This window comes from Streptomyces sp. NBC_01465, assembly GCF_036227325.1.
Taxonomy (GTDB): domain Bacteria; phylum Actinomycetota; class Actinomycetes; order Streptomycetales; family Streptomycetaceae; genus Streptomyces.
The window spans coordinates 3,623,166-3,679,169 of sequence record NZ_CP109467.1 but is presented as its reverse complement, the minus strand read 5'-3'; the positions used below and the strand labels follow the sequence as shown (position 1 = coordinate 3,679,169).

The 56,004-nt window shown below is 70.8% G+C and carries 57 protein-coding genes (1 of these 57 cut by a window edge); 37 read left to right on the top strand and 20 right to left on the bottom strand.

The window, feature by feature from the left end; translation table 11 throughout:
• Positions 1-144 precede the first annotated feature (144 nt).
• Positions 145-1,056 carry an NADP-dependent oxidoreductase gene (locus OG707_RS17350; RefSeq protein WP_329119209.1) on the top strand — a complete coding sequence of 304 codons (912 nt, stop codon included), beginning with the start codon at positions 145-147 and terminating at the stop codon, positions 1,054-1,056.
• 145 nt (positions 1,057-1,201) lie between these two features.
• Positions 1,202-2,059 carry an alpha/beta fold hydrolase gene (locus OG707_RS17345; RefSeq protein ID WP_329119207.1) on the top strand — a complete coding sequence of 286 codons (858 nt, stop codon included), beginning with the start codon at positions 1,202-1,204 and terminating at the stop codon, positions 2,057-2,059.
• Here the strand turns inward: OG707_RS17345 and OG707_RS17340 are convergent.
• Positions 2,022-3,182, bottom strand: coding sequence for a DUF2786 domain-containing protein (locus tag OG707_RS17340; RefSeq protein WP_329119205.1), 1,161 nt, complete (start codon positions 3,180-3,182; stop codon positions 2,022-2,024). The genes OG707_RS17345 and OG707_RS17340 overlap by 38 nt on opposite strands.
• An 84-nt stretch (positions 3,183-3,266) precedes the next feature.
• Between OG707_RS17340 and OG707_RS17335 the strand changes: the two genes are divergently transcribed.
• The 3 genes from OG707_RS17335 to OG707_RS17325 all read left to right on the top strand — a co-directional run bounded on the left by OG707_RS17335 (position 3,267) and on the right by OG707_RS17325 (position 8,274).
• Positions 3,267-3,929: an ABC transporter ATP-binding protein gene (locus OG707_RS17335; RefSeq protein ID WP_329119203.1), complete on the top strand. Its 663-nt coding sequence runs from the start codon at positions 3,267-3,269 to the stop codon at positions 3,927-3,929.
• Positions 3,929-6,076 carry an ABC transporter permease gene (locus OG707_RS17330; RefSeq protein ID WP_329119201.1) on the top strand — a complete coding sequence of 716 codons (2,148 nt, stop codon included), beginning with the start codon at positions 3,929-3,931 and terminating at the stop codon, positions 6,074-6,076. Before OG707_RS17335 ends, OG707_RS17330 begins: the two co-directional genes overlap by 1 nt.
• Positions 6,077-6,189: 113 nt before the next feature.
• A complete protein-coding gene (locus tag OG707_RS17325) occupies positions 6,190-8,274 on the top strand; it encodes an FUSC family protein (RefSeq protein WP_329119199.1) in 2,085 nt (694 codons plus the stop codon).
• Here the strand turns inward: OG707_RS17325 and OG707_RS17320 are convergent.
• A complete protein-coding gene (locus OG707_RS17320; RefSeq protein WP_329119197.1) occupies positions 8,271-8,768 on the bottom strand; it encodes a hypothetical protein in 498 nt (165 codons plus the stop codon). The genes OG707_RS17325 and OG707_RS17320 overlap by 4 nt on opposite strands.
• 200 nt (positions 8,769-8,968) lie before the next feature.
• On the opposite strand from OG707_RS17320, the gene OG707_RS17315 reads away from it, so the two are divergent.
• Entirely contained in the window at positions 8,969-9,211 is a 243-nt protein-coding gene (locus OG707_RS17315) for a DUF397 domain-containing protein (RefSeq protein ID WP_329119195.1), read from the top strand.
• Positions 9,212-9,225: 14 nt separating this feature from the next.
• Here OG707_RS17315 and OG707_RS17310 read toward each other — a convergent pair whose 3' ends face one another.
• Positions 9,226-9,741 carry an ATP-binding protein gene (locus tag OG707_RS17310; protein WP_329119193.1) on the bottom strand — a complete coding sequence of 172 codons (516 nt, stop codon included), beginning with the start codon at positions 9,739-9,741 and terminating at the stop codon, positions 9,226-9,228.
• 316 nt (positions 9,742-10,057) lie between these two features.
• On the opposite strand from OG707_RS17310, the gene OG707_RS17305 reads away from it, so the two are divergent.
• The 6 genes from OG707_RS17305 to OG707_RS17280 all read left to right on the top strand — a co-directional run bounded on the left by OG707_RS17305 (position 10,058) and on the right by OG707_RS17280 (position 15,522).
• Positions 10,058-10,921: a helix-turn-helix domain-containing protein gene (locus tag OG707_RS17305; protein ID WP_329119191.1), complete on the top strand. Its 864-nt coding sequence runs from the start codon at positions 10,058-10,060 to the stop codon at positions 10,919-10,921.
• Between the two features lie 80 nt (positions 10,922-11,001).
• Positions 11,002-12,459 (top strand): aldehyde dehydrogenase family protein, encoded by a 1,458-nt coding sequence (locus OG707_RS17300; protein ID WP_329119189.1) that lies wholly within the window; start codon positions 11,002-11,004, stop codon positions 12,457-12,459.
• A gap of 94 nt (positions 12,460-12,553) precedes the next feature.
• Positions 12,554-13,093, top strand: coding sequence for a DinB family protein (locus tag OG707_RS17295; protein WP_329119187.1), 540 nt, complete (start codon positions 12,554-12,556; stop codon positions 13,091-13,093).
• A 5-nt stretch (positions 13,094-13,098) separates the two neighbouring features.
• The gene (locus OG707_RS17290) at positions 13,099-13,725 is read left to right on the top strand and encodes a PadR family transcriptional regulator (RefSeq protein WP_329119185.1); all 627 of its coding nucleotides are present in this window, start codon (positions 13,099-13,101) and stop codon (positions 13,723-13,725) included.
• Positions 13,726-13,804: 79 nt separating this feature from the next.
• Entirely contained in the window at positions 13,805-14,725 is a 921-nt protein-coding gene (locus tag OG707_RS17285) for an ATP-binding cassette domain-containing protein (RefSeq protein ID WP_329119183.1), read from the top strand.
• Positions 14,722-15,522, top strand: coding sequence for an ABC transporter permease (locus tag OG707_RS17280; RefSeq protein ID WP_329119181.1), 801 nt, complete (start codon positions 14,722-14,724; stop codon positions 15,520-15,522). The genes OG707_RS17285 and OG707_RS17280 overlap by 4 nt, the downstream gene beginning before the upstream one ends.
• A gap of 12 nt (positions 15,523-15,534) precedes the next feature.
• On the opposite strand, the gene OG707_RS17275 is transcribed toward OG707_RS17280, so the two are convergent.
• Genes OG707_RS17275 through OG707_RS17265 form a run of 3 tightly spaced genes read right to left on the bottom strand, consistent with a single transcriptional unit; the run spans position 15,535 to position 18,900 of the window.
• Positions 15,535-16,947, bottom strand: a complete 1,413-nt coding sequence (locus OG707_RS17275; protein ID WP_329119179.1) for a glutamate decarboxylase — start codon at positions 16,945-16,947, stop codon at positions 15,535-15,537.
• Positions 16,948-16,959: 12 nt separating this feature from the next.
• A complete protein-coding gene (gene wrbA, locus OG707_RS17270; protein ID WP_329119177.1) occupies positions 16,960-17,571 on the bottom strand; it encodes an NAD(P)H:quinone oxidoreductase in 612 nt (203 codons plus the stop codon).
• A 51-nt stretch (positions 17,572-17,622) separates the two neighbouring features.
• The gene (locus OG707_RS17265) at positions 17,623-18,900 is read right to left on the bottom strand and encodes an ion channel protein (RefSeq protein ID WP_329119175.1); all 1,278 of its coding nucleotides are present in this window, start codon (positions 18,898-18,900) and stop codon (positions 17,623-17,625) included.
• Positions 18,901-18,999: 99 nt separating this feature from the next.
• Here OG707_RS17265 and OG707_RS17260 point away from each other — a divergent pair, with 99 nt between their 5' ends.
• Entirely contained in the window at positions 19,000-19,785 is a 786-nt protein-coding gene (locus tag OG707_RS17260) for a MerR family transcriptional regulator (RefSeq protein WP_329119173.1), read from the top strand.
• A gap of 41 nt (positions 19,786-19,826) precedes the next feature.
• On the opposite strand, the gene OG707_RS17255 is transcribed toward OG707_RS17260, so the two are convergent.
• Positions 19,827-20,192 (bottom strand): YbjQ family protein, encoded by a 366-nt coding sequence (locus tag OG707_RS17255; protein WP_329119171.1) that lies wholly within the window; start codon positions 20,190-20,192, stop codon positions 19,827-19,829.
• Between the two features lie 159 nt (positions 20,193-20,351).
• Here OG707_RS17255 and OG707_RS17250 point away from each other — a divergent pair, with 159 nt between their 5' ends.
• Positions 20,352-21,047, top strand: coding sequence for a DedA family protein (locus tag OG707_RS17250; protein ID WP_329119169.1), 696 nt, complete (start codon positions 20,352-20,354; stop codon positions 21,045-21,047).
• A 359-nt stretch (positions 21,048-21,406) separates the two neighbouring features.
• On the opposite strand, the gene OG707_RS17245 is transcribed toward OG707_RS17250, so the two are convergent.
• Together OG707_RS17245 and OG707_RS17240 are read right to left on the bottom strand one after the other, a co-directional pair.
• Positions 21,407-23,059 carry a threonine/serine ThrE exporter family protein gene (locus OG707_RS17245; protein WP_329127843.1) on the bottom strand — a complete coding sequence of 551 codons (1,653 nt, stop codon included), beginning with the start codon at positions 23,057-23,059 and terminating at the stop codon, positions 21,407-21,409.
• Positions 23,060-23,218: 159 nt separating this feature from the next.
• Positions 23,219-23,713 (bottom strand): inorganic diphosphatase, encoded by a 495-nt coding sequence (locus OG707_RS17240; RefSeq protein WP_206962874.1) that lies wholly within the window; start codon positions 23,711-23,713, stop codon positions 23,219-23,221.
• A gap of 86 nt (positions 23,714-23,799) precedes the next feature.
• Between OG707_RS17240 and dacB the strand changes: the two genes are divergently transcribed.
• The 6 genes from dacB to folE all read left to right on the top strand — a co-directional run bounded on the left by dacB (position 23,800) and on the right by folE (position 31,093).
• Complete coding sequence (gene dacB / locus OG707_RS17235; protein WP_329119165.1) at positions 23,800-25,206, top strand: D-alanyl-D-alanine carboxypeptidase/D-alanyl-D-alanine endopeptidase; 1,407 nt, start codon at positions 23,800-23,802, stop codon at positions 25,204-25,206.
• Between the two features lie 75 nt (positions 25,207-25,281).
• Positions 25,282-26,421, top strand: a complete 1,140-nt coding sequence (locus OG707_RS17230) for a zinc-dependent metalloprotease (protein WP_329119163.1) — start codon at positions 25,282-25,284, stop codon at positions 26,419-26,421.
• Positions 26,422-26,586: 165 nt separating this feature from the next.
• Complete coding sequence (tilS, locus tag OG707_RS17225) at positions 26,587-27,618, top strand: tRNA lysidine(34) synthetase TilS (RefSeq protein WP_329119161.1); 1,032 nt, start codon at positions 26,587-26,589, stop codon at positions 27,616-27,618.
• 41 nt (positions 27,619-27,659) lie between these two features.
• Positions 27,660-28,199 carry a hypoxanthine phosphoribosyltransferase gene (hpt, locus tag OG707_RS17220; RefSeq protein WP_329127841.1) on the top strand — a complete coding sequence of 180 codons (540 nt, stop codon included), beginning with the start codon at positions 27,660-27,662 and terminating at the stop codon, positions 28,197-28,199.
• A 162-nt stretch (positions 28,200-28,361) separates the two neighbouring features.
• Positions 28,362-30,392: an ATP-dependent zinc metalloprotease FtsH gene (ftsH, locus tag OG707_RS17215; protein WP_329119159.1), complete on the top strand. Its 2,031-nt coding sequence runs from the start codon at positions 28,362-28,364 to the stop codon at positions 30,390-30,392.
• Between the two features lie 95 nt (positions 30,393-30,487).
• Positions 30,488-31,093: a GTP cyclohydrolase I FolE gene (folE, locus tag OG707_RS17210; RefSeq protein WP_329119157.1), complete on the top strand. Its 606-nt coding sequence runs from the start codon at positions 30,488-30,490 to the stop codon at positions 31,091-31,093.
• Between the two features lie 19 nt (positions 31,094-31,112).
• On the opposite strand, the gene OG707_RS17205 is transcribed toward folE, so the two are convergent.
• From OG707_RS17205 to OG707_RS17180, 6 genes are all read right to left on the bottom strand, one after another.
• Entirely contained in the window at positions 31,113-31,595 is a 483-nt protein-coding gene (locus OG707_RS17205) for a DUF3180 domain-containing protein (RefSeq protein WP_329119156.1), read from the bottom strand.
• 25 nt (positions 31,596-31,620) lie between these two features.
• Complete coding sequence (gene folK, locus OG707_RS17200) at positions 31,621-32,220, bottom strand: 2-amino-4-hydroxy-6-hydroxymethyldihydropteridine diphosphokinase (protein WP_329119154.1); 600 nt, start codon at positions 32,218-32,220, stop codon at positions 31,621-31,623.
• Positions 32,217-32,576, bottom strand: coding sequence for a dihydroneopterin aldolase (gene folB, locus OG707_RS17195; RefSeq protein ID WP_329119151.1), 360 nt, complete (start codon positions 32,574-32,576; stop codon positions 32,217-32,219). The genes folK and folB overlap by 4 nt, the downstream gene beginning before the upstream one ends.
• Positions 32,577-32,741: 165 nt before the next feature.
• Positions 32,742-33,206, bottom strand: a complete 465-nt coding sequence (locus tag OG707_RS17190; RefSeq protein ID WP_329119149.1) for a nuclear transport factor 2 family protein — start codon at positions 33,204-33,206, stop codon at positions 32,742-32,744.
• Positions 33,203-34,063 carry a dihydropteroate synthase gene (folP, locus tag OG707_RS17185; protein WP_329119147.1) on the bottom strand — a complete coding sequence of 287 codons (861 nt, stop codon included), beginning with the start codon at positions 34,061-34,063 and terminating at the stop codon, positions 33,203-33,205. The genes OG707_RS17190 and folP overlap by 4 nt, the downstream gene beginning before the upstream one ends.
• Before the next feature lie 31 nt (positions 34,064-34,094).
• Positions 34,095-35,924: a phosphatidylglycerol lysyltransferase domain-containing protein gene (locus OG707_RS17180; protein ID WP_329119145.1), complete on the bottom strand. Its 1,830-nt coding sequence runs from the start codon at positions 35,922-35,924 to the stop codon at positions 34,095-34,097.
• A gap of 115 nt (positions 35,925-36,039) precedes the next feature.
• Between OG707_RS17180 and OG707_RS17175 the strand changes: the two genes are divergently transcribed.
• Positions 36,040-37,164, top strand: coding sequence for an alpha/beta hydrolase (locus tag OG707_RS17175; protein WP_329119144.1), 1,125 nt, complete (start codon positions 36,040-36,042; stop codon positions 37,162-37,164).
• On the opposite strand, the gene OG707_RS17170 is transcribed toward OG707_RS17175, so the two are convergent.
• The gene (locus tag OG707_RS17170; protein ID WP_329119142.1) at positions 37,154-38,296 is read right to left on the bottom strand and encodes an ABC transporter ATP-binding protein; all 1,143 of its coding nucleotides are present in this window, start codon (positions 38,294-38,296) and stop codon (positions 37,154-37,156) included. The two genes, OG707_RS17175 and OG707_RS17170, sit on opposite strands and share 11 nt — an antisense overlap.
• 131 nt (positions 38,297-38,427) lie before the next feature.
• Here OG707_RS17170 and OG707_RS17165 point away from each other — a divergent pair, with 131 nt between their 5' ends.
• The 5 genes from OG707_RS17165 (at position 38,428) to OG707_RS17145 (ending at position 42,241) form a co-directional block, all read left to right on the top strand.
• Positions 38,428-39,138, top strand: a complete 711-nt coding sequence (locus OG707_RS17165; protein ID WP_329119139.1) for an ABC transporter permease — start codon at positions 38,428-38,430, stop codon at positions 39,136-39,138.
• Between the two features lie 3 nt (positions 39,139-39,141).
• Complete coding sequence (locus OG707_RS17160; RefSeq protein ID WP_329119137.1) at positions 39,142-39,810, top strand: ABC transporter permease; 669 nt, start codon at positions 39,142-39,144, stop codon at positions 39,808-39,810.
• A gap of 27 nt (positions 39,811-39,837) precedes the next feature.
• Complete coding sequence (locus tag OG707_RS17155) at positions 39,838-40,818, top strand: ABC transporter substrate-binding protein (protein ID WP_329119135.1); 981 nt, start codon at positions 39,838-39,840, stop codon at positions 40,816-40,818.
• 86 nt (positions 40,819-40,904) lie between these two features.
• Positions 40,905-41,834, top strand: coding sequence for a hypothetical protein (locus OG707_RS17150; protein WP_329119133.1), 930 nt, complete (start codon positions 40,905-40,907; stop codon positions 41,832-41,834).
• On the top strand, positions 41,831-42,241 hold the full coding sequence (locus OG707_RS17145) for a PPOX class F420-dependent oxidoreductase (RefSeq protein WP_329119131.1): 411 nt from the start codon (positions 41,831-41,833) through the stop codon (positions 42,239-42,241). Before OG707_RS17150 ends, OG707_RS17145 begins: the two co-directional genes overlap by 4 nt.
• 10 nt (positions 42,242-42,251) lie before the next feature.
• Here the strand turns inward: OG707_RS17145 and OG707_RS17140 are convergent, their stop codons facing one another.
• Both OG707_RS17140 and OG707_RS17135 read right to left on the bottom strand, forming a co-directional pair.
• Positions 42,252-43,394, bottom strand: a complete 1,143-nt coding sequence (locus tag OG707_RS17140) for an NADH-quinone oxidoreductase subunit D (protein ID WP_329119129.1) — start codon at positions 43,392-43,394, stop codon at positions 42,252-42,254.
• A gap of 23 nt (positions 43,395-43,417) precedes the next feature.
• Positions 43,418-44,350, bottom strand: coding sequence for an SAM-dependent methyltransferase (locus OG707_RS17135; protein WP_329119128.1), 933 nt, complete (start codon positions 44,348-44,350; stop codon positions 43,418-43,420).
• A gap of 96 nt (positions 44,351-44,446) precedes the next feature.
• On the opposite strand from OG707_RS17135, the gene OG707_RS17130 reads away from it, so the two are divergent.
• Positions 44,447-45,652 (top strand): sensor histidine kinase, encoded by a 1,206-nt coding sequence (locus OG707_RS17130; RefSeq protein ID WP_329119127.1) that lies wholly within the window; start codon positions 44,447-44,449, stop codon positions 45,650-45,652.
• Between the two features lie 25 nt (positions 45,653-45,677).
• Positions 45,678-46,352: a response regulator transcription factor gene (locus tag OG707_RS17125; RefSeq protein WP_329119125.1), complete on the top strand. Its 675-nt coding sequence runs from the start codon at positions 45,678-45,680 to the stop codon at positions 46,350-46,352.
• Here OG707_RS17125 and OG707_RS17120 read toward each other — a convergent pair.
• Together OG707_RS17120 and OG707_RS17115 are read right to left on the bottom strand one after the other, a co-directional pair.
• Positions 46,349-47,440, bottom strand: coding sequence for a DUF5937 family protein (locus OG707_RS17120; protein ID WP_329119122.1), 1,092 nt, complete (start codon positions 47,438-47,440; stop codon positions 46,349-46,351). The genes OG707_RS17125 and OG707_RS17120 overlap by 4 nt on opposite strands.
• 497 nt (positions 47,441-47,937) lie before the next feature.
• Positions 47,938-49,083: a threonine aldolase family protein gene (locus tag OG707_RS17115; protein WP_329119120.1), complete on the bottom strand. Its 1,146-nt coding sequence runs from the start codon at positions 49,081-49,083 to the stop codon at positions 47,938-47,940.
• Positions 49,084-49,200: 117 nt separating this feature from the next.
• On the opposite strand from OG707_RS17115, the gene OG707_RS17110 reads away from it, so the two are divergent.
• From OG707_RS17110 to OG707_RS17070, 9 genes are all read left to right on the top strand, one after another.
• Positions 49,201-50,100, top strand: coding sequence for a Rossmann-like and DUF2520 domain-containing protein (locus OG707_RS17110; protein WP_329119118.1), 900 nt, complete (start codon positions 49,201-49,203; stop codon positions 50,098-50,100).
• A complete protein-coding gene (gene panC / locus OG707_RS17105) occupies positions 50,097-51,068 on the top strand; it encodes a pantoate--beta-alanine ligase (protein WP_329119115.1) in 972 nt (323 codons plus the stop codon). Before OG707_RS17110 ends, panC begins: the two co-directional genes overlap by 4 nt.
• Positions 51,065-52,786, top strand: coding sequence for an L-aspartate oxidase (locus OG707_RS17100; RefSeq protein ID WP_329119113.1), 1,722 nt, complete (start codon positions 51,065-51,067; stop codon positions 52,784-52,786). The genes panC and OG707_RS17100 overlap by 4 nt, the downstream gene beginning before the upstream one ends.
• 2 nt (positions 52,787-52,788) lie before the next feature.
• A complete protein-coding gene (gene nadC, locus OG707_RS17095; RefSeq protein WP_329119111.1) occupies positions 52,789-53,745 on the top strand; it encodes a carboxylating nicotinate-nucleotide diphosphorylase in 957 nt (318 codons plus the stop codon).
• The gene (locus OG707_RS17090; protein WP_329119109.1) at positions 53,745-54,551 is read left to right on the top strand and encodes a type III pantothenate kinase; all 807 of its coding nucleotides are present in this window, start codon (positions 53,745-53,747) and stop codon (positions 54,549-54,551) included. Before nadC ends, OG707_RS17090 begins: the two co-directional genes overlap by 1 nt.
• A 145-nt stretch (positions 54,552-54,696) precedes the next feature.
• Positions 54,697-55,272 (top strand): hypothetical protein, encoded by a 576-nt coding sequence (locus OG707_RS17085; RefSeq protein ID WP_329127840.1) that lies wholly within the window; start codon positions 54,697-54,699, stop codon positions 55,270-55,272.
• Positions 55,273-55,285: 13 nt separating this feature from the next.
• Positions 55,286-55,462, top strand: a complete 177-nt coding sequence (locus OG707_RS17080; protein ID WP_329119107.1) for a hypothetical protein — start codon at positions 55,286-55,288, stop codon at positions 55,460-55,462.
• Positions 55,463-55,573: 111 nt separating this feature from the next.
• Entirely contained in the window at positions 55,574-55,972 is a 399-nt protein-coding gene (locus tag OG707_RS17075; protein ID WP_329119105.1) for a BlaI/MecI/CopY family transcriptional regulator, read from the top strand.
• A gap of 9 nt (positions 55,973-55,981) precedes the next feature.
• Positions 55,982-56,004, top strand: the 5' end (the start) of a protein-coding gene (locus tag OG707_RS17070; RefSeq protein WP_329119103.1) for an amino-acid N-acetyltransferase. The gene runs 499 nt beyond the window's last position; only the first 23 of its 522 coding nucleotides appear in the window; the start codon lies at positions 55,982-55,984; its stop codon lies beyond the right edge, outside the window.

The following is a 56,004-nucleotide window of genomic DNA, read 5'->3' as shown; positions in this document are numbered from 1 at the left end:
GCGTACGGCCGGGACCTGGCCCCGGCCCTGTCCTTCCGGCCAGGTCGAACCGTCCGAAAGGCGGGCCGGGCGGAGGGCGGCGAGGATCAAAGCTGGAACCCGAAGCACCCGAACCGACCACGACGGGCCACACGGAGGCACAGCATGGAAGCGATCGTTTTTGAGGAGTTCGGTGGCCCGGAGGTACTGCACCTCAAGGAGATCGACGAGGTGCACGCGGGCCCCGGCCAGGTGCGGATCAAGGTCGCGGCCGCAGGGGTCAACCCGGTGGACTACAAGATCCGTTACGGCTGGATGCAGGCCGCTTTCCCGACCGAACTCCCCGCAACCCCCGGTCTGGAGGTCGCCGGCACGGTCGACGAGATCGGCGAGGGCGTCACCGGGGTCGCGGTCGGCGACGAGGTGCTGGGCTGGAGCGTGACGGGCGCGTACGCCCAGTACGCCCTCGCCGAGGACTTCGCCCCCAAGCCCGCCGGGCTGTCGTGGGTGGACGCGGTCGCCCTGCCCGTCGCCGGCGAGACGGCCCAGCGCGTACTGGACCTCCTGGCCGTCCGCGAGGGCGAGACCCTGCTGGTCCACGGGGCGTCGGGCGCGGTCGGCTCGGTCGCGGTGCAGCTGGCGGTGGCGCGGGGAGCGAAGGTCGTCGGCACGGCGTCGCCCGCCCACCACGAGGTGCTGCGCGAGCGGGGCGTGGTCCCGGTCGCGTACGGAGAAGGCCTGGCGGGCCGGGTGCGGGAGGCCGCTCCACAGGGTGTGGACGCGGTCTTCGAGGCGGCGGGCCATGGGGATCTGCCGGCGCTGATCGAGACGCGCGGCGGGGAGAAGGACCGCATCGTCACGATCCTGGACCCGAGGGCGGCGGCCGAGCACGGCGTGATCTTCAGCGGGGAGTCCTCGGCGGACCGCGCGAAGGGGCTGGCGGGGCAGGCCCGGCTGCTGGCGGAGGGGAAGCTGAAGGTGCAGGTGGCGGAGGTCTTCCCGCTGGGCGACGCGGCCAAGGCGCAGCAGCTGAGCGAGGAGGGGCACGGTCGCGGAAAGCTGGTCCTGAAGCCGTAAGCCGCACCATCAAGCCCACATCCGGGAAAATCCAGCCCCTCCGGCGATTGAGGAGCGGGGGTCCGGGGGCGGAGCCCCCAGGGGTGCTGGCCTCGCGCCGAAACACGCTTGCCACCGCCGGAGCGAGGCACCGAGGATGACGCCCATGCCGACTTTCGCCGCACCCGACGGAACCGCCCTCGCCCACCACTCCGTGGGCGAGGGTGAGCCGCTGATCTGTCTGCCCGGTGGCGCCATGCGCGCCTCCGCCTACCTCGGGGACCTGGGTGGACTTGCGGCCCACCGTCGGCTGGTGCTGCTGGATCTGCGCGGCACCGGTGACTCGTCGGTCCCCGCCGATCCGGCGACGTACAGGGCGGACCGGCAGGTCGCCGACGTAGAGGCGCTGCGCCTCCAACTCGGCCTGGAACGGATCGACTTGCTCGCCCACTCGGCGGCCGGAGACCTGGCCCTGCTGTACGCCGCCGCGCACCCCCAGCGCATCAGGACCCTCACTCTGATCACGGCGCGGGGCCGTGCGGTCGGCGTCGACTTCACCGTCGCCGACCGCCACGAGGCGGCCGATCTGCGGAAGTCCGAGCCCTGGTACGACGGTGCGCGCGCGTGCTTCGACCGCATCTGGGACGGCGCCGCCACAGACCCCGACTTCGACGCGGCCGCGCCCTTCTTCTACGGCCGCTGGGACGCGGCGGCCCAGGCGCACGCGGCCCTCGACGTCGCCCAGACCAACGAGGAGGCCTCGGGCGCCTACGCAGGCCCCGGCGCCTTCGACCCGCCCGCCGCCCGCGCCGTCCTCGCCCAACTCGACGCCCGCGTCCTGCTCTTCGCGGGCGAGGTCGACAGCGGCCCGCGCCCCCGCGTCGCCGCCGAGGTGGCGAACCTGTTCCCCTCCGCCGAACTGGTCGTCCAGCCCGGCGCGGGTCACTTCCCCTGGCTGGACGACGCCGCCTTCTTCGTCCGCACGGTCACGGAGTTTCTCGGCCAGGGCTCAACTTCCCTCTGACGCCCGGCTGTTGAACGTGCGCCGCATCCGCAGCCGCCGTGCCGTGTTCCCAGCCCTCGTAGTCCGTCGCGCCCCGCACCCTGGTCGTGGTCGTCTCCGGGAACATCCGGTCCGCGCTCGCCTCCACCGCCACGTCGCGCGCCGCCAGCACGGGCAGCAGGCTGCCGTCCGCCTCCGCCGCCGTGACCTGCTCCGTCGTCTCCGTCAGCCGCTGGCCGAGCCGGCTCGCGTACGCCATCAGGAAGGACTGGCGGAACGTCTTGGTGCGCTTCCGCCCGCCCGCCCGCTGCCCCGCCTCGGCGCGCGTCATCGCCGCCGTGCCCTGCACGAGCAGTGACGTGTAGAGCAACTCGACGACTTCCAGGTCGGGTTCGAAGCCGACGACCGTCGAGAACGAGTACGAGCCGTTCCACACCGCGCGGCACCGGTTCGCGCTCGCCACCGCGTCCAGCAGGATCGCCTTCGCCGTCTCGTACGGCGCGTCGACCCCGATCCGGCACGCGGCCGGCGCATCCGGGTCGTGCCCCTGCGCCGAGAGCCGCGCCTCGTCGATGCTGTGCCGCGCCATCAGCTCCTGCGCCTTCGCGCTGAGCGCCTCCGCCTCATCGGGGAATCCGGTCGCCTCGGCCTTCGCGAGCAGCGCGCGGATCCGCGTGAGCATGCGCGGTTCGGCGTGGTGGTGCGGCAGTTGTACGTGGAGAGGCGTGGCCCCCGGCGCCGGCCCGACCGGCTCGATCGCGGGGAGCCGGAGCAGCAGCCGGTAGAGCTCCAGCACGGCGGTGGCCCGGGTGAAGCGGTCGCCCGCACGGTACGGCGCCGGGTCCAGCGCATCCAGCTGCGCCTGCCAGCGGGGCGGGAGGCGGTCGTACCCGCGTACCTCGGCGGTGATCAGCTCGGCCAGCAGCTGCTCGTGCCCGGCCTCCAGATCGCGGCGGACGATCCGTACGAGATCGGCGGGCTGCCAGCCCCGCTCCCAGGCCCGCCGCACGAACTCCTCGCCGCGCCGCCGCAGCGCCTCGTCGGCCGTCGGATCGGCGGCGAGGAGGGAGGCTCCGGTGTCCAGGCCCTCGTCGCCGTCGGTGTAGAGCGCGGCTGCGAACGCCTGGTCGATCACCTTGTGCATAGGTCCAGGGTAGGGCTGGGCCTACCCCGCAGACGCCCGCTGGTGGCCGTGATCGGGCGGGCCCGCGGCGGTTGGATTCGATGCATGGACACAACTGCCGTACGGCTCACCGCCGTCCGTCGCGTCTACCGCGACGTAGCTGCCCTCGACGGGGTCGATCTCGACTTCCGGACCGGGACCTTCACCGCTGTCATGGGGCCCTCCGGGTCCGGGAAGTCGACGCTGCTGCAGTGCGCGGCGGGGCTCGACCGGCCGACCTCCGGGGTGGTGGAGGTCGGCGGGACGCCGCTGACCGGGCTGAGCGAGCGGCGGCTGACGCTGCTGCGCCGCGAGCGGATCGGCTTCGTCTTCCAGGCGTACAACCTGATGCCGTCGCTCACCGCCGCGCAGAACGTGGCCCTGCCGCTGAGGCTGGCGGGGCGGAAGCCGTCGAAGGCGGAGATAGGGGAGGCGCTGGGACGGGTGGGTCTGGAGGGACGGGCGGGGCACCGGCCGGCGGAGTTGTCGGGCGGGCAGCAGCAGCGGGTCGCGCTCGCGCGGGCGCTCGTGACGCGGCCGACGGTGCTGTTCGGGGACGAGCCGACGGGGGCGCTGGACACCACGACGAGCGCCGAAGTGATGTCCATGCTGCGGGAGTTGGTGGACCGGGACGGTCAGACGATCGTGATGGTCACGCACGACCCGGCGGCCGCCGAGTACGCGGACCGCGTGGTGCGCCTGGTCGACGGGCGGGTGGCGTCGTGCTGATGGTCGTCCTTGCAGGACTTCGGACGCGGTGGACGACGCTGGTGGGGAGCTTCGTCGCGCTCGCGCTGGGGGTAGGCCTGATCGCGACGACGGCGCTGGGTCTGGCGGCGGCGCTGGATCCTCCCGTACGGCAGCCGGAGGGGTTCGCGGCGTCGCCGGTCGTGGTGATGGGGACGGACACGCTCACGGTGGGCCGCAAGACGCAGAAGCTTTTTCATCCACAGCCTGTGGACAAAGAACTGGTGCGCGAACTTCGCACGCTGGGACCGGTGCAGGGCGGCGGCAACGCGGTCGGTGTGGACGCCCCGGCCGACCGGGTCCGGGCGATGGTCGGCCATCGTGCACAGGTCCTCACCGGGGATGCGCGCCGCCGCGCCGATCCGGCCGCGGCCCGCGACGAGGAGGCCGTGGTGACAGTGGTCTCGGTGCTGGGGACGTCGGGCGGGGTCGCGGCCTTCGTCTCGGTGTTCGTGGTCGCGTCGACCTTCGCCTTCTCGGTGGCGCTGCGCAGGCGGGAGTTCGGGCTGCTGAGGACGGCGGGGGCGACGCCGGGGCAGGTGCGGCGGCTGGTGATGGCTGAGGCGGGAGTGGTGGGTGTGGTCGCTGCGGCGGCGGGCTGCGCACTGGGGGAGTGGTGCGCTCCGCTGCTGGCGCGACGGCTGGTGGGGGCCGGGATGGCGCCGGAGTGGTTCGCGATCGGCGAGCAGACCTGGCCGCTCCAACTGGCGTTCTGGACAGGCCTGTTGGTCGCGATGACGGGTGCGTGGACGGCCTCGCGAAGGGCGGGCCGGATCGGCCCGGTGGAGGCGCTGAGGGAGGCGTCGGTGGACGAGGGGGTGATGCCGTGGAGCCGGAAGGCGATCGGGGCCGCGCTGCTGGCGGGCGGAATCGGCCTGATCGGCTGGACCCTGGCGAGCGACCCGTCGGAACTGCTGCACCGCAAGACGTACATGACGCAGCCCATGGTCCTGATCACGGGAGCGGCGCTGCTGACACCCCTGGTGGTGGGGCGGGTTGCGCGGGCGCTGCGGCTGCCGGGGGCGGTCGGGATGCTCGTACGGGAGAACACGGCGGCGTCCGTACGCAGAACGGCGGCCATCGCGGCGCCGGTGCTGATGACGGTGGCCCTCGCCGGGACGGTGATGGGGGCGACGGCGACGAAGGCGGAGGCGAAGGCGGCGGAAGCGAGGGCCCGTACGCACGCCCAACTGATCGTGACGGGCGAGGACTTGAAGGTCCCGTCACACGCCATCCGCGGAGCAACCCTCACGCCCTCCGCATCAACGGGAGTGTTCACGCTGGAGGACGGCGTAGCTCTGGTGAAGTCGGAGGCAAGAGCAGTGCCGCCGGGCACCTTCCCCGACCTGGACGACCACTCGATCGTGGTCAACGAGGAGTGGGCACAGCACAACCTGGGCGAGCGGGTCACGCTCTGGCTCGGGGACGGCCGCAAGACGTCGCTGCGGATCGTAGGGGTCCAGCCGATCGGCACGGGCGACAACGGCGCGTACGTCACGCCGGCGAACGGGGGCCCGGCGCCGGTGGACCGCATAGAGGTGACGCTGCGCCCGGGGGCGGACAGGGCGGCGGTGACGGCGGAGCTGCGGAAGGCGACGGGCGGAGAGGTGAGGACGAAGGAGGAGTGGCTCCGGGCAACGCACCCGCGCACGAACGCCCAGACACGCCTGGGCCTGTGGGTGGTCCTTGGGATCGCGCTGCTCTACACGGCGATCGGCCTGGCGAACACGCTGGTGATGGCGGGTTCGGTACGCAAGGAGGAGCTGAGGTCGCTGGGCCTGGCCGGTGCGACGAGGACCCAGGTCCTGCGCGTGACGGCGGGCGAGGCGGTCCTGGCGGTGGGTATCGGGGCGGTGCTCGGGGCGGCGGTGACAGCACTGAACCTGGCGGGCGTGACGGCAGCCCTCTCCCGCCTGTCGGCACCCACGACGGTGGTGGTGCCGTGGCAGGAGATGACGGGAGCGGCGGGGGTGTGCGCAACGATCGCGCTCCTGATGTCCTTGCTCACGCGCTTCGGCAGCCGCCGGGCAGAACGCGGCGCGCGCCTGCGTTCTCGCCGGGCAACATCCGCGCCCCGACCCGCACCATCAAGCCCACACCGGGCAAAATCAAGCCCCTCCGGCGATTGAGGAGCGGGGGTCCGGGGGCGGAGCCCCCGAGGGTGCCGGCCCCGCACCTCGCCCCGCCCCCACCGCACCCCCATAAGTCCGGTTTGCCGGAAAAGCCCGCTACCCTCGACCCCATGAGCTGGCTCCGCGCGCTGAAGGAGGCCGGGCGCTCGGGGCTCAAGATCGAGCGGCGGCGCCTGGAGCCCCTCATCGCCGTCCGCGCCGCCGTCGGCCTCGCCCTCGTCATCGCGCTGGCCCTCGCCATCTCCACCCCGGCCGCCGCCGCCAGCTCCGCCTTCGGTGCGTACTCCGCCGCCATCGCCACCTTCCAGCGCAGCTGGCGGCCCCGCCCCGTCCTCGCCCTCGTCTCCGGCGCCAGCCTCGCCGTCTCGACGTTCGTCGGGTATCTCGTCGGCACCCAGGGCGCCCTGTTCATCGTGCTGCTCGCCGTCTGGACCTTCCTCGCCGGTCTCGCCTGGGCCGCCGGCCCCACCGCCGGCATCATCGCCTCCTCCAACGTGGCGATCATGCTCGTCACGGTCACCCTCCCCACCTCCGTCGCGAACGCCGCCGCCCACGCCGGGATGATCGCCCTCGGAGGCCTGGTCCAGGCCGCGCTGATCGTGCTCTTCCCCGTACGCAGATGGGGCGCCCAGCGCGACGCCCTCGCCGACGCCCTGGCCGCCGAGGCCGACTACGCCCGCCGCCTCCGCCAGGACCCGCACGCCCCCTTCGACGCGATCCCCTTCATGACGGCCCGCAGCGCCGCCGCCGTCAGCGCGCGCCAGGCCCGCCGCCGCCCCGCCGAACTGCACGGCACCCGCGGCCTCGCCGAGCGCATCCGGCCCGTGCTCGCCTCCCTCGCCGACCCCTCCGTCGGCGCCCCCGCCGAGGGCCCCGAACGCGACCGGGCCCGCGAGATCCTGGCCGCGGCAGCCTCCGTACTGGACGCCTCGGCCCACGCCATCCGCCACGGCAAGCCCATGGTGGTCCCGGCCCCCGCCCTCGCGACCCTCCGCACCCCCGACACCGGGGCGATCCTCACAGGCCCCGCCCACCGCTCGGCCGTACGCCTGATCGCCCTGCTCAGGGACGTCGTCGAGACGGCCAGGGGCGCGGGCACCACAACGGACCAACCCGAACCCGACGAGCCCGCCGCCCCGCTCCTCCGCCCCAGCCTCACCCGCCTCCTCCCCGTTGCCGCCCGCGCGATGCGCCGCGAGGCGACCCGCCCCGACTCCCCGATCCACCGCCACGCACTGCGCGTCGCGGTCGTCGCCACCGTCGGCTATCTGCTCGGCGAGGTCCTCCCGCTCGGCCACGGCTACTGGGCCCCGATGGCCGCCGTCATGATCATGCGCCCGGACTTCTCGCAGACGTACAGCCGCGCGATCGCCCGCTTCGGCGGCACCCTCGTCGGCGTCGCCCTGGCCACCGCGGTCGTGCAGCTGGCCCACCCGGGCCTCTATCTCTCCGCCGGCCTCGCGGTCCTCTGCGCGGGCCTGATGTACCTGCTGATGCGCACCGGGTACGCCGTCTCCCAGGTCTTCGTCGCCGCGTACGTCGTCTTCCTGCTCGGCATGGGCGGCCTCCAGTGGACCCAGACCGTCCCGGACCGCGTCATCCTGACCCTCGTCGGCGGGCTGCTCGCGATGATCTCGTACGCCGTCTACCCGGCCTGGGAGACCCCGCGCCTGCGCACCCGTCTCGCCGACTGGCTGATCGCGGTGGGCCGTTACTCCGCCGAGGTCGTCTCGCACTATGCGGACCCGGCGGGCGCCCGCCGCTCCGACGTACGGCAGTCCCTGCTCGCGGTACGCGCGGCCGACGCCGCCTGGCACGAGGCGCTCGCCCGTGCGGCGAACGAGCCCGTACGCCACCGGGGCCTCTCCCGCGCCGCCGCCGACGACGCCGCCCACGCCCTGGACCGCCTCGGCCGCGTCTCCATGCTGATGGAGGCCCACCTGCCCGAGCGCTCCACGACCCCGGTCCCGGCCGCCGAGGCCCTCTCCGACGCGCTGCGCGACTCCACCGAGAAGGCCGCGCGGGCGGTACGGGACCGACGCGTCCCCCAGTGGGACGAAGTGCGCGACGCCCTCGCCGCCTGGGACGGCGAGGGCGTGCCCGACCGGGTGGTACGGAAGGGAGCGGGCCTGGTCCTGGAGTCCCTGGAGGAGTTCTCCGAGGCCCTGGACGACGAAGGCCCGCGCCCCGCCTAGGACTTGGGCAGCTCGAGCCCGCTCGGCAGCTTGATGTTGTCCGCCTTGGTGAAGGTGTCCTTGACGCCGCCGTCCCACGACACCACCAGCGACGTGCCGTCGGCGGACTCCACCGCGCCCATCGTGCGGTCGGTGTTCCCGTCCACGCACTTCAGCGACAGCATCTGCTTGCCCATGTCGGCGACGGAGCCGGAGCAGACGTGCTCGCCCGCGATGGCCGCGATCTTCCCGCTGACCGACAGGGCGATGGTCTTGCCGCCCGTGGTGGCCACCCAGGTGCCGTCGATGCTCCCGGACTTCCCGCTGCCGCCACCGGTGTCACCACCCGTGTCACCGCCGGTGTCACCGCCCGTGGACGAAGCCGACGACGTGGCCGCGGTGGGTGTGTCCGTGCCCTTGCCGGAGTCGGACTTGTCGCCGCTGGAACACCCGGCCAGCGCGAGCGCGGCGGCCGTGACGGCGGTGAGAGTGGTCGTACGTACGTGCCTGTGCACTGCTGAATCCCCCTGGATCGACTACGCGAGCGGGCCAAGTTACCAGGAGTACCCGAACAGTTGGAGCCGGAAGCGCCCGCGCGGCGTCCTAGCTGTAGCCGGTCGAACACCCCGCGTGCACGTGCATCTTCCCGTGCAGCCGCACGTGAACGCAGCTATGATCCGGAGCAGTTGACATCTGTACTACCAGGGAGCTTCCTGTGCACCACGCGTACAACGGCATGGCGGCAACGGAGCTTCACGGGGTCGTCTGGCAGAAGTCGGAGCACAGCAACTCACAGGGATCCTGTGTCGAGTTCGCCCGGCTCCCGGGCGGGGATGTGGCGGTACGCAACTCACGCCACCCCGAGGGACCTGCTCTGATCTACACCCCGGCCGAGATCGAGTCGATGCTCATAGGGGCCAAGGCCGGGGAGTTCGACCACCTCATATCCGAGGCGTAGCCGACGAACGCCCCTCAGCCTTCGGCCTGCAGCCGGAACAGCGCCCAGACCACCTTGCCGCGCAGGGTCCCGGCGAGCGGGTGCCAGCCCCAGCTGTCCGCGAAGGACTCCACCAGGAAGAGCCCGCGCCCGGACTCGGCCGCGCAGTTCTCCAGGTCCTGCGGCTCCCGCGGCTCGGGCGACGCATGACTGGGGTCGCGCACCGCGCACACCAGCCGTGAGGTCCACCGCATCAGATGCAGCCGCACCGGCGGCTCGTTCCCGTCCTCGCGCGGAGTGTCGGCGGGCAGGGCGTGGCGCAGCGCGTTGGTGACCAACTCGGAGACGACCAGGGCGACATCGTCGAAACGGTCGCTCAACTCCCATGACGCCAGCGTCGACTTGGTGAACTGTCTCGCCCCGCGGACGGCCTCGTAACGGGTGGGCAGCGCGCACGAGGCGGAGCTGGAGACGGCTGCGGGGTCGATGGGGGGAAGGCCCTGTCTTAAAGGCTCCAACGACTCGAGCACGGTCGATCCATTCGTCCCCATGCGAGGCACTCCCGGGAATCGCGGCCGTGGCAGACAACTGTGCCGTGGCGAGCGGGCGGTGGTACGAGAACGCAGGTGCGCGGGGACCATGGTTCCGAATGCGCAGGGCAGATGCAAGGGCAGATGCACGTGCACGCGCCGGACTTGGGTGCTGCCGTGACGTTTCTTGCTCATTTCTTCCGTCAAGGTTCTTCCACTTTCTACTCGCCGGTTTTGCTCTTTTGCCATCTCCGTAATCGTTTGAGTACAGGCTGAAGCGTTTTGGTGGCAGACTGCGGCTTCGCACACACCATCGGTAAGGGGAGGGGATGACGCAGTGTCGACCGGAGAGAACGGTTCCGTCGTACGGCGCATCCTGCTGGGATCTCAGCTCCGGCGGCTGCGGGAGTCGCGAGGCGTCACCCGCGAGGCGGCCGGCTATTCGATCCGCGCGTCCGAATCCAAGATCAGTCGCATGGAGTTGGGACGGGTGAGCTTCAAGTCCAGGGACGTCGAGGATCTGCTCACGCTGTACGGCGTCACCGACGACGCCGAACGCGAGCCGCTGCTCGGCCTTCTCCGGGAGGCCAACATGTCCGGCTGGTGGCACAGTTACGGCGACGTCCTGCCCGGCTGGTTCCAGACGTACGTCGGTCTGGAGAGCGCCGCCTCCCTCATCCGCATCTTCGAAGTGCAGTTCGTCCACGGCCTGTTGCAGACCGAGGCGTACGCACACGCGGTCGTCGCCCGCGGCAACCCCGACGCCTCACCGGCCTCCGTCGACCGCAGGGTCGCCCTGCGCCTGGAGCGCCAGAAGGTCCTCGTCGACGAGCGCGGCCCGAAGTTCCACGCCGTACTCGACGAAGCGTCCCTGCACCGCGCGCCCACGGGCGACCGGGCCCTGATGCAGGGCCAGTTGAGGCATCTCCTGGACGTCTCCGAGATGTCCAACGTGACGCTCCAGGTGATGCCGTTCTCCGCCGGCTGGCACGCGGGCGAGAGCGGATCCTTCGCCATGCTGCGCTTCCTGGAGTCGGACCTCTCCGATCTCGTCTATCTGGAGCAGCTCACCAGCGCCCTCTACCTCGACAAGAGCGAGGACGTCGCCCAGTACGAGCGGGCGTTCGAGAAGATACAGCGCGACTGCGCGACCCCCGCACAGAGCAGGGACCTCCTCAAGGGACTCCTTCAACTCCCCTGAAACACAAGTACGATGACGCGACATCAGGCCCAGGGGATGCCCCCTGGCATCGCGCATCTGTTTGCGTCATAGGGGATCTCATGTCCTTCTTCAGCGACCTGGACCGCCAGTACATCGACGGTGAGTGGAAGCCCGGCAGCGGCTCCTGGGACATCATCGACTTCAATCCGTACGACGACACCAAGCTGGCGTCGATCACCGTGGCCACCGTCGACGAGGTGGACCAGGCCTATCGCGCCGCCGAGCGCGCCCAGGTCGCCTGGGCCGACACCAACCCCTATGCGCGCCGCGCCGTGTTCGAGCGCGCCCTCGCCCTCGTCGAGGAGCGCGAGGGCGAGATATCCGACGCGATCGTCGCCGAACTCGGCGGCACCCGGCTGAAGGCCGCCTTCGAGATCCACCTCTCCAAGGAGTTCCTGCGCGAGGCGATCCAGCTGTCGCTGCGCCCCGAGGGCCGCATCATCCCCTCGCCGGTCGACGGCAAGGAGAACCGCGTCTACCGCGTCCCGGTCGGCGTCGTGGGCGTCATCAGCCCCTTCAACTTCCCCTTCCTCCTCTCCCTGAAGTCGGTCGCCCCGGCGCTCGCGCTGGGCAACGGCGTGGTCCTCAAGCCGCACCAGAACACCCCCATATGCGGCGGCACCCTGGTCGCGAAGCTCTTCGAGGACGCGGGCCTGCCCGGCGGACTGCTGAACGTCGTGGTCACCGACATCGCCGAGATCGGCGACGCGCTCCTCATCCACCCGGTCCCGAAGGTCATCTCCTTCACCGGCTCCGACAAGGTCGGCCAGCACGTCGCCACCGTCTGCGCCGCGCACTTCAAGCACTCCGTCCTGGAGCTCGGCGGCAACAGCGCGCTGATCGTCCTGGACGACGCGGACGTCGACTACGCCGTCGACGCGGCGGTCTTCAGCCGTTACGTGCACCAGGGCCAGGTCTGCATGGCCGCCAACCGCATCCTGATCGACCGCTCGGTCGAGGCGGAGTTCACGGAGAAGTTCGTCGCCAAGGTCAGGACCCTCAAGACCGGCGACCCGGCGGACCCCACGACGCACATCGGCCCGCTGATCAACAACTCCCAGGCGGAGTCGGTCAGTTCGGTCGTCGAGCAGGCCGTGGCGGCGGGCGCGACGGCGCTGCTGCACGGCACCACCGAGGGCAACCTGGTGGCTCCTTCCGTACTGACGGACCTGCCGGCCGGCTCCCCGGTCCTCCACCAGGAGATCTTCGGCCCGGTGGCGCTGCTAATCCCCTTCGACGGCGAGGAGGAGGCGGTACGGATCGCCAACGACACTCCGTACGGACTGAGCGGCGCGGTGCACACCGGCGACATCGAGCGCGGCGTACGCCTCGCGAAGCGCATCCGCACCGGGATGATCCACATCAATGACGGCACCGTCCACGACGAGCCGATCGTCCCCTTCGGCGGCGAGAAGCGCTCGGGCCTCGGACGCCTCAACGGCGACTCGATGGCGGACGCCTTCACCACCCAGCAGTGGATCTCCATCCAGCACGGCCGCAGCGGATTCCCGTTCTAGTACGGCAGGTTCATCTGCTCCCGCGGGCCCTTTAGGACACGTTCTGTCCTAGAGGGCCCGTAGCGTTGGGCACACACCAACCGGGAGGAACACCATGGTCACCCACGTCAGTTCTGAGGCCCGCGGCGACGAGCGCGGAGCGCTCCTGTCCTTCGTGGAAGCCCAGCGCGGCGCGATCCGGCGCTCGGTCCTCGGCCTCACGGAGGAGCAGGCGGCGAGCCGCCCCAGCGCCAGCGAGCTCTCGGTCTCCGGGCTGGTGAAGCACGTCGCGGAGACGGAGCTCAACTGGCTGCGCATGGCGCAGCAGAAGCCCAACGAGCGCGTCCGCACCCAGGAGACCTGGGGCGACAGCTTCCGCCTGGTGGACGACGAGACGATCCCGCAACTGCTGGCCTTCTGGGCCGAAGTCGCCGCGGAGACCGAGGAGTTCATCCGCTCGGTGCCCAGCCTGGACGGCACCTTCCCGCTGCCCGAGGCGCCGTGGTTCCCGAAGGACGGCGAGGTCTCGTACCGCTGGCTGATGCTGCACCTGATCGAGGAGACCGCCCGGCACGCGGGCCACGCCGACATCGTCCGGGAGTCGCTGGACGGGAAGACCGCTTTCGAGCTGGTTGACGCGGAGCGCCTAATGTGACCTCCATGTCAGCAATCCGTCTGCTCGTACTCGGAGCGGTCCGCCAGCACGGGCGCGCACACGGCTACCAGGTCCGCAACGACCTGGAGTACTGGGGCGCGCACGAGTGGTCCAACGCCAAGCCGGGGTCGATCTACCACGCCCTGAAGCAGATGGCGAAGCAGGGCGTGCTGCTGGCGCACGAGATCGCTCCGAGTACGGCAGGCGGCCCGCCGCGCACCGAGTACGAGCTGACGGAGGCGGGCCGCGCGGAGTACTTCCGCCTCCTCCGCGAGGCCCTGGTCTCCTACGACCAGAAAATGGACGTGATGTCGGCGGCGCTCGGCATGATCGTCGACCTGGAGCGCACGGAGGCCGTCGACCTCCTCCGGCAGCGGATCACCGCCATCGAGGCCTGGCGCTCGGCGGTCACCGAGCACTACGTGCCCGAGGAGGGCCCGGAGAAGCTCGGCCACATCGGCGAGATCATGAACTTCTGGATCCATACGGCGGACGCCGGGGCCGAGTGGACGCGCGGCCTGATCGGGCGCATCGAGTCCGGCGCGTACGTCTTCGCGGGCGAGGGCGAGCCCTTCGTCGGGGTCCTGGCGGACGGCCAGGAGAACCCGTACGCGACGACCGATCCCGACTAATCAAGTTTGACGAATGAAGAAACGGGCAGTACCTTCTCCATCCGCAGCTAATCAAGTTTGACTAGGATGGGGAGTGCGCTTGATCTTCGTCGAGGGACTCGGCAAGAGGTACGGAGAGAAGCAGGCCCTGCGGGGCCTGGACCTGAACGTCCCGCGCGGCACGGTGCACGCCGTGCTCGGCCCCAACGGCGCGGGCAAGACCACGGCCGTCCGCATCCTGTCGACCCTGCTCCGCCCCGACGAGGGCAGGGCGCAGATCGCGGGCTTCGACGTCGTACGGCAGGCGGCCGAGGTCCGCGCCCGCATCGGCCTCCTCGGGCAGAGCGCGGCGGTGGACGAGGAGCTCGGGGGCCGGCAGAACCTGGAGATGTTCGGCCGCCTCCACCACCTGGGCGCCCGGCGCGCGGGGGCCAGAGCGGACGAGCTGCTCGACCGCTTCGGGCTCGCGGACACCGGACGCAAGGCGGTCAAGCAGTACAGCGGCGGGATGCGCCGCCGCCTCGACCTGGCGGCCTCGCTCATCACCGACCCGGAGGTGCTGTTCCTGGACGAGCCGACGACGGGTCTGGACCCGCGCGGCCGCACCGAGGTGTGGGACGCGGTGCGCTCGCTGGTCGGGGGCGGCACGACCGTGCTGCTGACCACGCAGTACCTGGAGGAGGCGGACCAACTGGCCGACCGCATCTCGGTGTTCGGCTCGGGGCGGGTGATCGCCGAGGGCACGGCCGACGCGCTCAAGTCGGACCTCGGAGGCGACCGCATCGACATCGTCCTGCGCGACGTGTCGCAACTCGCGGCGGCGGCGGCCGCACTGTGGCTCGACGATGTCACCACCGACACCGACCGCCGGCTGCTGAGCGCCCCGGTGAAGGACCGTATGGCGGCACTGACGGACGCCGTACGAGCGCTGCACGCGGCCGGCATCGAGGCCGAGGACATGGCGATCCGCCGCCCCACCCTCGACGAGGTCTTCCTGCACCTCACGAAGGAGCACGCATGAGCACCGGCACCGGAACCACCCTGACCTGGGCACTCACCGACTCCTGGACGATGACCCGGCGCGAACTCGCCCACTGGGCACGGCAGCCCGTCCAGGTCGTGGTCGGCCTGGTCTTCCCCGTGATGCTGCTGCTGATGTTCGGCTTCCTGGTCGGCGGCGGCGCGGGGGTGCAGGGCGACTACGTCGACTTCCTGGTCCCCGGCATGCTCGCCCTCACCATGGCCTTCGGCCTGGAAGGGACGATGCTCGCCGTCACCCAGGACCTCGGCAAGGGAGTCATCGACCGCTTCCGCTCGATGCCGATGACCAACTCGGCTGTTCTGGTGGGCCGTTGCACTGCCGACATGATGCAGTCGGCGGCAGGCCTGCTGATGATGATCGGCGTCGGCTGGGCGATCGGCTGGCGCTGGCACGCGGGCCCGGGATCGTTCCTGGCCGCGATCGCCCTGCTCCTCCTCTTCCGCTTCGCGATGCTCTGGATCGGCATCCACCTCGCGATGGTGGCGGGCCGCCCCGAGATGGTGCAGGCGGTCCAGATCCTGGTCTGGCCCGTCGGCTTCCTCTCCAACGCCTTCGCGACCCCGGAGTCGATGCCGGGCTGGCTGGGCGCGGTCGTGGAGTGGAACCCGCTGTCGGCGACGGCGACGGCCGTACGCGACCTGTTCGGCAACCCGGCGACGGCAGAGGCGAGTTGGGCCGCCTCGCACGCGACCCTCCTCGCCGTCGCCTGGCCCCTGGCGCTGACGGCCGTGTTCTTCCCGCTGGCCGCCCGCCGCTTCCGCCGCCTCAGCCGGTAGCCGTACAGCCGCCTAGTGGTGGAAGGCCGTGGCCTCCGACTTGCTCCGCTCCAGCGGGCCGCTCTGCCGCCGCAGTTCGGGCAGGAGCGAGCCGAGGTCCTCCATGAGCAGCGCCGCCAGATCGGCCGAGAACCCGTTGCGGCAGACGATCCGCAGCGCGGAGAGGTCCTGCCGGTTCTCCGGGAAGGTGTACGCGGGGACCAGCCACCCCCGCTCCCGGAGCCGGCGGGACACGTCGAAGACGTCGAACGCGGACACGTCGTCCGCGGTGGTGAAGGCGAAGACCGGCAACTCGTCGCCCCGGGTGAGGAGTTGGAAGTCGCCCAGCGCCTCGATCCGCTCCGCGAGCCCGCGCGCGACGTCCCGCGTCGACTGCTGCACGGCCCGGTAGCCCTCGCGCCCCAGCCGCAGGAAGGTGTAGTACTGCGCCACGACCTGGGCGCCGGGCCGGGAGAAGTTCAGCGCGAAGGTGGGCATGTCCCCGCCCAGGTAGTTCACCCGGAAGACAAGCTCCTCGGGAAGTTCAAGAGCAGAACGCCACAGCGCCCAGCCCACCCCCGGATACACGAGCCCGTACTTGTGCCCGGACGTGTTGATGGACGACACCCGGGGCAGCCGGAAGTCCCACACCAGGTCCTCGTCGAGGAACGGCGCGACCATCGCCCCCGAGGCCCCGTCCACATGCACCGGCACATCGAGCCCGGTCCGCTCCTGCAGCGCGTCCAGCGCGTCGCAGAGATCGGCGATCGGTTCGTACGACCCGTCGAAGGTCGACCCCAGGATCCCGACGACCCCGATGGTGTTCTCGTCGCACAGCTCGGCGGCGGCCTGCGGATCGAGATGGAAGCGGGCGCCCTCCATGGGCACCTGCCGCGCCTCGACCTCCCAGAAGTTGCAGAACTTCTCCCAGCAGACCTGCACATTGACGCCCATGACGAGATTGGGCCGGGCCCCGGCACCCGGATACCGGTGCGCGTTCCGCTTCGCCCACCGCCGCTTCAGCGCCATCCCCGCCAGCATGCACGCCTCGCTCGACCCGGTGGTCGAACACCCCACCGCGGCCCCGGGATCGGGCGCGTTCCACAGATCGGCGAGCATCGCCACGCACCGCCGCTCCAACTCGGCGGTGCGCGGGTACTCGTCCTTGTCGATCATGTTCTTGTCCCGGCACTCCGCCATCAGGATCCCCGCCTGGGGCTCCATCCACGTCGTGACGAAGGTGGCCAGGTTGAGCCGCGAATTGCCGTCGAGCATCAGCTCGTCGTGCACCAACTGGTACGCGGTCGAGGGCGCCATCGGCGACTGCGGCAGCCGGTGCTTGGGCGGGGCGGAGGCCATGCCGCCGACCGGATTGGCCTCCCCGAAGAAGGGATTGAGGTGCAGCTTCTCGGGCTCCTTGTCGCCCTGTCCCTCGTGCAGTGCCATGGGCTCAGCTCCTCAACTCGCCAGCGCGCGTGCGAACTTCACGACTCGCTCAGCCTGCACCCGGGCGGCCGTCAGCGTCTGGTCCCCGACCGGGATGTCGCCCTGCCCGGCCACGTGCGAGGTGCCGTACGGGTTGCCGTCGACGAACTTCGAGGGGTCGGTGTACCCGGGCGACACGAGGATCCCGCCGAAGTGGTGGACGGTGTTGTAGAGCGCGAGCAGCGTGGACTCCTGGCCGCCGTGCATGGTGGCACTGGCGGTGAAGCCGCTGTAGACCTTGTCGGCGAGCTTCCCCTCCTGCCAGAGGCCGCCGAGGGTGTCGATGAACTGCTTGAGCTGGGAGGCGATGTTCCCGTACCGCGTGGGCGAACCGAAGATCACCGCGTCCGCCCAGACCATGTCGTCGGGCGAGACCTCCTCGACGTCCGCGGTGGCCGCGGCGTTGGCGGCCCAGGCGGGGTTGGAGTCGATCGCGGCCTGCGGGGCGAGCTCGTGCGCCTTGCGCAGCCTGACCTCGGCGCCGGCGGCTTCGGCGCTGTCGGCGATGGCCTTGGCGATCGTGGCGACGGTGCCGGTGGCCGAGTAGTAGATGACGGCGACCTTGACGGGCGTGGGCGTGGACATCGAAGTACCTCCGTATCGGCCCCCTGAGACGAAGATACGGACATATCGCCCCTATCGCACCGGGGAGCCGTCCTCCCGCAGCTGCATCTGCACGCGCCCGGTGACCACGAGCCAGCCGGGCAGGATGCCGATGCACAGCAGGGCCAGGATCGCGGGCGACGACATCAGAACCGCCGCGGTGAACAGGCTGACCCAGCCCTGCCGGGTGATCGCGAGCAGCACGCCCAGAACCCCGGCCGAGACCCCGACCGCGGGATGGACCCCGGGTACGAGCGCATGCGCGCAGAGCCCGAAGGCTGCCCCCACGAACACGGCCGGGAAGATCCGCCCGCCCCGGAAGCCGCAGGAGGCGGCGACGACCAGCGCCACCAGCTTCACCCCGGTCATCAGCGCGAACTCTCCGGCCGAGTGCCCATCGGGATCGGCGGCGATCTCCGCCACCTCGTTGAGCCCCTTGAAGAGCGTCAGATGCCCGCCGAGCGCCCCGAGCAGCCCCAGCACGAGGCCGCCCACCGGCAGCATCAGCATGGGGTGCCGGAGCCGGCCGAAGGCCTTGTGGACGTACGGAAAGGCGTAGGCGGCCAGCATCCCGAACACCGCGGCAGCCGTGGTGATGACCAGCATGGCCAGCACATCGCCCCAGCCGGGCCGGCTCAGGTCGGGCAGCCCCAGATCGAAGCTGGGGTGCGCGACGAGCGTGGTGGTCAGCGCGCCGGCGGCGGCCGCGACCAGCGCCGGGAACATCGTGTCCCAGAGCGACCCCTTCATCGGCTTGCCCGCCAGCGACTCGGAGATGACGAGGGCGGCCGCGACGGGCGTGCCGAAGAGCGCGCCGAGGGTCGCCGCGGTGGCGAGCGAGACCCAGAGCGCGCCGGGCGCGCTCGGCAGCAGCTTGTGGCCGACCCAGAAGGCGACCGCGACGTTCACCGCGATGATCGGATTCTCGGGACCCAGGCTCGGGCCACCGGCCAGCATCAGCGCAGCCGCGACGACCAGCCCCGGGAGTACGTACGGGCGGAGCGGCTCCTCGCCGCCCAGGCCCAGGGTGGCGGGATCGGGCCCCGCATGCCCCGGCACCTTCCACACGACGAGCCCGACCAGGATGCCGGTCGCGGTGAGCATGACGATCATCCACAGCGAGGAGTACCCGCCGATGCCGAGAGCATCGGGCAGGTCGGTCCAGAGGGCGTCCTGCAGTTTCTCCGCCACCTCGCTGACGCCGAGGAAGAGGAGGCTGGCTCCGATCCCGACGGCGAGCGCGGGGAGGATCATCGGCAGCAGGACGCGCGCGGAGGAGGCAGGGGCGGGGGTCTGCACTTCGGTGGCCACGGCTCACCATAACCACCCAAATACGACAAACGACCTACGACTTGCACCTCACGTCGCGTGAGGCCCGAGGCTCGTCCCGAAGGGAGCGCGGAAGCTGTCATGACGAACAAGACGAACAAGACGAAGAGCTACTCGGTGGGCGAGGTCGCCGGTTTCGCCTCGGTCACGGTGCGCACGCTGCACCACTACGACGAGATCGGACTGCTCAGCCCGGGCGACCGCAGCCACGCGGGCCACCGGCGGTACGGCGACGCCGACCTCGACCGGCTGCAGCAGATCCTGTTCTACCGGGAGCTCGGCTTCCCGCTCGACGAGGTCGCGGCCCTGCTCGACGACCCCGCGGCGGACCCGCAGCAACATCTGCAACGCCAGCACGAGCTGCTGTCCGCCCGGATCGCCGAGCTGACCAGGATGGCCGAGGCCGTCGAACACGCCATGGAGGCGCGGAAGATGGGCATCAATCTCACCCCCGAGGAGAAGTTCGAGGTCTTCGGGGACAAGGACCCGGAGGCGTACGCGGAGGAGTCGGCCCGCCGCTGGGGCGGCACGGCGTCGTACGCGGAGTCACAGCGCAGGGTCGCCCGCTACACCAAGGACGACTGGGAGGAGATCCAGTCGGAGATGGCCGACTGGACCGAGCGCTACAAGGCGCTGATGGCCGACGGCGAGGACCCGACGGGCGAGAGGGCGATGGACCTCGCGGAGGCGCACCGGGCCCACATCACCCAGTGGTACTTCGACTGCGACCTGGAGATCCACACGGGCCTGGGCGAGATGTACGTCTCGGACACCCGGTTCAGGTCGTTCTACGAATCCCTCGGCGAGGGCATGTCGGCACACCTCCGGGACGCGATCCACGCGAACGCGGCACGCAGCCAGAACTGAGCGTGCGGGCCGGGGCCGAGCCCCGGCCCGCACACCCTCGTCTACTTCTTCGCGATCACGACAGCAGTGCCGTACGCACAGACCTCGGTCCCCAGGTCGGCGGCCTCGGTCACGTCGAAGCGCATCATGAGCACGGCATTGGCGCCGCGCGACCGCGCCTGCTCGACCAGCCGCTCCATGGCCTGGTTCCGGGTCTGCACCAGGGTCTTGGTCAGCCCCTTGAGCTCGCCGCCCATCATGGACTTCAGCCCGGCGCCGATCTGGCTGCCGAGGTGCCGGGAGCGCACGGTCAGCCCGAACACCTCGCCGATGACCTGCTGGACCTCGAAGCCCGGTACGTCATTCGTGGTCACGACCAGCACATCTGCCTGTGCGGCCTGCCCACCGCCGAAATCTTCGATGCTCATCGAGCATCACCTCCTGCGGCCCAGTTTTGCCCCGATCTGCACACACCACACCTTCGGAGCGGCCACGGAACCAGGCAAGCTGGGTATGCGTTGATAACTTTGGCCAGTCATTACCCGCACCTCTCGTGCAAGCCGACGGACCCAGGAGCCCGGAACCCCGTGAACACTCTCGCGCTCGGACCGAGCTGGCTCGACCCCGACAACCTGATCAACACGTTCGGCCCGATCGGCGTGCTGGCCATCGTTTTCGCGGAGTCGGGGCTGCTGATCGGCTTCTTCCTGCCCGGCGACTCGCTGCTCTTCACGACGGGCCTGCTGATCACCACGGGCAAGCTGTCGATGCCGCTGTGGCTGATGTGCATCCTGGTGGCGCTGGCCGCGATCGCGGGCGACCAGGTGGGCTATCTGTTCGGCCGCAAGGTGGGACCCTCGCTCTTCAACCGCCCGGACTCCAGGCTGTTCAAGCAGGAGAACGTGGAGAAGGCGCACGAGTTCTTCGAGAAGTACGGCCCGAAGTCCCTGGTCCTGGCCCGCTTCGTGCCCATCGTCCGGACGTTCACGCCGATCATCGCGGGCGTCTCGCGGATGAACTACCGCTCGTTCGTGATCTTCAACATCATCGGCGGCACGCTCTGGGGCGTGGGAGTGACGCTGCTGGGCGCGGGCCTCGGAAAGATCGAGTTCGTCAACAAGCACATCGAGCTGATCCTGGTGGCGATCGTGCTGGTCTCGGTGGTGCCGATCGCGATCGAGTACCTGAGGGCGCGATCGAAGGCGAAGAAGGAGCCCCAGACAGGGGCACGCACGCCGTCCCAGCCCCAGTCCCCGGAACGCGGCCGCCACGCGAAGCGCTGATTTTCCAGGTTCCGTGGGCTTGAGAGCCCACAGGCCCACGGGCAGACGGGCCCGCTGACGCACGGGCACATTTGCCGGTGCCTACGGCCCACCTGCCCGGGCCTACGGCTCGCCCGCCTGTACTTACGGGCCCCCGCGCACATGCAGCTCACGCGAGCATTTCGAGCCCGCACCAGGCAAAATCAAGCCCGTCCGGCGATTGAGGACCGGGGGTCCGGGGGCGGAGCCCCCGAATGGGGTGCAGGGGCGAAGCCCCGCAAGCGGGGCCCGGGGCGCGCAGCCCCCGGCCCACCCCACCCCCAGCAGGGGGTCTGGGGCGCAGCCCCAGTTCGGGAAGGGGCGGGGCGGGGAGAAATCCCCTAGAACCCCCGGGTCCGCTTCGCGGCCCTCCGCTGGCCCCCCACCACCCCCGGCGCCTGCATGAACAGCCGCGAAATCTCGCCCCCCAGGTTCACTCCAATCGCGATCGCCAACGCCAACGCCGCCGCCTTCGACAGCGACGTCATCCCCTTGTCGATGTCGGCGTGCGCGATGTAGAGCATCCCGAAGTACGTCGCCGACCCCGGCAGCAGCGGCCCGATCGCAGCCGTCACGTACGGCAGCGCGGACGCGTACCGGTACCGCGACAGCAGCTGACCGAAGAGCCCGACCAGCCCCGCCGCGATCGCCGTGGACGGCACCGCCGAGAATCCCGCCCCGTACGTGAGCGCCCCGTAGATCACCCACGCGACACCCCCGTTCAGTGCCACCAGCAGCACGGTCGACCGGTCCTGCTGCAGCAGAATCGCGAACGCGAACGACAGAAGCACGGACGCGAGGATCTGCACCACGGGCCGCGAGACGATGTGCAGCCCCGCCTCCGCGTCGAGGTTGTCCGTGCCCAGCTGCAGCCCCACGTACAGCATCACCAGCACGCCCACGACGATCGCGATGAAGAAGTACATGACCTCCAGGAGCCGCGCCGAGGCCGTGATGTAGTACCCGGTCAGCCCGTCCTGCACCCCCGCCACCAGCGCCCGCCCGGGCAGCAGCGCGAAGAGCCCACCGGTGATCACCGCCGAGCCGCTCACATCCACGTCCGCCAGGGCCAGCGCGACGCCCATCGCGGCGGGCGGCATCGCGGCGACCACGAACTGGTAGAACTCCGGCAGCCCGCGCCCCGCACACAGCCAGGCCAGCCGGTCGCCGAGCATCGCGCCGATCGCCGCCGCGACGAACACCAGCGGCCCACCGCCGACCAGCACGGACGCCGCACCGGCCAGCAGCCCGTTGGCGCCGGTCAGCACCCAGCCCGGATACGGGTGGCGGTTACGGCGGATCGCGGCGAGGCCTCGATAGGCCTCCTCCAGCGAGACGTCGACGTCCTCCGAGGTGATGTCGTCGATGAGGTGGTAGACGGCGGCGAGCCGCGTGTAGTCGGTGCCGCGCCGCCGCACGGTCCGGTTCGCGGAGACGGGATCGTCGACCAGCGAGGGCTGGTGCGAGATCGACAGCAGCGTGAACGTCACATTCGGCTCGCAGCGCTCGAGACCGTACGCATGGGTGACGGCGAACATCGCCGCCTCCACGTCCTCGGCGCCCTCGCCGCCCGCGAGCAGCAACTCCCCGATACGCAGCGTCAGGTCGAGCACGCGCGGCACGGCGGGCCCGGCGTCGTCGTGCTTCTGCGCGGCCTCCAGCGCGGGCCGCTCGCTGACGGGCATGCGCAGCACGGTGCGCATGCGGTCCTGCCAGGGCGCCTCTTTCGCCAGCTTGATCATGGGGAAGCCATGGGCCGGCGTGAAGGCGGGGGAGTCACGGGCGCTGTACGTACGGGGCGGGGTGAAGGCGGACCCCTCGGGCTCCGCGGCGCCCTCGGCGGCGAACCCGGCGGGCACGGCGAACTCGGAGGTGGTGGAGGCCTCGCCCTCGCCCGGGCTCGGCTGGTCCACGCCCGCGGGCGCGGCAAAGGCGCTCCGCGCCTCGTCGGACCCGGGTTTGCGGTCGTCCACGCCGTCCGTCTCGGCCACCAGCCCTCCTCACGCTCCTCAGGTCACTCTCGTCACACCAAGCCCTCGCCTGCCCAATCTGATCACGCCCATGACCCCCTCGCTCGCCCGCTCCGTACGCAGTACGGGCGGCACACCCCCGGAGGGATGTGCCGCCCGTACAGGCAGCTCAGCAGCGGCGGGTCAGTGCGCGCCGCCCTGCGCCTCGAGGCGCTTGTAGGAGGCCCTGACCTCGTCCTCGGCCTCGGTGCGGCCGACCCAGTCGGCGCCCTCGACGGACTTGCCGGGCTCCAGGTCCTTGTAGACCTCGAAGAAGTGCTGGATCTCCAGGCGGTCGAACTCCGACACGTGGTGGATGTCGCGCAGGTGCTCGACGCGCGGGTCCGTCGCGGGGACGCACAGCAGCTTGTCGTCGCCGCCGGCCTCGTCCGTCATACGGAACATGCCGATGGTGCGGCACTTGATGACACAGCCGGGGAAGGTCGGCTCGTCCAGCAGGACAAGGGCGTCCAGCGGGTCGCCGTCCTCGCCCAGGGTGTTCTCGACGAATCCGTAGTCCGCGGGGTAGCTGGTCGAGGTGAAGAGTCGACGGTCCAGGCGGATCCGGCCGGTCTCGTGGTCCACCTCGTACTTGTTCCGCGAACCCTTCGGGATCTCGATGGTGACGTCGAACTCCACGGGTGGCTCCTCCATGATCAACACAAGCTTCTGGTGGTTAAGTGTCCCTCACGCAGGTGTGTGATCGCGAAAGGGGCTGCTCCGAGGTGCCGACGCCGAAGCTGACGACATGGCAACTCATCGCGGGCTCCACCGCACTCGGTCTGGTGATCGCGACCGGGGCAGTGGCACTGGCCGGGCCCTGGGACTCAGGTCAGCGTAAGGCCGAGCGGGACCGGGCGGCTTCCCGGGCCCCCGGAGGTGGCGCACATCACCAGGCCCCGGCGCGCGTGAAGGCTCCCGCGCCCGCCCCGAGCGCCCCCGGCGTACTCGCGGTGCTGGGCGCCCCCGGGAACGTACCGGCGGGCAAGAGCCTCTCCGCCGTCCTCGATCCGCTGCTCTCCGACCCCGCGCTCGGCTCGGTCCGTACCGCCGCGGTGATCGACACCGCGACCGGCAGGCAGTTGTACGGGTCGGGCGCCGACCGGCCCATGACCCCCGCGTCCACGGTCAAGCTCGCCACCACGACCGCCGCCCTGTCCGCGCTCGGCCCCGACCACCGCATCGCCACGACCGTCCGGGCGAGTGCGGACGGCAAGCACCTCACCCTGGTCGGCGGCGGCGACCCCACGCTCTCCAAGGACCGGCTGCGGGCGCTCGCCGACGACACCGTCCGCGTCCTGCGCGACCGCGGCGTCACCTCGGTCTCCCTCTCGTACGACATCTCGCTCTACTCCGGCCCGCAGATCCACCCCATCGGCATCAACGACAACATCGCCCCCGTCGTCGCCCTGATGACGGACGAGGGCCGCGTCGACGGCAGCGACCACGGCCCGGCCCCGCGCACCGGCGACCCGGCGGGCGACACCGCCCGTACGTTCGCGGGGATGCTCAAGGACCGGGGCGTCACCGCGGACACCGACTCCGCGCCCGCAGGGGCGCCCGCCGGCTCCACCCCGATCGCCCGTACGAACTCCGACCCGCTCTCCGCTCTCGTGGAGCGCGCCCTGACCAACAGCGACAACGACCTCGCCGAGGCCCTCGCCCGCCAGACGGCCCTCGCCGCGGGCGAACCGGCGAGCTTCGAAGGCGCGGGACGGGCGGTCAAGGCCGAGCTGGCAAAGCTCCAACTCCCCGTCGAAGACGCCCAGTTCGCCGACGGAAGCGGCCTCGACCGCAATGACAGGGTCACCGCGTCCCTCCTGGCCAGGGTCCTCGCCCGCGCCGCCGACCCGGCCAGTCCCCGGCTGCGCCCGGTCCTCACCGGACTGCCCATCGCCGGTTTCAGCGGCACGCTCGCCGACCGCTACACGGGCAGCGCCTCGGGCACCGGTCTCGTACGGGCCAAGACGGGGACGCTGACCGGGGTGAACACCCTGGCCGGCACGGTGGTCGCGGCCGACGGACGGCTGCTCTCGTTCGCCTTCCTCGCCTCGGACACCGCGTCCCCGTACACGGCCCAGCCCGCGCTGGACCGCCTTGCCACGGCACTGGCCACCCGCAAACTCTCCTGACCCGCCGGGCCACAGGGCAACCAACGGCCCCCAACACCTCACCGCCGGGTGAGAAGGCAACGTACGGTTGACCGCATGACGCGCATCGGTGGTGCTGGTACATCGGGGATGGTCGACTGGAACCTTGCGGTGGCGACCGCGACCCGCTTCGTGCGGCCGGGCCCGGACGTGAGCCGGGACGAGGCCCGTGCGGTCGTCGCGGAGCTGCGCCGGCACGCGAAGGCGGCCGAGGAGCACGTACGCGCCTTCACGCGGATGATCCCGGAGGGGCAGGAGCCGGAGGACACCCCGGTCCTGGTCGTCGACCGGGCCGGCTGGGTGAAGGCCAATGTGGCGGGCTTCCGCGAAATCCTGAGGCCGTTGCTCGACAAGATGCAGGAACGGCGCGGCAACACCCCGGGCGGGGCCGTCCTCGGCGCCGTCGGCGGCAAGGTGACGGGCGTCGAGCTGGGGATGCTGCTCTCCTTCCTGGCGTCGCGGGTCCTCGGTCAGTACGAGACGTTCGCACCCGCCTCCCGCGACCTGCCCGCCTCCGAGACCGGCGGCGGACGCCTCCTCCTGGTGGCGCCCAACATCGTCCAGGTCGAACGCGAACTGGGCGTGGATCCCCACGACTTCAGGCTCTGGGTCTGTCTGCACGAGGAGACCCACCGCACGCAGTTCACCGCCGTGCCGTGGCTGCGCGACCACCTCGAGGGCGAGATCCAGTCATTCCTCGACCAGACCGAGGTCGACCCGATGACGGTCCTGGAGCGGCTGCGCGAGGCCGCCCAGTCACTCACGGGGAACAAGCCCGAGGGGGACGAGGACGAGGGGGGACGCTCCATCGTGGAGCTCGTCCAGACCCCCGCACAGCGCGAGATCCTCGGTCGGCTGACGGCAGTTATGTCCCTTTTGGAGGGGCACGCCGACTTCGTGATGGACGGGGTGGGCCCGCAGGTCGTGCCGTCCGTGAACGAGATCCGCGAGAAGTTCCAGCAGCGCCGCGCCAAGGGCGCCTCCCGCCTTGACCAGGCACTTCGCAAGCTGCTCGGGCTGGACGCCAAGCTCCGTCAGTACCGGGACGGAGAACGGTTCGTACGGGCCGTCGTTGAAGAGGTCGGCATGGACGGCTTCAACCGCGTCTGGACGTCACCGAACACGCTCCCGACCAAGGCGGAGATCGCCAAACCGGCGGACTGGGTCGCGCGGGTGCACCGTAAAGCAGACTCCTGATCGGTCTCCGGCCGACGGCAGAAGAACGCCCCCCGAATCACCCATCTGAGGGACCGTGGGCCGGGGGTAGGCGTGCGATGCTCGGGTAACGGCCCGTTTCTGTCACCATCTACGCACTCTGGGTGACGGAAGCGTTCCCCCCAACTCCACCGAAGGGCACCGGACATGGGTCCCCATCCTGCGGTCGCAGCGATACGCCTGGCGGTTCGCCGCGTACTGAACGACGTACTCAACGAAGCTCTCGCACATCCCCCCACATCGCCTGCCGCGCACGAGGCTCCCCCCGAGCCCCTCGTGCTCGTCGCATGCTCGGGCGGCGCTGACTCCATGGCCCTCGCCTCCGCCCTCGCCTTCGAGGCGCGCAAGCTGCCCGTCCGGGCCGGCGGCATCACCGTCGACCACGGCCTCCAGGACGGCTCCGACGTCCGCGCCGCCGAGGTCGTCTCCCGGCTCTCCGCGATGGACCTCGGCCCCGTCGAGTCCGTCGCCGTGACCGTCGGCCGCGCGGGCGGACCCGAAGCCGCGGCCCGCGACGCCAGGTACGCCGCGCTGGACGCCGCAGCCGAGCGCCACGGCGCGGCCGCCGTCCTCCTCGGACACACCCGCGACGACCAGGCCGAGACGGTCCTGCTCGGCCTCGCCCGCGGCTCCGGCATCCGCTCCCTGTCCGGTATGGCGGCCGTCTCGGGGGCGGCCGGACGCTACCGCCGCCCCTTCCTCCAGCTCGACCGCCAGACGGCCCGCAAGGCCTGCCTGGTGCAGCAGCTCCCGGTCTGGGACGACCCGCACAACACCGACCCCTCCTACACCCGTTCGCGGCTGCGCCACGAGGGCCTGCCCGCACTGGAGAAGTCCCTCGGCAAGGGCGTCGTCGAGGCCCTGGCCCGCACCGCTCAGCTCTCGCGCGACGACGCGGACGCCCTGGACGCCTGGGCCGCGGACGCGGATCTTTCCGTACGGGACGAATCGGGCGAGCTGGAGTGCACGAAGCTCTACGCCCTGCCGCCCGCGGTACGCCGGCGGGTGCTGCGCCGCAACGCGATCGCGGCCGGGTCCCCGGCGGGTTCGCTCTTCGCCCGGCACATCGAGGAGATCGACCGCCTGATCACCGGGTGGCGCGGGCAGGGGGCCATCAACCTGCCCGGCCGCGTCGAGGCCCGCCGCCAGGGTGGCAGACTGGTCATCCGGCAAGGCTGAACCGCAAAGCAACGAAAGTGGCCCGGGTGAACGAGAAAGACATGGGCGCCGACCTCGAGTCGGTGCTCATCACCAAGGAAGAGATCGACGCGAAGCTGGCGGAGCTCGCGGGGAAGATCGACGCGGAGTACGCGGGCAAGGATCTGCTCCTGGTCGGTGTCCTCAAGGGCGCCGTCATGGTGATGGCGGACCTGGCGCGCGCGCTCTCCTCCGACGTCACGATGGACTGGATGGCGGTGTCCTCGTACGGCGCGGGCACGCAGTCCTCCGGTGTCGTCCGGATCCTCAAGGACCTGGACACCGACATCAAGGGCAAGCACGTCCTGATCGTCGAGGACATCATCGACTCGGGTCTGACGCTCTCCTGGCTGCTGTCGAACCTCGGCTCCCGCGAGCCGGCCTCGCTCGAGGTCTGCACCCTGCTGCGCAAGCCGGATGCCGCAAAGGTCGCGATCGACGTGAAGTGGATCGGCTTCGACATTCCGAACGAGTTCGTCGTCGGATACGGCCTGGATTACGCAGAGAAGTACCGCAATCTCCCCTTTGTCGGAACGCTCGCCCCGCACGTCTACGGCGGCTGAAGGACCCTCAGCAGCCGGGAACCCTCACCCCAGCCCCGCCGTTGGAGCAGGGGAAGGCGGTCGCGGGTAGCAATGCTGGGGTACCGTCCGAAGAACAGTCTTTACTCACAGCAGCATTTACCTACGGGCAGGAGGGACGGGGCGTAAGTCCGCCCCGTATGGATGGACGTGAAGCGATACTTCCGTGGGCCGGTCATGTGGATCGTGCTGGCCGTCCTGGCCGTGGTCGTGCTGATGCAGGTCGTCGGCTCGTCAGGCGGCTACAAGTCGGTGGACACCTCACAGGTCGTCCAGGCGATCACCGACAAAAAGGTCGAGCAGGCAAAGATCACCACCGGTGATCAGAACGTACTCAAGATTCAGCTGAAGGACGGCCAGAAGCTCGACGGCGAGTCCGGAGCTAAGTTCCAGGCCAACTACATCGGCGACGCGCAGGGCACCGCCCTCGCACAGCAGCTGCAGACCGCGTCCTCCGCAGGGGACATCCCCAAGGGCTACACGGTCTCGGTCGAGAAGCAGAACGCCTTCCTGGGCATCCTGCTCTCCCTGCTGCCGTTCGTCCTCATCGTCGTGGTCTTCCTGTTCCTGATGAACCAGATGCAGGGCGGCGGATCCCGCGTCATGCAGTTCGGGAAGTCCAAGGCCAAGCTGCTCACCAAGGACACCCCCAAGACGACCTTCGCCGATGTGGCGGGGTCCGACGAGGCGGTCGAGGAACTCCACGAGATCAAGGAGTTCCTGCAGGAGCCGGCGAAGTTCCAGGCCGTCGGCGCCAAGATCCCCAAGGGTGTCCTGCTCTACGGGCCTCCCGGTACGGGCAAGACCCTGCTGGCCCGCGCCGTCGCGGGCGAGGCGGGCGTCCCGTTCTACTCGATCTCGGGTTCCGACTTCGTCGAGATGTTCGTCGGTGTCGGTGCGTCCCGAGTGCGTGACCTCTTCGAGCAGGCCAAGGCGAACGCCCCGGCGATCGTCTTCGTCGACGAGATCGACGCCGTCGGCCGGCACCGCGGTGCGGGCATGGGCGGCGGTCACGACGAGCGCGAGCAGACCCTCAACCAGCTCCTGGTCGAGATGGACGGATTCGACGTGAAGGGCGGGGTCATCCTGATCGCCGCCACGAACCGTCCCGACATCCTCGACCCGGCACTGCTGCGCCCCGGCCGTTTCGACCGGCAGATCGCGGTCGACCGTCCGGACATGCAGGGCCGTCTGGAGATCCTCAAGGTTCACCAGAAGGGCAAGCCGGTCGCCCCGGACGTCGATCTGGCCGCAGTGGCCCGTCGTACGCCCGGCTTCACCGGTGCCGACCTTGCCAACGTGCTGAACGAAGCCGCGCTGCTCACCGCGCGCGGGGACCTGAAGCTCGTCGACAACAACGCGCTGGACGAGGCGATCGACCGCGTCGTGGCGGGCCCGCAGAAGCGGACCCGGATCATGTCCGACAAGGAGAAGAAGATCACCGCGTACCACGAGGGCGGACACGCCCTGGTCGCGGCGGCTTCCCCCAACTCGGACCCGGTCCACAAGATCACGATCCTGTCGCGCGGCCGTGCACTCGGCTACACGATGGTGCTGCCGGACGAGGACAAGTACTCCACGACCCGCAACGAGATGCTCGACCAGCTCGCTTACATGCTGGGCGGGCGTGCGGCCGAGGAGCTCGTCTTCCACGACCCGACGACGGGCGCGGCCAACGACATCGAGAAGGCCACGGCCACCGCTCGCGCGATGGTCACGCAGTACGGCATGACCGAGCGTCTGGGCGCGATCAAGTTCGGTGGCGACAACACCGAGCCGTTCCTGGGCCGCGAGATGGGCCACCCGCGCGACTACTCGGAAGAGGTCGCGGCGCTCGTCGACGAAGAGGTCAAGAAGCTCATCGAGACGGCGCACAACGAGGCCTGGGAAATCCTGGTCGAGAACCGCGACGTCCTCGACAACCTGGTTCTGGCCCTCCTCGAGAAGGAGACCCTGAACAAGGAGCAGATCGCCGAGGTCTTCGCCGGCATCGTGAAGCGTCCCGCCCGCCCGGCGTGGACCGGATCGTCCCGTCGTACGCCCTCGACGCGTCCGCCGGTGCTCTCGCCGCGGGAGCTGGCGCTCACCAATGGTGCCGCCGGTACCAACGGTGCGGCCCCGGCCGCCGTGGAGGCAGCCCCCGAGCCGGTCCCCGAGGACCGTCCCGAGAGCTGAGCAGCCCCGGCAGCCCCGGAATGCATGCCGCGCCCCCCAGGTTCTAGCCTGGGGGGCGCGGCACTTTTTGTTGACGAGGAGCGAGGCACACCACCATGACCGACCCGGTAACGCTGGACGGCCAGGCCACCATCGGCGAGTTCGACGAGAAGCGAGCCGAGAACGCGGTGCGCGAGCTCCTCATCGCGGTCGGGGAGGACCCGGAGCGCGAGGGGCTGCTGGAGACCCCGGCGCGCGTGGCGCGGGCGTACAAGGAGCTCTTCGCGGGACTGCGGCAGAAGCCCGAGGACGTCCTGACGACGACGTTCGACCTCGGTCACGACGAGATGGTCCTGGTGAAGGACATCGAGGTGCAGAGCCACTGCGAGCACCATCTGGTCCCGTTCACGGGCGTCGCCCACGTCGGGTACATCCCGTCCGTGGAAGGCAAGATCACCGGGTTGTCGAAGCTGGCCCGCCTCGTCGACGTCTACGCCCGGCGGCCGCAGGTGCAGGAGCGGCTGACCACGCAGGTCGCCGAATCGCTGATGAAGATACTGGAGCCGCGGGGCGTCATCGTCGTCATCGAGTGCGAGCACATGTGCATGACGATGCGCGGGGTCCGCAAGCCCGGTGCCAAGACCATCACCTCGGCGGTGCGCGGACAGCTGCGCGATCCGGCGACGCGCGCCGAGGCGATGAGCCTGATCATGGCCCGCTAGTGGCTGCGGGCCCAGGCCTTCAGGCGGGCGCGCTCTGGCTGTTGTCGTCCTCGTCCTCGGGGAGCTTGCAGACGCGCTCCAGGAAGAGGGCCGCGGCGACCACCGCGATTCCGGCCAGCACCGAGAACCCGGCGTAGAACGCCTGGTCACGGCGGGCCGGGACATCGAGCTGGCCCAGCAGGAAGACGCCGGTGCCGCCGTACATCCCGCAGACCAGCGAGGCGACCAGCGCGCTCGCCTGGCCGAAGACCACGGCGCGGGCCGCCATCAGCGGTTCCACACCCTTCGCGCCGGGACGGCGCTCCCGCTGGGCCCGGAGCCGGGCACGCAGCGAGAGCGCCGTCGCGAGCAGCGTCACGGCGATCACCGCCAGTACGATCGGCGCGGCCAGCGGCACGCTGGGGAGCGTGCCGACCGAGTCCCAGAGCCGGGCGCCGGCCCATGACAGAACCCCGGCCACGACGAACAGGCCGGCGAGCACGCCGAGTCGTAGTTGCTTCACAGAACATGCCTCCCAGAGGGCAACGTCACTCGGGCAGGCGGAGTTCCAGATCGGGGCGGGAGAGTACGCCTTCGTTGCCGAGGCCGGCCAGGAGCTCGGCCACCGGGCCGCGGCCGGGCAGCTGGGCCTCCGGCTCCACGTCGTGCCACGGCACCAGCACGAAGGCCCGCTCATGGGCGCGCGGGTGCGGCAGCGTGAGGACGGGGTCGTCGGAGAGGACGTCGGCGTACGCCACGATGTCGACGTCGATCGTGCGCGGGCCCCAGCGCTCGTCCCGTACCCGGTCGAAGGCTTCCTCGATGGCCTGGCCGCGCTCCAGGAGCGAGGAGGGGGGAAGCGTCGTCTTGATGACCACGACCGCGTTGAAGTACGACGGCTGGGAGCCGGGGTCCACGCCCCAGGGCTCCGTCTCGTAGACGGGGGAGACGGCCTTGACCCGCAGGCCCGGGGTGTCCTCCAGGGCGTCGATCGCGCCCTGCAGCGTCTCCAGGCGGTTGCCCAGGTTGGAGCCGAGGGAGATCACGGCCCGTTTGGGGTTGGACAGCGTCACGTCCGCCGCGTCGACCTGCGCGGTCACGGAGGCCGGTACCGGCTGTACGGTCGGGTCGCTCTGTGCTGCGTTCATGCGCGGCTCCGGGTGATCGTGATGGTCACGTCGTCGAAGGGGACGGTGATCGGCGCGTCCGGCTTGTGGACGACCACTTCCACCTCCTGGACGCCTTCGTGCTTGAGGCACTGCTGGGCGATCCGCTCGGCGAGCGTCTCGATCAGGTCGACCGGCTCGCCCTTGACGACGTCCACCACTTCCTCGGCCACCACGCCGTAGTGCACGGTCTTCGTCAGGTCGTCGTCCGCCGCCGCGGGGCGGGTGTCGAGGCTGAGCACCAGGTCGACGATGAAGGTCTGGCCCTCTTCCCGCTCCCGGGGAAAGACGCCATGGTGCCCACGGGCCTTGAGGCCGCGCAGCGCGACACGATCCACGCGAATCACTCCTGCTTCAGTCGGTGAGTAGGGCGTACGCGCCGAGTGCGGTCGGCACAACGTCCTCATTCGAATCTACCTGCGAGCACTGACAGTGCCTGCCCACGGGGGCTATGGACAGAAGTGCGGGCGGGTGGTACCCGCCCATACCCTCCGCTTCCCCGTTCAATCCTCGCTGCGGTCGTCTTCGTCCGACTCGTCGGACTCGGCGAGCACGGGCGACCCGTGGTGCGACCAGAGCTTCCAGCCGTCGCGGGTGCGCCGGAAGACGTTGGTGGCCACGACCAGCTGGCCGACCAGCGGGCCCAGCTCGCCGCTCTCCTCGGCGGGGCCGCCGCTGAGGATGTTCTCCGTGCAGGTCACCAGGGCGGTGTCGCCGGCGAGTGCGACCTTCACATCGGTCAGGAAGAACTGGATGTACTCGGTGTTCGCCATGATCAGCGCGTAGGAGCGGAGCACCTCGCCGCGGCCCGTCAGGACCGGCCAGCCCGGGTGGATGCAGGAGATCTCCAGCTCGTCGTCGCTGCTCAGCCAGAGGTCGGAGAGCTCGTCGAAGTCGCCACGCTCCATCGTCTCGTAGAAGGCGGTGTTGGCGAGTTCGACCGCTTCGAGGTCGGCGGGGGCGGTCACCGGGCACCCTCGACCGCGCGGGCGACCCGTACGGCGTCGGCCGTCGCCCGCACCTCGTGGACGCGGACCGCCCAGGCGCCCTCGTGGGCGGCGATCGCGGAGATCGCGGCGGTGGCGGCGTCGCGCTCGCGGGCGGGCGGCGGGGCCTCCCCCGTCTGCGCGAGTACGTGGCCGAGGAAACGCTTGCGGGACGCGGCGACCAGCAGCGGGCGGCCCAGCGCGCGCAGCTCCGGGAGGCGGGCGACGAGGGCGAGGTCGTGCTCGGCCTGCTTGGCGAAGCCGAGGCCCGGGTCGACGACGAGGCGCTCGGGGGCGATGCCGCCCTCGATGACGGCGTCCATGCGGGCGCGGAGTTCGTCGGCGACCTCGGCCACCACGTCCTCGTACACCGCACGGCTGTTCATGGACTCGCTGAATCCGCGCCAGTGCATGACGACGAAGGGGGCGCCGGTGGCGGCGACCGTGGGGATCATCGCGGGGTCCGCGAGGCCGCCGCTGACGTCGTTGACCAGCACGGCTCCGGCCGCGACGGACTGCTCGGCGACGCTCGCGCGCATGGTGTCGACGGAGACGGTGACGCCTTCCGAGACCAGGCCGCGTACGACGGGGAGCACCCGGCGCAGCTCCTCGTCCTCGTCGACCCGGGAGGCGCCGGGGCGCGTCGACTCACCGCCGACGTCCACGAGGTCGGCGCCCTCGGTCACCAGGTCCAGGCCGTGTTTGACGGCGGCCGTGGCGCTGAACCAGCGGCCGCCGTCGGAGAAGGAGTCGGGGGTCACGTTGACGACCCCCATGACCGCACAGCGGTCCCACTCCGGCAGCCCCTCGACCATCCCCCGCCCGCGCAACGTACTCATGCCGTCCAGCCTAGGCCCGTGACGAGGGTCCTCACGCCGCGGTGAACTCGGCGTCCTTCGTCTGGGGCGGGATGTGCGAGCAGGGGCGCTGCACGGGGCCCCTGCGGCGGGTGAAGGGACGGGGGAGCGCCAGGTTCACGAATCCCTCGGCCTGCATCGCGGCGATGCCGATGCGGGGGAGGTCCCCGTTGTTGCGGAAGACGACGAAGCGGGGCTCCCAGCGCGGCTGGAACTTGGCGTTGAACTTGTACAGCGACTCGATCTGGAACCAGCGGGAGAGGAAGACGAGCAGCCCGCGCCAGCCGCGCAGGACCGGGCCCGCGCCCAGCTTCTCGCCGCGGGCGAGCGCCGAGCGGAACATCGCGAAGTTCAGCGAGACCCGCTCGATGCCCAGGTTCGGGGAGGCTTCGAGGGAGGCGACGATGAGGAGTTCGTTCATACCGGGGTCGGCCGAGCGGTCGCGGCGCATCAGCTCCAGGGACATGCCGTCCGGGCCCCAGGGGACGAAGTGGATGATCGCCTTCAGGTCGCCGTACGGGGAGTGCTCGTCCGGCTTGTGGGCGGTGGCGATCACGCAGTCGCCGTCGCCCGGGTCGCCGATCCGGCCCAGTGCCATGGAGAAGCCGCGCTCGGTGTCGGTGCCGCGCCAGGCCTCCGCCGCGGCCCTGATGTGGGTCAGCTCGGGCTCGCCGAGGTCACGGACGCGCCGGACGCGGGTCTCGTAGCCATTGCGCTCGATGCGCTTCACCATCTGGCGTACGTTGCGCATCGCGCGCCCGGCGAGAGAGAAATCCGCTACGTCGACCACCGCCTCGTCGCCCAGCTCCAGTGCGTCGAGTCCCGTCTCGCGGGTCCAGACCTCGCCGCCCGTCTCGCTGCAGCCCATGACGGCGGGCGTCCAGGAGTGCGACTTGGCCTCGTCCATGAAGCGCTCGATGGCGCCGGGCCAGGCCTCGACGTCGCCGATCGGGTCGCCGGAGGCGAGCATCACGCCGGAGATCACCCGGTACGTGACGGCCGCCTTGCCGCTGGGGGAGAAGACGACGGCCTTGTCGCGGCGGAGCGCGAAGTGGCCGAGCGAGTCGCGGCCGCCGTGCTTGGCGAGCAGGGCGCGCAGCTGCCTCTCGTCCTCGTCGGTGAGGCGTGCGGCCGGGTGTTCGGGGCGGAACGCCAGGTAGATGGTGGTGACCGCGGTCAGCAGGCCGAGTGCACCGAGGGAGTAGGCGACGGTCCAGGACACGTCACCCACGTACTCGACGGGACCCTCGAAGCCGACCAGTCCGTACAGCACGTGCTGCAGCCGGTCGGCGACGCTCGGGCTGCCCATGGTGCGCTGCGGGTGGACGCTGACGATGACCAGGCCCAGCGCGATCGAACCGGCGCCCAGGAGAACGAAGTTGGCCAGGGCCTTCCAGCGGCTGCGCGGATCGGGCAGGGCCGCGAACTCGGTGCGGTGGCGCAGCAGCAGGAAGAGCAGGATCAGCGAGATGACGGATCCCACGATCGAGTGACGCCAGGCGAACTGTGCGACGGCGCCGGCGGGCAGCAGTATCACCGCGGCCCGCCACGCACGGCGCTTGTGGCGCTTGAGTCCGTGCGCGAGAAGCAGCAGAAGGACGCCCGCGCTCAGGGCCAGCGCGGCCGTGAACGGGCCGAGCGTGCCGGGCAGGACCTCCGCCACAGCGTGCATCCTGCTGTGCCTGAAGCGCGGAAAGACTCCGGCCGCGATGTCGAGCAGGCCTACGACAGCGCAGGCCGTTCCGACAAGTGAAGGCACCTTTTCGGGGCGGGGACCCTGCATGGCCCGTCGCACGCGAATCGGAACCGTTACTGATTTATCCCCATCTAGCCTGACAGACATCGCTTCCCACGGCTCCGCAAGAGATCCGGACATTTTGTGCTCACTAGGACGGCGCTACCGGGAAGCCGGTTCACCCGGTTCCCGGAAAATCTATGGAAGAAAGCTTGATCTCCACATGGGTCTCACCAGTCACAAGGTTCTTGCGCTGGCCGTAGCGCTCGGGGTGGTGCTCTTCGTCGCGACGGTGGTGTTCTGGCCGCGGCTCGCGCACCGCAACTGGCGTGCTGTGGCGGGCCGGATCGGTCTGCTTCTCGCGACCCAGCTGGCCGTCTTCACCATGGTCGGGCTCCTCGCCAACAACTCGTTCCTCTTCTACGCGTCCTGGGCCGACCTCTTCGGTCAGGAGCAGACCCCCGGTGTGGTCGTCGACCACGCCGGCGGAACGGCGCATTCAGGAAGCAGGAGCGTACAGGTGCTGGGCAAACAGGAGTTGGACGTCAAGGGGGGTCGCGGACCACGGGTGGGTGGACAGATCCAGCGGGTCCTGATCGAGGGGAAGGCGTCGCGGATCGCGAGCCCCGCGTACGTCTATCTGCCGCCCGAGTACTTCCAGCCGAGGTACGCGAAACGGACGTTCCCGGCCGCCGTGGTGCTCACCGGCTACCCGGGCGTGGCGCAGAACCTGTTCAAGGGACTGGCCTATCCGCAGACGGCGTTGAAGCTGGCCAAGGCCGGGCAGACGCAGCCGATGGTGCTGATCATGATGCGTCCGACGGTGGCGCCGCCGCGTGACACCGAGTGTGTGGACGTCCCCGGCGGTCCGCAGGCCGAGACCTTCTTCGCCAAGGACGTGCCGCAGGCGGTCCACGCGTCGTACCGCGTCGGGACGAGGGCGCAGAACTGGGGTTTTGTCGGTGATTCGACGGGCGGTTACTGCGCGCTGAAGATCGCGATGCATCACCCGAACGTGTACGGCGCGGGGGCCGGACTCTCCGCGTACTACAAGGCCGCCGAAGACGTGACGACCGGCGACCTCTTCCACGGCGACGAGCACGCGCGCCACCGAGCCGACCTGCTGTGGAGCCTGGAGCATCTGCCCGCCCCCGACACCTCGTTGATGCTGACCACCAGCAAGCAGGGCGAGGGCAACTACAAGAGCACGATGAAGTTCCTTGCGAACGCGAAGCCGCCGACCCGGGTCTCGTCGATGGTGCTGGAGAGCGGCGGGCACAACTTCAACACCTGGCGCCGCGAGATCCCGCCGACGCTGGTGTGGCTGAGCTCCAGGCTCACCGGCTGACGGTCTCCAACTCCACTTCCGTACGAGGGATGTCGCGGGCGTCGGCCGCGGTGGAGCGACGCAGCGCTTCGTGCAGGCGGGCGGGGGTGAGGGCGCCCAGGAAGCGGCCGACGCTGTCCTCGTCGATCACCGCGATCCAGCCGGCGTCGTGCTGGAGCATGGTGGCGAGGGCCTGCCTGAGGGAGGCGCCGACGGGGAGCCAGGCCTCCATGCGGCGGGCGTGGTCGCGTACCAGACCCTTGGCGGAAGCGGCCTGTTCGGCGGAGATCCAGCCGTGCAGATTCTCTTCGCTGTCGAGAACGACGGCCCAGCGGTCGACGGCGACGGGCAGCGGGTCGTCGAGGTGGACGACGGGCGGCTGCTCCAGGTCACCGGGCTCGATGGGCGTGACCGAGAGGCGCTTGAGGCTGCGGTCGGCGCCGACAAAATCAGCCACATAGGGGGTTTGGGGGGCGCCGAGGACGGCGGCGGGGGCGTCGAGCTGCTCGATCCTGCCCTGTCCGTATACGGCGATGCGGTCGCCGAGGCGGACCGCTTCCTCGATGTCGTGGGTGACGAACAGGACGGTCTTGCGGAGGGACTTCTGGAGCGCGAGGAACTCGTTCTGCAGGTGCTCGCGGACGACCGGGTCGACGGCGCCGAAGGGCTCGTCCATGAGGAGGACGGGCGGGTCGGCGGCCAGGGCTCTTGCCACGCCGACGCGTTGGCGCTGACCGCCGGAGAGCTGGTCGGGGTAGCGGCCGCCGTAGACGGACGGGTCGAGGCCCACCAGGTCGAGGAGTTCGGCGGCGCGGGCGCGTGCCTGGGCCTTCTTGACGCCGAGGAGATGGGGGACGGTCGCGGTGTTGTCGAGGACCGTCTTGTGCGGGAAGAGGCCGACCTGCTGGATGACATAGCCGATGCGGCGGCGGAGCTGGACGGGGTCGATGGTGGATATGTCGTCCCCGTCGAGGAATATCCGGCCCTCGGTCGGCTCGATGAGGCGGTTGACCATCTTCATGGTGGTGGTCTTGCCACAGCCCGACGGGCCCACGAGCGTGACCAGTTCACCCTCGGCGACTTCGAAGGAGAGGTCGTCGACGGCGGTGGTGCCGTCCGCGTACCGCTTGGTCACGTGCTCGAAACGAATCATGATTCCCCATTGTGCCGGGCCGATTGTGAAGGCCATGTTGCTGCAGTGCGACGGCCCTCGGTGATTGTCAGTGGTGGGGGTTATGGTCGGCCAGAGTTACGTTCGAACAGGTTTCGGGGAGGTGGGGGCGGGTGAGCAGCGCGAACTGTCTGGTGACCAATGACTGGATCTGCGGCGAATATCTCCGCACCCGTCAGCAGGAGTTGATCGACGCCACGGTCCAGCATGTGTGGATCACGGCGATTTCGGTCGCGATCGGTCTGGTCGTCGCTTTTCCGCTGGCGCTGCTCGCGCGGCGGGGGCGAGGATTCGCCGGTCCTGTCCTGGGGCTCACGACGATTCTTTACACGGTGCCTTCGCTGGCGATGTTCTCCCTGCTGCTGCCCTTGTTCGGGCTCTCGGCGGGGCTCGTCATCACGGGGCTGGTGCTGTATTCGCTGACGATTCTCGTACGGAACATCCTGGCCGGCCTGGAGGCCGTTCCCGAGGATGCGCGGGAGGCCGCGCGCGGCATGGGGTACGGCCCGCTGCGGCTGCTCTGGGAGGTCGAACTGCCCCTGGCGCTGCCGGTGGTGCTGGCCGGGGTGCGCATAGCCACCGTCTCGACGGTGGCGCTGACGACCGTCGGGTCGATCGTGAGCAAGGGCGGGCTCGGCAACCTCATCAAGGAGGGGCTGGACACGCTGTTCAAGGCGCAGGTGCTCACGGCCTCCGTGCTGTGCGTGCTGCTCGCGATCGTGGCCGATCTGCTGCTGCTCGGAGTGCAGCGGCTGCTGACGCCGTGGACCCGAATACGTGTGTCGCGTGCGGTGGTTGCCGACGTGCCGGTGAAGGCGGGCTGAGACATGGGGGAGATCGGGGACGCCTGGACCTGGCTGACCACGGGGGCGAACTGGTCGGGGGAGAGCGGCGCCGGGCACCGGCTGGCGCAGCATCTGACCGTGAGCGGACTGGCCTTCGGGCTCGCCTGTCTGGTCGCGCTGCCCGTCGCGCTGTATCTGGGGCATCTCGGCAAGGGCGGTGCCCTCGCCGTCAACATCTCCAACGTGGGGCGGGCGATCCCGACCTTCGCGGTGCTCGCACTGCTGATGCTCACGCCGCTGCGGTCGCAGGGCGATGTGCCGACGGTCATCGCGCTGGTGCTCTTCGCCGTACCACCGCTGCTCACCAACGCGTACACGGGAATGCGTGAGGTGGACCGCTCGGTTGTGGAGGCTGCCCGGGGGATGGGGATGTCCGGGGGCCAGCTGTTCCTCCGGGTCGAACTGCCCCTCGCCTACCCGCTGATCATGACCGGGCTCCGGTCCGCGGCGGTCCAGGTGATCGCCACGGCGACGCTGGCCGCGATGACGGGCGGGGGCGGCCTCGGCCGGATCATCACGGCCGGATTCAACACGTACAACACCCCGCAGGTGGTGGCGGGCGCACTGCTCGTCGCCGCACTGGCCCTCATGGTCGAGGGACTGATGGTGGCGGCCGACCGGCTGCTCGACCCGCGGCGCAAGACCGCGTAATCACTTCTTACTTGGACGGTGGAGCTCATGAGCAGGACCTCGCGCATAGCGGGTGCGGTACTCGGTGTGGTGGCCCTGGCGGGTTCGCTGGCCGCGTGCGGCGGAGACAGTCTGGAGAAGGACAAGGACGGCGGCTCCTCGTCCGCGGGATCCGACTCGGCGAAGAAGGGTTCGCTCGTCGTCGGGGCGGCCGGATTCACCGAGTCCAAGGTTCTGGCCGAGCTGTATGCCCAGGTTCTGGGCAACGCCGGTTACAAGACCTCCGTGACGGAGGTGACCAACCGCGAGCTGTACGAACCGTCCCTGGAGAAGGGCGAGATCGACGTCGTACCGGAATACGCGGCCACCCTCGCCGAATTCCTCAACGCGAAGGTGAACGGCGCGAAAGCGGCCGAGAAGACCCCGGTCGCCTCCGGCGATGTCGCGGCCACTGTCGCGGCCCTGACCAAGCTCGCCGAGCCGCGCGGACTGAAGGTGCTGCCCGCGGGATCCGCCGTCGACCAGAACGCCTTCGCGGTGAGCAAGTCCTTCGCCGACAAGAACAAGCTCAAGACCCTCTCCGACCTGGGTGCGTCCAAGATCAAGGTCAAGATCGCCGCAGGCGACGAGTGCACGATCCGCCCGTTCTGCGCACCGGGTCTGAAGTCGAAGTACGGCATCGACGTGACCGGTATCGACCCCAAGGGCGTCGGCACCCCGCAGTCCAAGCAGGCCGTCAAGGACGGCGCGGACCAGCTGGCGCTGACCACCACGACCGATGCGACGCTGGACACCTTCGGCCTCGTCCTCCTGGAGGACGACAAGAAGCTGCAGAACGCGGACAACGTCCTGCCGGTGGTCAATGCCAAGGACGCGGGCGCGACCGACATCGCGGACGCGCTCGCCAAGCTGACCCAGGCGCTGACGACCGACGATCTGGTCGCGCTGAACCGCAAGGTGGACTCCGAGCGGGCCAAGCCGGTGGACGTCGCGAAGGACTATCTGAAGTCGAAGGGCTTGATCAAGTAGCAGATTGTGGGGAATGGAGGTAACCGCAAGGGAACAAATGGCGGTGGGGTCATCCATTCGGGTGTTCCGCACGGTAATTTTGGGCCATGCCACGTGGACGACACCGCCATTCCCCACCCCTGCACAGGCTCCTCCAGCCTTCGGCCGTTGCCGGTGCGTCGATCCTCTGCGCCGCCGGCGCCTGGTTGTTCGCGGAACCTGTCGTGCTCCGCGGCCTGGTTGCCGCGGCAGCGGCCGCTGCCGTGACCGGCGCCGTGCTGATGCGCGGCTGGGACCGGCACGCAGGCCGCCGCGTCGCCGAGCTGACCCGGGCGCGCACCGCCGACGAGTGGAAGACCGAGGAGCGCATAGCCGAGCTCGAGTCCGACCTCGAGGAATCGCGCGAACTCCGTGCCCGCCTGGACGGCAGACTCCGCGCCAAGCGCGTCGAGCTCGCCGGCCTGCGCAACGAGCACGCCGCACTGCTCCGCCGTTACGCCAATGCCGAGACCGAGCGGGCCGGCGCCCTGGAGAGCCGCCGCCTCCTCGCCATCGAGGCCTCCGCTCCCGTACGGGCCCTGCCCGCGGCCGCGTCGACCCCGACCCCCGCCGCGTACGCCAGGGCCGCACGCGCCCTGGACAACCTGGTCTGCGACCGGACCGGGGAGGCTGAGGAGCACAAGGGGAAGCCCTCGGCGGCCGCCGGGAGTGTCCACTCCCGCCCGACGTCCGCCCTTCCGGCCCTTCCCGCGCCCCGCAATGTCCCGGCCACGGCGGTCGTTCCGTACGCACCGGCGCACAACCGGGCCGTACGCCCCCTCGGCACCTTCGACTTCTTCGGCAACCAGGTCGCGCAGAAGGCGGCCACGGACCTGGAGAAGGAAGACCTGGCGGACGTGGTGGGCGCCGAGGCGCTCGAAGCCGTACGCAACGAGAAGGACGACGACAGCCGGGGCATCGGTCAGGTCATCGACCTGACCGCGCACGACGAGACCGAGCAGATCGATGTGGCGCAGCTGAGGAGCGCGATCTCTTGAGCGCGAACGTGGAACTGACCGACGCGCAGAGGAAGTTCCTCGACGGCGCGCAGCTGGCCGTGCTCGTCACCCTCAACGCGGACGGCTCCCCGCAGTCGTCCCCCGTGTGGGTCGGCCTCGACGGCGACGAACTCGTCGTCTCCACGCAGGCGGGCCGCCGCAAGGACAGGAACCTGCGCCGCGACCCCCGGGTGAGCCTGACGGTCGTCGACCCGTCGGACCCCGAGCGGTACACGGAGGTGCGCGGGACCGCGACGGTCGCCGAGGACGTGGGCCGGGCGGTCGCCGCCTCGCTCGGGGAGAAGTACCACGGCGAGGGCGGGGGCCAGACGTATCTGGACCTGCCGCCCGAGGTCGTACGCGTCGTCATCCGGATCACGCCGCAGCACGTCGCCGGACGGATCTGAGCGGCGGACCCTACTTGTCGATGTCGCCGACGACGAAGAAGAGCGACCCCAGGATCGCCACCATGTCGGCGACCAGCGTCCCCGGCAGCAGCACGGCGAGCGCCTGGATGTTGTTGAACGACGCCGAGCGCAGCTTGAGGCGGTAGGGCGTCTTCTCGCCCTTGGACACCAGGTAGTAGCCGTTGACCCCGAGCGGGTTCTCGGTCCACGCGTAGGTGTGCCCCTCGGGCGCCTTCAGCACCTTCGGCAGCCGCTGGTTGATCGGCCCCGGCGCCAGCGTCGCCATCCGGTCCAGGCAGGCGTCCGCCAGGTCGAGGGCGTTGTGCGTCTGCTCCAGGAGCACCTCGAAGCGGGCCAGGCAGTCGCCCTCGGTCCGCGTGACGACCTTGAGGGTGTCCTGGAGTTCCCCGTACGCGAGGTACGGCTCGTCGCGGCGCAGGTCGAAGTCGACACCGGAGCCGCGCGCGATGGGGCCGCTCACCCCGTACGCGTGGACGGCCTCGGCGGACAGGACGCCGACGCCGCGGGTGCGGCCGCGGAAGATCTCGTTGCCGAGGACGAGGTTGTCGTACACGTCCATCCGCGACCGCACGGAGGCGATCGCGTCGCGCGCCCGGCCGAGCCAACCCAGCGGCAGGTCCTCCTTGAGGCCGCCGACCCGGTTGAACATGTAGTGCATGCGCCCGCCGGAGACCTCCTCCATGACGGCCTGGAGCTCCTCGCGCTCACGGAAAGCGTGGAACACCGGGGTGATACCGCCCAGTTCGAGCGGATACGACCCGAGGAACATCAGATGGTTGAGCACCCGGTTGAGCTCGGCGAGCAGCGTGCGCGTCCACACCGCGCGCTCCGGGACCTCCATCCCGAGCATCCGCTCGACGGCCATCACCACGCCGAGCTCGTTGGAGAAGGCGGAGAGCCAGTCGTGCCGGTTGGCGAGCATGACGATCTGGCGGTAGTCGCGCGCCTCGAAGAGCTTCTCCGCGCCGCGGTGCATATAGCCGATGACCGGCTCCGCCTGCTGGATGCGCTCCCCGTCGAGGACGAGCCGCAGACGGAGCACGCCATGCGTCGAGGGGTGCTGGGGCCCGATGTTGAGCACCATGTCGGTGGTCTCCGCCGCACCACCGATGCCTACCGTCGTCTCCGTCATGGGGAGCAGTCTCTCAGAGCGGCTCAGACCCTTTGCAGCAGCCAGCCGAAGTCGCCGAGACCGCCGCGCGCGGTCAGCTCCGCCGCCTCGCCCGCAGCCGCCAGTCCCTTCACGTACGCGGCCGGATCGCTCGACGCCAGCGTCAGCGGCGGCCGCTCCCCGCGCACCCCGAGCCGGTGCAGCGCCTCGCGCTGGGAGAGCAGCTCGGCGCCCGGCAGCGCGCACGCGTCGAGGGCGACGTGGGCGGTGAGGTCGCACGTCCCGTCCGGTACGGGACGGACCTCGCGGCCCGCGCGGAAACCGGTGAGGGTGCCGAAGGGCGGGCGGGCGCCCCGCTCGTGCGCGTAGTCGACGGCGACCGCGAGCCCCGCGTCGAGGGTGGCGACCGCCGCCGCCCAGGCCTCGTCGCGGGGGCGCCCGATCTCGGCGCGCTCGCCCGGTTCCGCGAGCGGCCACCAGCGGGCCAGCCACGCGGCGTCGTCGCCGGTCACCGGGGACCCGAGCCGCTCCTCGCCGTCGGCCCGCACCTCGACGTGGCGCACCACGCCGTCCGGGTCCGCCTCGGCGACCTCGGCGGGGACGTTGTCCAGCCACTCGTTGGCGAAGAGCAGCCCGCGCACGCCCTTCGGGGGCTCGGCGCACCATTCGATACGGGGGTCGAGGCCGGCCGGGCGCGGGGCGCGCTCGACGGCGTACGCCCGTACCGGGAAGCGCTCGGGCAGCGCCGCGAGCACCCCGGTCAACAGCTCACCTCGACCCGCCCCCATGTCGACCACGGCCGGTTCGGGGATCTCCAGCTCCACGACCAGCCGCGCCACCGCCGAGGCGAAGAGGGGCGATGCGTGGACCGACGTACGGAAGTGCCCGGCCGGGCCCTCGGCCCGCAGATAGAAGCCGTCCGGACCGTACAGAGCGGCCTCCGCCGCTTCCCGCCACCCGCGCCACTCATCAGTCACGCCAACAAGTCTCCACCTTGGGGAGTACGCCAACGGTTACCGGATCGATCCTCCGGTTGACCCTTGAACCTGTTCTCCGTCCCTACGCTGGGTTACGTGCAGCGTCTCTACGACTTCATCCGCAGACACCCGACATGGGTCGACAGCTTCTGGGCCGTCTTCCTCTTCGGTCTCTCCGGCATGCAGTACGCGGCGATGCTGCACGACTCCAGTCACGCCGAGCGCCTCGCATCGGTGCCGATCTACGTCGGCCTCTGCCTGGTCGTCGCGCTGCGCCGCCGCATCCCCGAGAAGATGCTGCTGCTCGCCATCGCGATGGGCCTGGCCCAGCTCGCCTTCGACGTACGGCCGTCCGCGGCCAACTTCGGGATGCTGGTGATCATCTACACGGTGTCGGCCGAGGGACAGCGCTGGGCCTCGCGCACCGCGCTCGTCGGCGGGCTCTGCGCGGCGACGCTCTCGCAGCTGCGCTGGCCCGACAGTGGGTCGCACGGCGCCTTCCAGTTCGTCGCCCTCACCGTGATCATGACGGTCCCCTTCGTCCTCGCCTGGGTGCTGGGCGACTCGATGCGCACCCGCCGCGCGTACTTCGCGCAGCTCGAGGACCGGGCCGCGCGCCTGGAGAAGGAGCGCGAGGCGCAGTCCAAGGTCGCCGTCGCCGCCGAGCGCGCCCGGATCGCGCGCGAGCTGCACGACGTCGTCGCGCACAACGTGTCGGTGATGGTGGTCCAGGCGGACGGCGCCGCGTACGTCCTCGACGCCTCGCCCGACCAGGCCAAACAGGCCCTGGAGACCATCTCGTCCACCGGCCGCCAGGCGCTCGCCGAGATGCGCAGGCTGCTCGGCGTGCTGCGTACGGGCGAGCACCAGGAGGCGGGGGAGTACGTACCGCAGCCCGACGTCCAGCAGATCGAGGACCTCGTCGAGCAGGTGCGCACCGCGGGCCTGACCGTGGACTTCCGCGTCGAGGGGACCCCGCGCCCGCTGCCCAGCGGCGTCGAGCTCACCGCGTACCGCATCGTCCAGGAAGCGCTCACCAACACCCGCAAGCACGGCGGCCCGGACGCGGGCGCGAGCGTGCGCCTGGTCTACTTCGACGACGGGCTCGGGCTGCTCGTCGAGGACGACGGCCGGGGCGCCGCGCACGAGCTGTACGAGGACGGCGGCGCCGACGGGGCCGGCCACGGCCTGATCGGGATGCGTGAGCGCATCGGGATGGTCGGCGGCACGCTGGACGCGGGGCCGCGGCCCGGCGGCGGCTTCCGGATCAGCGCCCTGCTCCCGCTCAAGCCCGCCCACTAGGCCCACGAGAAAGGCCCACCCCCTGATGTCCATCCGCGTGATGCTCGTAGACGACCAGGTCCTCCTCAGGACCGGTTTCCGCATGGTGCTGGCCGCCCAGCCCGACATGGACGTCGTCGCCGAGGCGGGCGACGGGGCGGAGGCGATCGAGATCCTGCGGTCGACGGCGGTCGACGTGGTGCTGATGGACGTCCGCATGCCGAGGCTGGACGGCGTCGAGGCGACCCGCAGGATCTGCGCGGTCCCGGACGCCCCGAAGGTGCTGATCCTGACGACGTTCGACCTCGACGAGTACGCCTTCTCGGGCCTGAAGGCGGGCGCCAGCGGCTTCATGCTCAAGGACGTCCCGCCGGGCGAGCTGCTGGCGGCGATCCGCTCGGTCCACAGCGGCGACGCGGTGGTCGCCCCTTCGACGACCCGCCGTCTCCTCGACCGCTTCTCGCCGATGCTGCCGAGCGTCGGCGGCGAGCCGGAGCACAAGGAGATCGAGCGGCTGACCGAGCGCGAGAAGGAGGTCATGCTGCTGGTCGCGCAGGGCCTGTCCAACGGCGAGATCGCGGCCCGCCTGGTCCTCTCGGAGGCGACGGTCAAGACGCACGTGGGCCGCATCCTGACCAAGCTGAACCTGCGGGACCGGGTCCAGGTGGTGGTCCTCGCGTACGAGACGGGCCTGGTCCGAGCAGGCGGCTCCCCCTCCTAACGCAGCACCCCCTCAAGGAAGTCGCTCCCCAGCCGGGCCACCACAGCCGCATCGAGCTGGTGCAGCACATGCCGTCCGCGCCGCTGCGCGGTCAGCAGCCCCGCCGTGCGCATCACGGCGAGATGCCGCGAGATCTCGGGCGCGCTGACCCCGTACGTGTCGGCCAGCTCGCTCGTCGTGTACGTCCCCCGGGCCAGACTCCGGCAGAGCCGCATCCGCATCGGGTGCGCCAGCGCCTCCAGCCGGAGCCTGACCGTTTCGACGGGAGCGGCCCCGGTGGCGAGCTCCGGCGTCCGCACCGGGTACTGCACGACGGGCTGCCAGCCGGGTGCGTGCAGCGCGAAGAGATGGGGCCATCCGAAGGCGGTGGGCAGAAAGGTCAGCCCGGACCCGGCGGCGGAGGTCCGCCCGTGCGTGAACTTGTCGACCACCAGGCTCACCCCCTTCTCGTCCTCCTCCACCGTCATGGCCGGCGAGACGGCGGTGATGGCCTCCGCGAGCCCCTTGCGGCGCAGCAGCTCGGTCTTGTGCCGTGCGTCGGCGGCCAGTTGGACGTGCACCCCCGCCCAGGTATCGGCGAAGAACGCCACGTCGCAGTCCTCCAGAAGCCGCCGGATCCAGGCCCGTACGGCAGGCGGATCGGCGAGCATCCACTGGACGAACGCGGCCTGACGCGGTCCGCGCCCGGCCGCCAGATCGAGCGCGCGCTCCCGCATCCCGGCGTCGACGAGCGGCGAGGCGGCACCGTCGCTGTGCATGCTGCCGGTCCACTCCTCCATCGCCGCACTGACGAACTTCTCGTCCTCCATACGGTCGAGATCGTCGAGCTCCTCGGCGAGCGTGGCCCGCGGCCGGGCGGGCAGCAGGATGTCGGAACGGGAGGACCGCCAGAGGAAGTCGGCCTCGCTCAGCCGGTCGGCGAGCTCGGGCTCGAGCCTCGAATCGGTCGTGGTGACCCAAGCGTGCAACCGGGCGTGATGGGCGGGCTCGGACAGCACGTGCAACGCGGCGCCGAGCTCTGCGAGGGGCGAGGGACCGAAGGTGATCCGCTCGAGTGGCACCCCGGTGATGTCGATGCAGACGCTCATACGCCCATGGTGCCCGCCACCACTGACAGCGCCCTGCGCCGATTGACACGCCACGTCAATCGGCGGGCCAACTCCCGGCCGGCGGGCGCAAGGTGGCGCCATGAACGCCATCCAACAGCACATGCTCGACACCCACCGCGCAGCCCAACGCGGCGAACCGACCCCGCCCGCCCCGGGCCGCCACGACTGGCAGGTGCTCCGCGAGTTGCTGGGCCGGCGCCCGCGAAACCCAGAATCGCGCCGCCCAAATCCAAGCTAGCGCCTGCCAAATCCAGGCTCGCGCCTGCCGAATCTGGGCTCGCGCCCGCGCAATCCAAGCTCACGCCAGGAAAATTCCAGCCCCTCCGGCGATTGAGGAGCGGGGTCTGGGGCGGAGCCCCAGAAGGGGGCGCAGGGGGCGAAGCCCCCGCACACCGGGGCCCGGGGGTCCGGGGGCTTGCCCCCGGTTTCGGGAAGGGGCGGGGTGGGGGGAATCCCAGCCCGCCCCCGCCCCCGTGTCACCCCACCCGCTCCAAGAACCCCGCCACAGCCCCCCGCACATCGTCCGCAGTCCACTCCAGCCCAGGCGAAGCCACAGTCACCTCAGTGAAAGACACCCCCGCCGGCCCACCCGACGCCTCCGCCCACCGCGAGAAGAGCACCACGCCCGTCTCCTCCGCCAGCCGCACGGACGCCTCCGCCAGCACGTCCGCCGCGTACGGCAGCCACACCTGGAACTGGTGGGTGTGCGGCACCTCCGGGTTGATCCGGAACCACGGCACCCCGCCCTCCCGGAGCCCCTCCCCGAGCGCCTCCGCGACGACCTTCGCGTGTGCGACGTACGACTCCAGACGCGGCAGCTCCCGCTCGATCCCGACCAGCGCGCCCAGCGCCGCCGGGTACTGCTGGAAGATCTGGCCCCCGTACCGGTGCCGCCAGGTCCGCGCCTCCTCCACCAGCGACGAGGAACCGGCGAGCACCGCCCCCGACATCCCGCCCAGCGACTTGTAGAAGGAGACATAAACGCTGTCCGCGAGCCCCGCGATCTCCGCCAGCGGCCGCCCGAAGTGGGCCGTGCACTCCCACAGCCGCGCCCCGTCGAAGTGCACCACCGCATCGCGCTCACGGCCCGCCTCGACCACCGCCACCAGTTCGTCCCACGACGGCAGTACGAAACCGGCGTCGCGCAGCGGCAGTTCGAGCATCAGGGTCCCGAAGGGCTCCTCGAACCCCCGCACCTCCTCCGCCGTAGGAAGCCGCGGCGCATCGGTCGGATACACGGTCCGCAGCCCGCTCACCGCGCCGAGCGCACCCCGCTCGTGCACCTCGGGGTGCGCCAGCGGATGCAGCGCGACCACCGGATTCCCGGTCCGCCCCGCCCAGCACCGCAGCGCCACCTGCTGAGCCATGGTCCCCGTGGGGAAGAAGGCGGCGTCGGGGAATCCCAGCAGATCGGCCACCCGCCGCTCCAGCTCGGCGACCACTCCGTCGCCGTAGATGTCGACGCTGCTGTCGAGGTCGAAGACCTCGCCCGCACCGGCCGCCAGCGCGGCCAGCGCCTCGCCCACCGTGCTCTCCGAGGAGTGCCGGGAGAGCGCCCGCCCGGCCTGCCGGAATGCCGCGGACCTGCGCCGCCGCTCGTCCTGCTCGTTCTTGTCCGTCATAAGTCAGATCATCACCCACAGCCTGTGGACAGCCCCGGATGTCCCCCGAAACGCTGGCGTAGCATGACGGGGAATCGTCCGGTACCCCCCGCGGACTGGAACGGAAGGCCCCGCCGCGTGAACACAACCCCAGAGTCCCGCCCCGCCCGCCTCACCGTGGGCGTCGTCGGAGCAGGCAGAGTGGGACCCGCCCTCGCCGCGTCCCTGCAGCTCGCAGGGCACCGCCCGGTGGCGGTCTCGGGCGTCTCGGAGGCGTCCGTACGGAGAGCGGCCGCCCTGCTCCCCGACGTCCCCCTCGTCACCCCCGCCCAGGTCATGCAGGCCGCCGACCTGGTCCTGCTCACCGTCCCCGACGACACCCTGCCCGGGCTCGTCGAAGGCCTGGCCGAGACGGGCGCGATCCGTCCAGGACAGCTCCTCGTGCACACGTCCGGGCGGTACGGAACGAAGGTCCTGGACCCCGCCCTGCGCGTCGGCGCCCTGCCCCTGGCACTGCACCCCGCGATGACCTTCACCGGCACCTCGGTGGACGTCCAGCGCCTCGCGGGCTGCTCCTTCGGGGTGACCGCCCCCGAGGAGCTGCGCCTCGCCGCCGAGGCCCTGGTCATCGAGATGGGCGGCGAGCCCGAGTGGATCTCCGAGGAGTCCCGCCCGCTCTACCACGCGGCCCTCGCCCTGGGCGCGAACCACCTGGTCACCCTGGTCGCCCAGTCCATGGAGCTGCTGCGCACCGCGGGCGTCGAGGCCCCCGACCGGATGCTCGGCCCGCTCCTGGGCGCCGCCCTGGACAACGCCCTGCGCTCGGGCGACGCGGCCCTCACGGGCCCGGTCGCACGCGGCGACGCCGGTACGGTCGCCGCCCATGTCGCGGAGCTGCGCAAGCACGCCCCCGGAGCCGTCGCCGGCTACCTCGCCATGGCCCGTACGACAGCGGACCGTGCCCTCGCCCACGGACTGCTCAAGCCGGAGCTGGCGGAGGACCTCCTCGGCGTACTGGCGGAAGGAGACCCGCGATGACCGTTCTCGTCCACACGGCGGCCGAGCTCCGGGCCCTGCCGCGCACCGGCGGCCGCCGCGCCGTCGTGATGACCATGGGCGCGCTCCACGAGGGGCACGCCACCCTGATCCGTACGGCACGCGACCTCGCGGACCAGGTGGTCGTCTCGGTCTTCGTCAACCCCCTCCAGTTCGGCGCGGGCGAGGACCTCGACCGCTACCCGCGCACCCTGGACGCCGACCTGGCCCTCGCCGAACAGGCGGGCGCGGACGCGGTGTTCGCCCCCTCGGCCGACGAGGTCTACCCGGGCGGCGAGCCCCAGGTCCGCATCACCGCGGGCCCCATGGGCGAGCGCTACGAAGGCGCCTCGCGCCCCGGCCACTTCGACGGCATGCTGACCGTCGTCGCCAAGCTCCTCCACCTCACCGCGCCCGACCTGGCCCTCTTCGGCCAGAAGGACGCCCAGCAGCTGGCCCTGATCCGCCGCATGGCCCGCGACCTGAACTTCCCCGTGGAGATCGTCGGCGTCCCCACGGTCCGCGAGGAGGACGGCCTCGCGCTCTCCTCCCGCAACCGTTTCCTCTCCGCCGCCGACCGCTCCACCGCGCTCGCCCTCTCCCGCGCGCTCTTCGCCGCCCGCGACCGCCTCGCGGCCCAACAGGCCCTGTCCGCACGGGCGGAGGCGGTCCCGGCCACCCGTACGAGAGCAGCCGCACTCTCCGCGCTGGGGGAGGCCCGCGCCGCCGCCGACGCGCACGCGCTCGCCGGTGCCGCGGAGATCCCGGCCCCCGCGGCCGTGCGCGCCGCCGCCCGCCAGGTCCTCGCCGAGTCCGGCCTCACCCCCGACTACCTGGCCCTGATCGACCCGTCCGACTTCACCGAGGCCCCCGACGACCACACCGGCGAGGCGATCCTCGCGGTGGCCGCCAGGGTCGGCACCACCCGCCTCATCGACAACATCCCGCTCACCTTCGGGGGCACCCCATGAACGCGTCCGCAACAGGAACCGGAACCACGACCGGCATACGCCTGCACGCACCGGCCCCCGGCTGGTCGATCGACGCCGACGTCGTGATTGTCGGCTCCGGTGTGGCAGGCCTCACCGCCGCCCTGCGCTGCACGGCAGCCGGTCTGCGCACCGTCGTCGTCACCAAGGCCAACCTGGACGACGGCTCCACCCGCTGGGCCCAGGGCGGCGTCGCGGCCGCGCTCGGCGAGGGCGACACCCCCGAGCAGCACCTGGACGACACGCTGGTCGCGGGGGCCGGACTCTGCGACGCGAACGCGGTCCGCGCCCTGGTCACCGAAGGCCCCGACGCCGTACGACGGCTGATCGCCACCGGCGCCCACTTCGACACCTCCCCCGAGGGCGACCTCCAGCTCACCCGCGAAGGCGGCCACCACCGCCGCCGCATCGCCCACGCGGGCGGCGACGCCACGGGCGCGGAGATCTCCCGCGCACTGGTCGATGCGGTCCGGTCGGCGGCTCTCCGTACGATCGAGAACGCTCTGGTCCTGGACCTGTTGACGGACGCCGAGGGCCGTACGGCAGGCGTCACCCTGCACGTCATGGGCGAGGGCCAGCACGACGGAGTCGGCGCGGTCCGCGCGCCCGCCGTCGTCCTCGCGACCGGAGGCATGGGCCAGGTCTTCTCCGCGACGACCAACCCCTCGGTCGCCACGGGCGACGGTGTGGCACTCGCCCTGCGCGCCGGAGCGGAGGTCTCCGACCTCGAATTCGTCCAGTTCCACCCCACGGTCCTCTTCCTGGGGTCCGGCGCCGAGGGCCAGCAGCCCCTGGTCTCCGAGGCGGTACGGGGCGAGGGCGCCCACCTCGTCGACGCGACGGGCACCCGCTTCATGGTCGGCCAGCACGAGCTGGCGGAACTGGCCCCCCGCGACATCGTCGCCAAGGCCATCACCCGCCAGATGCAGCTCCACGGCACCGACCACATGTACCTGGACGCCCGGCACTTCGGCGCCGAGATGTGGGAGACCCGCTTCCCCACGGTCCTCGCCGCCTGCCGCAGCCACGGCATCGACCCGGTCACGGAGCCGATCCCCATCTCCCCGGCCGCCCACCACGCATCGGGCGGCGTACGCACCGATCTGCGAGGCCGCACCACGGTCCCCGGCCTCTACGCGTGCGGCGAGGTCGCGTGCACCGGCGTCCACGGCGCCAACCGCCTCGCCTCCAACTCCCTCCTGGAGGGCCTGGTCTTCGCGGAACGCATCGCGGAGGACATCACGGCGACGGCGTACGAACGCTCGGAACCGGTGCTCCCCGAGTCGACGACCCTCCCCCTCCTCGCCCCCGAGTCCCGCCTCGCGATCCAGCGGATCATGACGAGGGGCGCCGGAGTGATCCGCTCCGAGGCCAGCCTCGCCGAAGCGGCGGCCGGCCTCGACGCGATCAGGTCGGACGCCGACGACGAGACCCCCGACGACCGCAAGCCCGCCGTCCCCGGCGTCGAGGCCTGGGAGGCGACGAACCTCCTGTGCGTGGCCCGCGTCCTGGTCGCCGCCGCCCAGCGCCGCGAGGAGACGCGCGGCTGCCACTGGCGCGAGGACCACCCGGACCGCGAAGACGCGCCCTGGCAGCGCCACTTGGTCGTACGCCTGCAGCCGGACCGCTCCCTCGCGGTCCACACCACAGACACCGCAGAATTCCCCCCGACCCTTCCTCCCGTCCCCCAGGAGCAGTGACCGTGAGCACCCCCGACCTTCCCCTCGTTCAGAACGACAACTGCGGCGACGACTGCGGCTGCGGCGAGGCGGGCGACCTCGAATGCGGCCTCGACCCCGCCCTCGCCCAGCTCCTCGAGGACGCGGGCCTCGACCCGGTCGAGGTCGAGGACATCGCGCACATGGCACTCGGCGAGGACCTGGCTGGGGGCGAGGACGTCACCACGGTCGCCACGGTCCCCGAAGAGGCAGTGACCACGGGCCACTTCACGGCCCGCGAGGCGGGCACCGTGTCCGGCATCCACATCGCCGAGGCGATCGTCTCCATCGTCTGCACGGACACCTTCGAGGTGGAGCGCCACGTCGAGGACGGCGACCGCGTCGAGGCGGGCGACAAGATCCTCTCGATCACCACCCGCACCCGCGACCTGCTCACCGCGGAGCGCAGCGCCCTCAACCTCCTCTGCCGCCTCTCGGGCATCGCGACGGCCACCAGCGCCTGGGCCGACGCACTCGAAGGCACGAAGTCGAACGTCCGCGACACCCGCAAGACGACTCCGGGCCTGCGCTCCCTGGAGAAGTACGCGGTCCGCTGCGGCGGCGGCGTCAACCACCGCATGTCCCTCTCGGACGCGGCCCTGGTCAAGGACAACCACGTGGTGGCGGCGGGCGGCGTGGCCCAGGCCTTCAAGCTCGTACGCGAAAGCTTCCCCGACCTCGCGATCGAGGTGGAGGTCGACACCCTCGCCCAGGTCACCGAAGTCCTGGACGCCGGCGCGGACTTGATCCTCCTGGACAACTTCACCCCGGCGGAGACGGCCGAGGCGGTAGCCCTGGTCGACGGCCGGGCCATGCTCGAATCCTCCGGCCGCCTGACCCTCGACACGGCCCGCGCGTACGCCGAGACCGGCGTCGACTACCTCGCGGTCGGAGCCCTCACGCACTCCTCGCCCATCCTCGACATCGGCCTGGACCTCTGATGCTGCTCACGATCGACGTCGGCAACACGCACACCGTCCTCGGCCTCTTCGACGGCGAGGACATCGTCGAGCACTGGCGCATCTCCACCGACGCCCGCCGCACGGCGGACGAACTGGCGGTCCTGCTCCAGGGCCTGATGGGCATGCACCCGCTCCTCGGCGACGAGCTGGGCGACGGCATCGAGGGCATCGCGATCTGCTCGACGGTCCCCTCGGTCCTCCACGAGCTCCGCGAGGTCACCCGCCGCTACTACGGCGACGTCCCCGCGGTCCTGGTCGAGCCCGGCATCAAGACCGGCGTCCCGATCCTCATGGACAACCCCAAGGAGGTCGGAGCGGACCGCATCATCAACGCGGTCGCGGCGGTCGACCTCTACGGCGGCCCGGCGATCGTCGTCGACTTCGGTACGGCGACGACCTTCGACGCGGTCTCGGCACGCGGCGAGTACGCGGGCGGGGTCATCGCCCCCGGCATCGAGATCTCCGTCGAGGCACTCGGCGTGAAGGGCGCCCAGCTCCGCAAGATCGAGCTGGCCCGCCCGCGCAGCGTCATCGGCAAGAACACGGTCGAGGCGATGCAGTCCGGCATCGTGTACGGATTCGCCGGCCAGGTGGACGGCGTCGTGGCGCGCATGGCCCGCGAACTGGTCGGCCCCGACGGCGACCCCGAGGACGTCACGGTGATCGCGACGGGCGGCCTGGCCCCGATCATCCTGGGCGAGGCCTCGGTCATCGACGAACACGAACCGTGGCTGACGCTGATCGGCCTGCGCCTGGTCTACGAGCGCAACGTCTCCCGCATGTGACCCCCGCTTTGTCCTCAATCGCCGGACGGGCTGGAAAATCCAGCCCGTCCCGTGGGGCCGCGCCGAGGAATTGGCGTTAAGCAGATTTTCCCCATTCGGGACATATCGTCACTCCATGCCCACGCCATACGGTTCCCGCGGCGGCATGGCGTTCAGCGCAGACGAGCTGCGTGTGCTCCGCCGCGCCCTCGCCATCGCCCTCAACCCCACCGCCCCGGTCGCAGACGACGAGCAGCAGGACTGCCTGCGCCTCGCCGATTCCGTGGACGACGCGATCCACGAGGCAGGCCGCCTCCGCACCTTCCTCCTTGCCGACCTGGCCCGCTACCGCGACGCCCTGCCTGGCTCCGCCCCCGGCTACACCGAGCTCCTCCAGGACGCCCTGGCCGCCGGTTACGACCCCCGCCCCGAGGACCTCGCGGCCCTGCGCTCCCTGCGCGGGATGCCGTCCGGTGCGGTCCTCCTGCGCCGCTGCCAGGACCTTGCCGAGCAGTCGGTACGGGCCCGCCTGGCCGGCCGCACCGCCGCCTCCACCCCGGCCCCCCGCACCCGTCTGCTCGCCCTCCTCCCCGGCGGCCGCGCGGCCGCCGGGGACCCGAAGCCGTCCGAGCAGCCCCCCGTCAAGCCCCCGATCCCGCTCCGCCCGGCCCCCAAGCCCTCCGAGGTCTTCCCGCCCAGGCGCCGACCCGTCCCCCCGCCGGAACAACTCGCGGCAGGCTAGCTACTCTGTCCGTATGGACTACGTTTCCGCGCTTGTGCCCCCCGTGGTGATGGCGGCCTTCTTCATCGGCCTGGTCGTGACGATCGTCAAGAGCCAGGGCGGACCGAACAAGGCCAAGGAAGACGCGGCTGTCGACGCGGCGCTGGCCCGCGCCGAGTCCGTACAGCAGACACCCAAGGTCATCGACTGACCGATGCACCTGCACCAAGGGCGTATGGCTTTCCGGCCGTACGCCCTTTTTTGCTGCGTAAATAACCAGCCATTCATGACATCTCCGAACATCTCCCACTATGGTGCTTCTGTGCCCCGTCAATTGGGAGAGCTGGAAGACGCCGTCATGACCCGCGTCTGGCGGTGGAACCGCCCGGTCACCGTCCGGGAAGTCCTGGAAGACCTTCAACAGGAACGGTCCATCGCCTACACCACCGTCATGACCGTAATGGACAATCTCCATCAGAAGGGCTGGGTGCGCAGGGAAGTAGACGGCAGGGCTTATCGGTATACGGCGGTCTCCACCCGCGCCGCCTACTCGGCCGCACTGATGAACGAGGCCTGGTCCACGAGTGACAACCCGGCCGCCGCTCTTGTCGCCTTCTTCGGCATGATGTCGCAGGAGCAGCGCGAGGCCCTGAGCGACGCCGTTCGCGTCATCCAGGGCGACGACCAACGCGACGAGCAGGCGCATCCGCTGGAGCGATAGCGTCTGCGTATGTCAGGTACGCCAGCAAAAAC

Bases quoted from the DNA above. Each gene is read 5' to 3' on its own strand.
- OG707_RS17350 (WP_329119209.1), top strand. From the start codon at position 145: ATGGAAGCGATCGTTTTTGAGGAGTTCGGTGGCCCGGAGGTACTGCAC.
- OG707_RS17345 (WP_329119207.1), top strand. From the start codon at position 1,202: ATGCCGACTTTCGCCGCACCCGACGGAACCGCCCTCGCCCACCACTCC.
- OG707_RS17340 (WP_329119205.1), bottom strand. From the start codon at position 3,182: ATGCACAAGGTGATCGACCAGGCGTTCGCAGCCGCGCTCTACACCGAC.
- OG707_RS17335 (WP_329119203.1), top strand. From the start codon at position 3,267: ATGGACACAACTGCCGTACGGCTCACCGCCGTCCGTCGCGTCTACCGC.
- OG707_RS17330 (WP_329119201.1), top strand. From the start codon at position 3,929: ATGGTCGTCCTTGCAGGACTTCGGACGCGGTGGACGACGCTGGTGGGG.
- OG707_RS17325 (WP_329119199.1), top strand. From the start codon at position 6,190: ATGAGCTGGCTCCGCGCGCTGAAGGAGGCCGGGCGCTCGGGGCTCAAG.
- OG707_RS17310 (WP_329119193.1), bottom strand. From the start codon at position 9,741: ATGGGGACGAATGGATCGACCGTGCTCGAGTCGTTGGAGCCTTTAAGA.
- OG707_RS17300 (WP_329119189.1), top strand. From the start codon at position 11,002: ATGTCCTTCTTCAGCGACCTGGACCGCCAGTACATCGACGGTGAGTGG.
- OG707_RS17295 (WP_329119187.1), top strand. From the start codon at position 12,554: ATGGTCACCCACGTCAGTTCTGAGGCCCGCGGCGACGAGCGCGGAGCG.
- OG707_RS17290 (WP_329119185.1), top strand. From the start codon at position 13,099: ATGTCAGCAATCCGTCTGCTCGTACTCGGAGCGGTCCGCCAGCACGGG.
- OG707_RS17280 (WP_329119181.1), top strand. From the start codon at position 14,722: ATGAGCACCGGCACCGGAACCACCCTGACCTGGGCACTCACCGACTCC.
- OG707_RS17275 (WP_329119179.1), bottom strand. From the start codon at position 16,947: ATGGCACTGCACGAGGGACAGGGCGACAAGGAGCCCGAGAAGCTGCAC.
- wrbA (WP_329119177.1), bottom strand. From the start codon at position 17,571: ATGTCCACGCCCACGCCCGTCAAGGTCGCCGTCATCTACTACTCGGCC.
- OG707_RS17260 (WP_329119173.1), top strand. From the start codon at position 19,000: ATGACGAACAAGACGAACAAGACGAAGAGCTACTCGGTGGGCGAGGTC.
- OG707_RS17255 (WP_329119171.1), bottom strand. From the start codon at position 20,192: ATGAGCATCGAAGATTTCGGCGGTGGGCAGGCCGCACAGGCAGATGTG.
- OG707_RS17230 (WP_329119163.1), top strand. From the start codon at position 25,282: ATGACGCGCATCGGTGGTGCTGGTACATCGGGGATGGTCGACTGGAAC.
- tilS (WP_329119161.1), top strand. From the start codon at position 26,587: ATGGGTCCCCATCCTGCGGTCGCAGCGATACGCCTGGCGGTTCGCCGC.
- hpt (WP_329127841.1), top strand. From the start codon at position 27,660: ATGGGCGCCGACCTCGAGTCGGTGCTCATCACCAAGGAAGAGATCGAC.
- ftsH (WP_329119159.1), top strand. From the start codon at position 28,362: ATGGACGTGAAGCGATACTTCCGTGGGCCGGTCATGTGGATCGTGCTG.
- folE (WP_329119157.1), top strand. From the start codon at position 30,488: ATGACCGACCCGGTAACGCTGGACGGCCAGGCCACCATCGGCGAGTTC.
- folK (WP_329119154.1), bottom strand. From the start codon at position 32,220: ATGAACGCAGCACAGAGCGACCCGACCGTACAGCCGGTACCGGCCTCC.
- folP (WP_329119147.1), bottom strand. From the start codon at position 34,063: ATGAGTACGTTGCGCGGGCGGGGGATGGTCGAGGGGCTGCCGGAGTGG.
- OG707_RS17180 (WP_329119145.1), bottom strand. From the start codon at position 35,924: ATGTCTGTCAGGCTAGATGGGGATAAATCAGTAACGGTTCCGATTCGC.
- OG707_RS17175 (WP_329119144.1), top strand. From the start codon at position 36,040: ATGGGTCTCACCAGTCACAAGGTTCTTGCGCTGGCCGTAGCGCTCGGG.
- OG707_RS17170 (WP_329119142.1), bottom strand. From the start codon at position 38,296: ATGATTCGTTTCGAGCACGTGACCAAGCGGTACGCGGACGGCACCACC.
- OG707_RS17160 (WP_329119137.1), top strand. From the start codon at position 39,142: ATGGGGGAGATCGGGGACGCCTGGACCTGGCTGACCACGGGGGCGAAC.
- OG707_RS17155 (WP_329119135.1), top strand. From the start codon at position 39,838: ATGAGCAGGACCTCGCGCATAGCGGGTGCGGTACTCGGTGTGGTGGCC.
- OG707_RS17150 (WP_329119133.1), top strand. From the start codon at position 40,905: ATGCCACGTGGACGACACCGCCATTCCCCACCCCTGCACAGGCTCCTC.
- OG707_RS17140 (WP_329119129.1), bottom strand. From the start codon at position 43,394: ATGACGGAGACGACGGTAGGCATCGGTGGTGCGGCGGAGACCACCGAC.
- OG707_RS17125 (WP_329119125.1), top strand. From the start codon at position 45,678: ATGTCCATCCGCGTGATGCTCGTAGACGACCAGGTCCTCCTCAGGACC.
- OG707_RS17120 (WP_329119122.1), bottom strand. From the start codon at position 47,440: ATGAGCGTCTGCATCGACATCACCGGGGTGCCACTCGAGCGGATCACC.
- OG707_RS17115 (WP_329119120.1), bottom strand. From the start codon at position 49,083: ATGACGGACAAGAACGAGCAGGACGAGCGGCGGCGCAGGTCCGCGGCA.
- panC (WP_329119115.1), top strand. From the start codon at position 50,097: ATGACCGTTCTCGTCCACACGGCGGCCGAGCTCCGGGCCCTGCCGCGC.
- OG707_RS17100 (WP_329119113.1), top strand. From the start codon at position 51,065: ATGAACGCGTCCGCAACAGGAACCGGAACCACGACCGGCATACGCCTG.
- OG707_RS17090 (WP_329119109.1), top strand. From the start codon at position 53,745: ATGCTGCTCACGATCGACGTCGGCAACACGCACACCGTCCTCGGCCTC.
- OG707_RS17085 (WP_329127840.1), top strand. From the start codon at position 54,697: ATGGCGTTCAGCGCAGACGAGCTGCGTGTGCTCCGCCGCGCCCTCGCC.
- OG707_RS17080 (WP_329119107.1), top strand. From the start codon at position 55,286: ATGGACTACGTTTCCGCGCTTGTGCCCCCCGTGGTGATGGCGGCCTTC.